The organism is Bacillus sp. 105MF, assembly GCF_000374885.1.
GTDB lineage: Bacteria > Bacillota > Bacilli > Bacillales > Bacillaceae_G > Bacillus_A > Bacillus_A pseudomycoides.
This window is the reverse complement of the sequence record NZ_KB895566.1, coordinates 115,343-173,013: the sequence shown is the minus strand read 5'-3', so window position 1 is coordinate 173,013 and position 57,671 is coordinate 115,343. Positions and strand designations below refer to the sequence as shown.

The window sequence follows — 57,671 nt, the reverse complement described above, 5'->3', positions numbered from 1 at the left end:
GAGTTTCGCTTCACTTGGTGACTATAATCTTGCAGAGCCAGGTGCACTTATCGGCTTTGCTGGTAGACGTGTAATTGAACAAACAGTGCGTGAGAAGTTGCCAGAAGACTTTCAAACGGCAGAATTTTTACTAGAGCACGGTCAATTGGATGCGGTTGTGCATCGCGATGATATGAGAGAGTCGCTCCGTAAGATTTTAGAAGTTCATCAAGGAGGGGAAACGGCTGTATGGCAGAGCTAGAATTTGAAAAACCAGTTGTTGAGCTAAGAAATAAGATTCGTGAACTGAAAGACTATACGAAAAACACCCAGATGGACTTCAGCGAGGAGATTCGTATTTTGGAAGACAAGCTAGAAAATTTAGAGGAAGAAATATACGGCAATATGAAAGTATGGGACCGCGTTCAAATTGCTCGTCATGCAGAACGACCGACAACGCTCGATTATATTGAGCACTTATTTACTGATTTTTTTGAATGTCATGGAGATCGTCTATATGGCGATGATGCAGCGATTGTCGGCGGCATAGCGAAATATGATGGCATGCCTGTAACAGTAATTGGGCACCAGCGCGGGAAAGATACGAAAGAAAATATTCGTCGTAATTTTGGAATGCCTCATCCAGAAGGATATCGAAAGGCGCTACGTTTAATGAAGCAAGCGGAGAAATTTAATCGTCCAATCATCTGCTTCATTGATACGAAAGGTGCTTATCCTGGGAAGGCTGCTGAAGAACGTGGGCAAAGTGAAGCAATTGCACGTAATTTATTCGAAATGGCAGGGCTTACTGTACCTGTGATTTGCATTGTTATCGGTGAAGGTGGCAGTGGTGGTGCGTTAGGTCTTGGAGTAGGAGATTACATTCATATGCTAGAAAATTCCACTTATTCTGTTATTACACCAGAGGGAGCGGCAGCGATTCTTTGGAAAGATGCAGGAAAAGCGAAAGAAGCTGCAGAAGCGATGAAAATCACGGCGGTGGATTTGAAAGAATTAGGTGTAATTGACGAAATTATTCCAGAAGCACGCGGCGGTGCGCATCGTAATATTTTAAAGCAATCAGAAAACATTGACTTAATGTTGAAAAAAACATTTGGGCAATTAAACGGTATTTCGAAAGATGAATTAATCGAAAAACGTTATGAAAAATATATGAAAATTGGGCAAGTTTCGTTTTCAAACGCTTCCATTTGGATAAAATAAGAAAAGCGTGCGTTCCATTTCGCGAATGCACGCTTTTATTGTGAAAAGACACATCTTCTCCATTGTATTTTTATATTTCTTCATGTTATTTTATTATAAGGTAAATAATCTTTATGAGGTGAGTACAAATGAAACGTATTGGTGTATTAACAAGTGGTGGAGATTCACCTGGTATGAATGCTGCCATTCGTGCAGTTGTTCGTAAAGCGATTTTCCATGATATAGAAGTATATGGTATCTATCATGGATACGCTGGATTAATTTCTGGTCACATTGAAAAATTAGAACTTGGTTCTGTTGGCGATATTATCCACCGCGGTGGTACAAAATTATATACAGCAAGATGTCCTGAGTTTAAAGACCCAGAAGTACGACTAAAAGGTATCGAGCAATTAAAGAAATTTGGCATTGAAGGACTTGTTGTTATTGGTGGAGACGGTTCTTACCAAGGTGCTAAAAAATTAACAGAGCAAGGATTCCCATGTGTCGGTGTACCAGGTACAATTGATAATGATATTCCTGGGACAGACTTCACAATTGGTTTCGATACAGCATTAAACACTGTTATTGATGCAATTGATAAAATTCGTGATACAGCTACATCTCATGAACGTACATATGTTATCGAAGTAATGGGGCGTCACGCTGGTGATATCGCATTATGGGCTGGTTTAGCAGATGGCGCAGAAACAATCTTAATTCCAGAAGAAGAGTATGACATGGAAGATGTTATTGCTCGTTTAAAACGTGGTAGTGAGCGTGGAAAGAAACATAGTATTATCGTTGTAGCAGAAGGTGTTGGAAGCGCGATTGACATCGGTAAACACATTGAAGAAGCAACAAACTTTGATACTCGTGTAACTGTATTAGGTCACGTACAACGTGGTGGATCACCAAGTGCACAAGATCGTGTATTAGCAAGCCGTCTTGGCGCTAGAGCAGTTGAACTGTTGATTGAAGGTAGAGGTGGACGCTGCGTTGGTATCCAAAATAACAAACTTGTTGATCATGACATTATCGAAGCGTTAGATCAAAAGCATACGATTGATAAAGATATGTATCAATTATCTAAAGAATTATCCATCTAATCGGCGTAATATCGAATATTTGGGAACGGTTTCATAATTTTCGGAGGTGCAATATGCGTAAAACTAAAATTGTATGTACTATAGGTCCTGCTAGTGAAAGTATTGAGAAATTAGAGCAATTAATCGAAGCGGGTATGAATGTTGCTCGTTTAAACTTCTCTCATGGTAGCCATGAAGAGCACGGAGCACGTATCAAAAACATTCGTGAAGCTTCAAAGAAAACTGGTAAAACAGTTGCGATCTTACTTGATACAAAAGGTCCAGAAATCCGTACACATGACTTCGTAGACGGACAAGCTGAGCTTGTAACAGGTGCAGAAGTAGTTCTCTCTACTGAGCAAGTATTAGGAACTGCAGAAAAGTTCTCTGTATCTTATGCTGGTCTTTATGAGGATGTAGACCCAGGTTCTCGTATTCTAATCGATGACGGCCTTATCGAACTAGAAGTAATCGAGAAAGCTGACGGAAACATCCGTACAAAAGTATTGAACAGCGGAACTGTGAAAAATAAAAAAGGTGTTAACGTACCAAACGTAAGCATTAAGCTTCCTGGTATCACTGAAAAAGACGTAAAAGATATCGTCTTCGGTATCGAGCAAAAAGTTGATTTCATCGCGGCATCTTTCGTTCGTAAAGCAGCTGACGTGTTAGAAATCCGTGAATTGTTAGAAGCGCATAATGCACAATTCATTCAAATCGTACCAAAAATTGAAAACCAAGAAGGTATCGATAACATCGATTCTATCTTAGAAGTTTCTGACGGTTTAATGGTAGCTCGTGGTGACATGGGTGTAGAAATTCCACCAGAAGAAGTGCCGCTAGTACAAAAACGTCTAATCAAAAAATGTAACGTATTAGGTAAACCGGTTATTACTGCAACACAAATGTTAGATTCTATGCAACGTAACCCACGTCCAACTCGTGCGGAAGCAAGTGACGTAGCGAACGCAATCTTTGATGGTACAGATGCAATCATGCTTTCTGGTGAAACTGCAGCGGGACAATACCCAGTAGAAGCAGTAACAATGATGGCGAACATCGCAGTACGTGTTGAAAAATCATTGCAATACGAAGATATGTTCAAAAAGCGTATTAAAGAGTTCACTCCAACAATTACAGATGCAATTAGTCAATCTGTTGCACACACAGCGCTTGCTCTTGATGTAGCTGCAATCGTAGCTCCAACAGAAAGTGGATATACTGCAAAAATGATCTCTAAATATCGTCCGAAATCTCCAATCGTAGCTGTAACAACTGACGAGCAAGTGGGCCGTCGTCTTGCACTTGTTTGGGGTGTACAAGCGTTTATGGCTGAAAAACGTGCAGCATCTACTGATGAAATGTTAGATACTGCAATTCAAACAGGTATGGATGCAGGTCTAATCGGACTTGGAGATACAGTTGTAATTACTGCTGGTGTACCAGTTGCTGAAACTGGTACAACAAACTTAATGAAAATCCATGTTGTTGGTGAAGAAATCGCTAAAGGACAAGGGATTGGTCGCAAAGCTGCAAAAGGTAAAGTAGTTGTAGCGAAAACAGCTGCAGAAGCTGTAGCGAACGTAACAGAAGGTGACATCCTTGTTACAACAAGCACTGATAAAGATATGATTCCTGCAATTGAAAAAGCTGCAGCTCTAGTTGTAGAAGAAGGTGGCTTAACAAGCCATGCGGCTGTTGTAGGTGTATCAATCGGTATCCCGGTTATCGTTGGTGTAAACGGTGTAACAACGACTTTAAAAAATGGCCAAGAAGTAACAGTTGATGCAGCGCGCGGAATTGTTTATAATGGACATGCGGAAGTGCTATAAGAAGTAATATGGAGAGAAGGATCGGAGTCCTTCTCTTTTTTTTGCAATTTAAATACAAAAACCATTCTGAAAAAAGAAATCTTCGGTAGTGGGAAAGGGATTTCTTTTTTGTTTGATGTTTTGTGGGTTATTTTTAGGGTGTGAGGAAATCGAGAGAGTCTAATTAGGCTGTTGGGTAGCATGAGTATCTTACTTCCTGTAAATAGTATGATGAAGGAGGATGAGGGAATGAAGTGGCTTCTTTTTCTTTTAATTTTAATCCCTGCTGTTGAAATAACAGTATTAATTGGATCTAGTCATTTAATTGGTATGTGGCCGACGTTTGCTATGATCGTGTTTACAGGTGTACTTGGCGCTTATTTAGCAAAACGACAAGGGCTTATAGTATTGAAGGAGATTCAATTTCGGTTAAATAGAGGTGAAATGCCAGGAGATGCTGTATTAGATGGTATTTTTGTTTTTATAGGTGGACTTCTTCTTTTGACACCAGGATATGTGACGGATGTAATCGGGTTTATTTTTATATTTTCGGTAACACGACAGCCGTTTAAGTTCATGATGATTAAATGGTTAGAGCGGAAAATAAGAAGAAACACGACAATTATTGTACAAAAATAACACTTGAAACAGAAATGTTTTAAGTGTTATTTTTTTGTCGAAATATAAAGTGTATATTTATTCATTTGTAGAAAAAGGAAGAAAAAGGATTGATATTTATGTTGAAAATAGAATAAAAATACAAAGGAATTCTCGGTTGTATTATTTTATGCAAAAAACAAGGGAATCCCCCATTTATTATAGGGAATTCCCTTGCTTATTTTATTGCGAACAACGACTATTGTGGGAAATTTATTTTAATGGTGTGCCTTTAATAAACTTCCATAAATCATGAAATACATGAGCTTTGTGCAATGTGTTTAATAATACTAATGTAACTGGGCCAATAATTAATCCTAAGAAACCATATAGCTTAAACCCAACGAATAACGCAATAAGTGTTGGTAATGGATCGAGTCCGATGTTGGAGGATAACACTTTCGGTTCCATAATTTGTCTTTGAACAATGACAACAATATATAAAATAAGTAGACCAATTGTGAAAGCTGTGTCCCCTGTGAAAAATACATATATAATCCAAGGAACAAAGACTGCTCCCGTTCCTAAATAAGGAAGTAAGTCTACAATTCCTGTAATGATTGCGATTGTGATGGCGTATGGTACGCGCAAAATTAATAGTCCAATTAGTACGATGACGGTGGTCATAGATACAAGTGTGAGTTGTGCTTTTACAAATCCAAATAATGCTTTTCGTAAATCAACAAAAATAGTCTTTCCGTATCCGTGTATGCGATTTGGAAGTAATCGCTTTACTTTATGAGCGAGTGTATGCCAATCAAAACTAATAAAGAAAGTCGCTAATAGGATGAAGACGAGGACTGTTAAAGTTGTTGGGAGTGCACTGATGAAATTTGTTAATCCACTTATAATGGCGGTTAACAGCTCTTTCATTTGCTTTGTTGCTTCCGTTCCTAGATTTTGAATGTTTTGTGTAATTGTATATTGTTGTGATTCACCAAGATGATTAAATTTAGAAATTAAATCATCATATAAAGGCATAATATTATTGAGTGCAAATTGCTGTGCATACTGTACAATTGCTGGAAACTTTTCTGTGACGATTTGTAGTAAGTAAGTTGTGGCGGAAATCGCTTCTGTCACAAGATATGTAACAAGTCCGACGATGGCACCGAACACGAGAATTAAGCTGACGAGTACCGCTAAGGCACGAGGGAATTGTAGTTTTTGATTGAGAAAATTTACGACTGGATTAATCAAATAAGCAAAAGCTAATGCGATGATAAAAGGGTATATAAGACCTGAAACATACAAAAGCGCATAAAACCCAATTGTTGTTGCTAAAATGACAAATATAAGTCGCAATACGATATACAGTGAGTTTCGATTCAAAGGTGCTTACCTCCCATTCCAAATTGTATTTATGTTATAGTGGAATGATGGATTTATCCTGCTATTCACGGGCAGTATGAATTACTTCAATGTACGAAGTAATCGGCGCGTAAAAGCTTGACGGTGAAGGCTAATCAATAGTAAATGTTTTCTCTGTACTGATTGACGAGAGCTTCACTTTACCTACTTTTTATTTTACCGGTTTCTTATAAGAAAAGAAAGAAGTGTGCTTTTCTTTCTCGGTAAATATAAAAACAACTTATTTTGGTCTCGTTTAGAGCGTTTAAGGTCTGCTGTATCATCTATATTGATTGATAAATACTCTTGCCTATATCGTGTATAACGATATGTTTAACAGCGATTTACTTTGTAAACAGGTTCATTATTTTCAGAAAGGAAGTGTAATCATGATTAGTCAATCAACGTTATTTTTATTCATACTACTTATTATTGGGCTTATTGCTAAAAATCAATCGCTCACTGTAGCGGTTGGCGTTTTATTTTTATTAAAGTGGACGTTTCTAGGAGAGAAAATTCTTCCATATTTACAAACGAAAGGAATTAATCTTGGTGTAACGGTTATTACGATTGCGGTTCTTGTTCCGATCGCTACGGGTGAAATTGGATTTAAGCAGCTTGGTGAAGCAGCTAAATCGTATTATGCATGGATTGCGCTCGCTTCAGGGATAGCGGTTGCTTTGTTAGCGAAGGGTGGTGTGCAGTTATTAACGAACGATCCTCATATTACAACTGCGCTTGTATTTGGAACAATTATTGCAGTTGCATTATTTAATGGAGTTGCTGTAGGACCATTAATTGGAGCTGGAATTGCCTATGCTGTGATGAACATTATACAGATGTTTAAGTGAAAAATTTTATAGTAATATAAAATTTTTGAATTCTTTCCATTCACAAAAGTCAGATAATTGTTTATAATAGAATTAGAAAACATGTAAAGGCTACATAGCAACGAAGACTTACACCAGATAAAATAAAAACAACATAAAATAATTTTCTGCTGACATTGTTTTATGTTGTTTTTATCATAAACTCTTCGAAACTAGTTTTCCTCACCATCTATTGTTCTAAGCGTGAGGATTCGGAGAGAAACTCACGCTCATGCTTTGATAAAGCAATGGAACAACGAGATGGGAACACCACAACAAATTTGCATGATCGTGCATTTTGCTTGCCTAAAGAGTGAACGGGCGTTCATAATTTAGGAGGGAAGCAAACAGATATAAGGGAGCAAGGTTGGGAGAATTTTCAGGAAAAGGAGAGAATGTCATGACTGTTATTCGAGGATTAGAAGGGGTAGTAGCAACAACATCATCTGTGAGTTCTATTATTGATGATACATTAACGTATGTTGGGTATAATATTGATGATTTAGCGGAAAATGCTACGTTTGAAGAAGTGGTATATTTATTATGGCACCGTAAACTTCCTAATGAAGAGGAAGTAAATGAGTTAAAAGAAACTCTATCTGAATATTCTAAAGTTCCAAGTGAGATTTTATCATATTTAAAACAAGTAGATTTAAAGATTGCACATCCGATGTCTGTTTTACGAACTGCGATTTCCATGTTATCATTATACGATGAGAGCGCTGAATTAATGGATGAGAAGTCCAATTATTTGAAAGCGGTTAAATTACAGGCTCAAGTAGGGACTCTTGTTGCAGCGTATGCAAGAATTCGTAAAGGTTTAGAAGTGGTTGAGCCACGAAAAGATTTATCATTAGCTGCAAACTTTATTTATATGTTAAATAACCGCGAACCAAATGAAGTGGAAATTGAAGCTTTTGATAAAGCTCTTGTACTTCATGCGGATCATGAATTAAATGCTTCTACATTTACAGCTCGCGTTTGCGTTGCGACACTTTCAGACGTATATTCTGGTATTACAGCAGCGATTGGTGCTTTAAAAGGACCTCTTCACGGCGGAGCGAATGAAAATGTAATGAAGATGTTAAAAGAAATTGGCGAAGAAGAAAATGTAGAATCCTATATTCATAACGCACTTCAAAATAAGGTGAAAATTATGGGATTTGGCCATCGCGTATATGAGCACGGTGATCCTCGCGCGAAACATTTACGTGAAATGTCTAAGAAATTATGCGTGCTTTTAGGGGAAGAAAAATGGTATAATATGTCTATCAAAATCGAAGACATTGTCACAAAAGAAAAAGGTCTTCCACCAAATGTCGATTTCTATTCTGCTTCTGTTTACCATTGTTTAGGAATTGATCATGATTTATTTACACCAATCTTTGCAATCAGTCGTATGTCAGGTTGGTTAGCTCATATTCTAGAACAATATGAAAATAACCGCTTAATTCGTCCGCGTGCTGATTATAATGGACCAACGCACCAACGCTATGTTCCATTAGCACAACGATAAGTTAAAAACACTATTTAGATAGTGGAAATACGCTTTCAAAAATCTGATTTTTTCGCAAAGATATAATGATTGGAATATTTTAATTTGACTAACGGTTTGAACTGAGGGTTTTATTCCCTCAGTTTCACACATATGAAATTTCAAACATGGGGGTTATCACAGTGACGACAGGAGAAAAAATTACTGTAACGAATGGTGTTATGAATGTACCAAACAATCCGATTATTCCTTTTATTGAAGGTGATGGAATTGGACCAGATATTTGGGCGGCAGCATCTCGTGTATTAGAAGCAGCTGTTGAAAAAGCTTATGATGGTGAGAAGAAAATCGTTTGGAAAGAAGTGCTTGCAGGGGAAAAAGCATTCAACCAAACAGGTGAATGGTTACCAGAAGAGACGTTAAATGAAATTCGCGAATATTTAATCGCGATTAAAGGCCCACTTACAACGCCTGTTGGTGGCGGCATTCGTTCTCTAAACGTAGCGCTTCGTCAAGAGTTAGACTTATACGTATGTTTACGTCCAGTTCGTTATTTTGAAGGTGTTCCTTCACCTGTAAAACGTCCGGAAGATACTGATATGGTGATTTTCCGTGAAAATACAGAAGACATTTATGCTGGTATTGAATATGCACAAGGATCTCCAGAAGCACAAAAAGTGCTTGAGTTCTTAAAAGAAACAATGGGTGTAAACAAAATTCGCTTCCCAGAAACATCAGGGATTGGTATTAAACCAATTTCAGAAGAAGGAACAAAGCGTCTTGTTCGTGCTGCAATTCAATATGCAATTAACGAAAAACGCTCTTCTGTTACATTAGTTCATAAAGGAAACATTATGAAATTTACAGAAGGTGCCTTCAAAAACTGGGGTTATGAAGTTGCGGAACAAGAATTCGGCGATAAAGTATTCACTTGGTCTGAATATGACCGTATTGTTGAAAAAGATGGTAAAGATGCAGCGAATAAAGCGATGACAGAGGCTGAAGCAGCTGGTAAAATCATTGTTAAAGATTCTATTGCAGATATCTTCTTACAACAAATTTTAACACGTCCACGTGAGTTTGATGTTGTTGCAACAATGAACTTAAATGGTGATTATATTTCTGATGCACTTGCAGCACAAGTAGGTGGCATTGGTATTGCACCTGGTGCAAACATTAACTATGTTACTGGACATGCTATTTTTGAAGCGACACATGGTACAGCTCCAAAATATGCAGGTTTAGATAAAGTAAATCCATCTTCTGTTCTTCTTTCAGGAGTATTATTATTAGAGCATTTAGGATGGAATGAAGCTGCGAAATTAGTAACTGCTTCAGTAGAAAAAACAATTGCTTCAAAAGTGGTAACATATGACTTCGCACGTCTTATGGATGGCGCAACTGAAGTGAAATGTTCCGAATTTGCTGATGCCCTTATTAACAATATGGACTTAGCGGTAATCAAAAACGCATAATTCAAAGTGGGGGAGAAATTATGACAATCAAACGCAAAAAAGTATCAGTCATCGGTGCAGGATTTACCGGAGCAACAACAGCGTTTTTATTAGCTCAAAAAGAGCTTGCAGATGTTGTATTAGTGGACATTCCACAACTGGAGAATCCAACAAAAGGGAAAGCGTTAGATATGTTAGAAGCAAGCCCTGTACAAGGTTTTGATGCTAACATTATCGGCACATCTGATTACGTAGATACTGCTGATTCTGACGTTGTTGTTATTACAGCAGGAATTGCACGTAAACCAGGTATGAGCCGTGATGATTTAGTAGCAACAAACTCTAAAATTATGAAAAGTATTACGAAAGATATCGCAAAACATTCACCAAACGCAATTATTGTTGTGTTAACAAATCCAGTTGATGCAATGACATATTCTGTATTTAAAGAAGCTGGATTCCCGAAAGAGCGTGTTATCGGTCAATCTGGTGTATTAGATACAGCGCGTTTCCGTACATTCATCGCACAAGAATTAAATCTTTCTGTTAAAGACATTACAGGATTCGTTCTTGGTGGCCACGGTGATGACATGGTGCCTCTTGTACGTTATTCTTACGCAGGTGGTATTCCATTAGAAACATTAATTCCTGCAGAACGCTTAGAAGCAATCGTAGAACGTACGCGTAAAGGCGGCGGCGAAATTGTAAGTTTACTAGGAAACGGTAGTGCATACTACGCGCCAGCTGCTTCTTTAGTTGAAATGACTGAAGCGATTTTAAAAGATCAACGCCGCGTATTACCAGCTATCGCATACCTTGAAGGTGAATATGGCTATAGCGACCTTTACCTAGGTGTACCAGTAATTCTAGGTGGTAACGGAATTGAAAAAATTATTGAATTAGAACTTCGTGAAGAAGAAAAAGAAGCGTTAGATCGTTCAGTAGAATCTGTACGTAACGTTATGAAAGTTCTTATTTAATACAAAATATATGTTAGAAAAAGATTCGGGGACCCGAATCTTTTTCTACTATTTAGAGGATTATTTTTTTAAAATAATATGAAAACGCTATCATTAATTATGTCCTACAATGGGAACATAGACTTATAATATACATTGCCCTCATTATAGTAGCGCTTCGGATAATATATTGCTTTTGGTAGGATAATAAAATAAAAATTGGAGGGGGATTGTAACATGTTAAAGAAAAAAATTCAAATTGGTCGTCGAATGGATGAGATTACAGTAGGAGAAAAGTTATCTATCACTGAAAAAATTGAGGATAAAGATCTGTTATTGTATTTAGGATTAACAAATGATTCAAATCCATTATATATTCAGCATGATTACGCATCCCAAACTCCGTATGAAAAACCAATTGTACCAAGCATTATGTTAACGGGTATGATTACAACGGCAGTTACGAAATATTTACCAGGTCCAGGCAGTCATGTTGTTAGGAAGGACCTGACTTTTGTGAAGCCTGTACATCATTATGAAACTTTGCAAATTCATTTTGAAGTTATAGCAGTTGCGAGGGAAGAGCATACGATTGATATGCGTGTATTCGCTTATGATGAAAAAGAAGAAGTGGTTGTGAAAGGTGTACTAACAGTAGCGCCGCCTTACAAATCAGCTTCTATTTTAGAAAAAGCATTGGATAATTTTTAATAATGAGTTAGTAAGAGTGTAATGAAAAATAGTGCTAACCTATTATATGCTAGGTTAGCACTATTTTTTTATCCCGCATTAACGGACAGTAACACTCCCACCTCAAAATTCAGCGAAAGCAAAGAAGTTAGGTGGGAGATGAATTGTCCGTAAAAGCCCGATTCGTTCAACTAATAATCAGTGGGGGACGAAGAAAACCCCCACTGATTAAAGTTTTACTTTATAGGATCGAATGTAAGTATAACTTAACTGAAAAACCCTTCTGCAAACCCTTCTGAGAAATCAGAGATGCCAGTTTGTAATGTTTCCCAGTTTGAAAAGCCGGCAGTAAAACCAACTACAAATAATAAAGCGAAGCCAGATAATACCCAATTTTTACGATTCATTTTGAATTCGCTCCTTAATAGTTTAATCTTTATATTAAAATTTAATTATATTGATTATTACATTTTAAGGAGATATAAGTCAAATGGATACCTGTTTTTAGCCACGTGGCCAAAGAATAATAAACACACCGACAAGGCAAACAGCTGCACCAGCCCAATCGAACAAATCAGGTGTTTTCTTATCAACCATCCATCCCCATAATAAACTCATGAGAATAAATACACCGCCATAAGCTGCGTATACACGTCCGAAACTAGAAAATACTTGGAATGTGGCAATTACACCATATAAACATAAAATGATTCCTCCCATTAGACCGAACCAGATGGAACCACCTTCTCGTATCCATTTCCAGATGAGATATCCACCACCAATTTCAGCTAGTCCGGCAAGAATGAAAATAACGGCTGCTTTAAACATGAATATGTACCATCGCTTTCTATTAGATATATTTTCCTATATAACTATAGCACAATCAAACTTAGTGAATGGACAATTCTATTGAGAGGGGGATTGTTTTCTAGTATGATGGAAATAGTGGGGAAATACTAGGATGAAGAAGGTTTCAAGTCTATAACTTGGAGGAAGAGAATGAGTAATCGAATTTTAGTTGTTGATGATGAGGAGTTTATTTTAACTTTAATTGAATTCAATTTGCAGCAAGCAGGATTTGAAGTGATAACAGCGATGGATGGTGAAGTTGCGCTTCATAAAGCAACAACGGAACGTCCAGATCTGATTATATTAGATTTAATGCTTCCCAAAATGGATGGTATGGAAGTGTGTAAAGAATTACGTTTGCAGCGTAGTATGACACCTATTTTAATGCTAACAGCGAAAGATGATGAGTTTGATAAAGTGTTAGGTCTTGAGCTTGGGGCAGATGATTATATGACAAAGCCATTTAGCCCAAGGGAAGTTGTTGCACGTGTGAAGGCGATTTTACGTCGTACGAAATTGCAAGATGAACCAGTTTCAGAAGTGCAGGATGAAAATAGTATCAATATCTTTGATTTAAGAATTTTACCTGAATTTTATGAGGCGTATTTCCAAGGAGAAAAGCTAGAACTAACGCCAAAAGAATTTGAGTTACTTGTATATTTAGCAAGGAATAAGGGGCGTGTATTAACACGTGATCAGTTACTAAGTGCTGTATGGAATTATGATTTTGCCGGCGATACAAGAATCGTCGATGTTCATATTAGTCATTTGCGGGATAAAATTGAAAAGAATACGAAAAAACCAGCGTACATTAAAACAATTCGTGGATTAGGTTATAAATTAGAGGAGCCAAAGGGGGATGAATAAATTTCGCTCGAGGCTTCTCTTTACATTTGTTTCTCTTATTATTCTTATTTTAGTTGGACTAGGAGTACTTTTGGAAACGGTGTTTGAGAATTACTACATCGATCATGCGAAAGACAGAACGGTAAAAGAGGCAAGATATGTTGCTTCATTAGTAGAGGCAGAAGGTATTGATCATGTTCTAAAAGCGCCAAACGTATTTGAGAAATTAGAAGAACAAGTGCCGGTTTCGGTTATATTTACTGATGAAGCGAAGAAAGTCAAATATAGTAAAGGTAAGCAACCTATATTCGACCAAGCGACAATTGAGGAACTTTCCTCTGAAACAGCAAAACAAAAAAATAGAGTGATTACGAAGGAAACAGATGATAAAAATGTATTCCATCATGCGGTGTTTGTTCAAGATGCAGAGGGGAAGCAAGGGTACATCATTCTAAAAAGTACAATTGCTCCTTTGAAAGATGTTCATCAAAAAACGTGGGGATTACTCATTGTAGGGTTTGTGATTGCTTGTCTTGTTGTTGTTTTTCTTGGTGTGAAAATTACAGGTCAATATATTCGTCCGATAGAGTCTGTTACGAAAGTAGCGATTGAATTGGCGAAGGGGAATTATAAAGCGCGTGCTTATGAAAGTCATTCAGATGAAACGGGGATGTTAAGTAAGGCAATCAATATTTTAGCGCGTAATTTACAAGAAATGACGCTAGAGCAAGAAATGCAACAAGATCGTTTACATACACTGATTGAAAATATGGGAAGCGGTATGATTTTAATTGATAGCCGTGGTTATATAAGTCTTGTAAACCGTTCGTATAAAGAAATATTTCATGTAACGGATGAAGAGTATTTAGATCGTTTGTATTATGAAGCGTTTCTTCATGCAGAAATCATTGAACTTGTGGAAGAAATTTTTATGACAGAAGTGAAAGTACGCAAGCAAATGCTACTGCCACTTGGTATTGAAAGAAAGCACTTTGAAGTATATGGCGCACCAATTATTGGGACAAATCATGAATGGAAAGGGATTGTTCTCGTATTCCACGATATAACAGAGCTAAAGAAACTAGAGCAAATGCGAAAAGACTTTTTAGCAAATGTTTCACATGAATTAAAGACGCCAATTACTTCTATTAAAGGATTTTCTGAAACGTTACTTGATGGTGCGATGGAAAATCAGCAGTTTTGCGAGCATTTCCTGAACATTATTTTAAAGGAAAGCGAGCGTATGCAAGGTTTAATCGAAGACTTATTGGATCTATCAAAGATTGAACAACAAGGATTTAAGTTAAATATGGGTACTGTTGAGATGAAGGGATTGCTTGGAGAAATTAAAATGGTGCTAGAGAATAAATCACAAGATAAAGAAATTTCCTTACAAGTTGATGTGTTGAGACACGTTTCAGTGATAGGAGATCCGAGCCGATTAAAACAAATCTTTATCAATTTAGTTAATAATGCAATTGTATACACACCAGCCGGCGGGACGGTTTCTGTAGAGTTGTTAGAGGATGAACATAACGCTTATATAAAGGTATCTGATACAGGAATTGGGATTAGTAAAGAAGAAATCCCGCGTATTTTTGAACGTTTTTATCGTGTAGATAAAGCGAGAAGCAGAAATACAGGCGGTACAGGCCTTGGGTTATCGATTGTAAAACATTTAGTAGAAGCCCATCATGGGACAGTTACTGTAGAGAGTGAAGTAGGGGAAGGAACAACATTTACAGTTGCTTTACCGAAATCGGATTTGGAGAAGTAATGATAATGTGCAACCTTTATCCCGCTATTCGCGGGCAGTAAGACCCCCACCCCAAAGTTCAGCAAAAGCAAAGAAGGTAGGTGGAGTCGGGCTGCCCGTAAAAGCCCGATTGGTGAGGGCTAATAATCAGTGGGGTATGGAAAAACCACTGATTAAAGTTTCACTTTATTGGATGAGAGCTATATAAATCCATTTTGATTTTTCGATATATAAGTCGTTGATATGAAAAAGGTGACCTACACTCGTTTTTTCTCTCTGCTTTAACTTGGCATGGAGCAGGAAGAGGGTCTGACCGCTTCTATGCATGGCCGGATACTCTCTCGCCTAAAAAGAAAGGGTTTATGTCGGTTTCTTAATTTGGATTTATATAGTAAACGTTTGAACGGGATATATTTACATTATATTAACAATAGCTTCATTAAATATTAATAAAGTCCTGTTAATATAATACATGAAAACCCCTTCATCCAAGGAGTAATTTTGGACGAGAATAGGTGCTCTATTCTCGTCACTTCCCTTTTTGTGAAACTATAATATCTTTGTTTTTGAAATATCTCTATGTAACTTATATCAAAGTGTTATATCAATACGATAAGGTTATTTTAATTCATGAGATATTGTGACAGCATCTCCATTTTACATTAAATATATGTAGTAGGAAGAACCGTTATTTTTCTTCTCTCTCTTAGTCGTGTTAATATAGAGAGAAGGAAAAGACGGTTTTTTCTTTCTATATAAATCCATTTTGATTTTTCGATATATAAGTCGTTGATATGAAAAAGGTGACCTGCGCTCGTTTTCTCTTTTTGTTTTAACTTGGCATGGGGTGACCGCTTCTATGCATGGCTGGATGCTCTCTCCCTCCTAAAAAAAGGGGTTATGTCGGTTTTTTAATTTGGATTTATATATAAATCGTTTTAAATTTGTATGGGGAGGTTTCTAATTTGGAAAAAAAGGTCGTATTAGTCGATGGAAATAATATCGCGTATCGTGCTTTCTTTGCACTGCCGCTTTTAAATAACGACAAAGGTATACATACGAACGCAATTTATGGTTTTACGATGATGTTAATGAGAATATTAGAAGAAGAAAAACCAACACATATGCTTGTTGCGTTTGATGCGGGTAAAACAACATTTCGTCACAAAACATTTAGCGAATATAAAGGAGGTCGTCAAAAAACGCCACCTGAGCTATCAGAGCAATTCCCATTTATTCGTGAACTGTTAGATGCGTTTCACGTACCACGCTATGAGTTAGAGAACTATGAAGCAGATGACATTATGGGCACACTAGCGAAAGAAGCGAACGAACAAGGTGCTCACGTAAAAGTTATTTCTGGAGATAAAGATTTACTGCAGCTTGTTTCTGATACTACGCTTGTATGTATTCCGCGTAAAGGGATTACAGAAGTAGATGAATATACGAAAGAAGCGTTATTCGAAAAATATAGTTTATCACCAAAGCAAATTATTGATATGAAAGGTTTAATGGGAGATCAATCGGATAACATCCCAGGTGTACCGGGAGTTGGTGAGAAGACAGCAATCAAATTGTTAACGCAATTTGAAACAGTAGAAGCAGTATATGAGAACTTAGACAAGGTGAGCGGAAAAAAATTAAAAGAAAATCTAGAAATGAATAAAGAGCAAGCGTTTATGAGTAAAGAGCTTGCCACAATTATTACCGATGCACCAATTACAGTGCATGTAGATGATATCGAATACAAAGGATATGAAGCAAGTGACGTCATTCCAATGTTCGAGAATTTAGGATTTACTTCGCTATTAAATAAGCTCGGTGCGACTCCTGAAGAAACAGCTCCAGCTGAATTAGATGATATTTCATTTGATATTGCAGAAGAAGTAACAGAAGAAATGCTGCAGCAAGATAGTGCAATTATTGTGGAAGTACAAGAAGACAATTATCATAAAGCTGACATTCAAGGGTTCGGTATTCAAAATGAAAATGGCTGTTATTTCATTCCGAGCGATGTTGCGCTAAAATCTGAAGCTTTTAAGAAGTGGCTTGCAGATGATGAAATGAGAAAGTATACGTTTGATGCGAAACGTGCCATTGTTACACTTAAGTGGAAAGGTATAGAGATTCAAGGGATTTACTTTGATTTACTAATTGCCGCTTATTTACTTGATCCAGCAGATACAGATAAAGATTTCCGTGCCGTAGCGAAAATGAAAGAAACGCATGCTGTTAAATCTGATGAAGAAGTGTATGGAAAAGGTGCAAAACGTGCGGTTCCTGCGCAAGATATAGTCGCGGAGCACGTAGCTCGAAAAGTACATGTATTATACGATGTGCAAAAAACATTTGTAGAAGAACTACAAAAAAATGAACAATATGAACTATTTACTGAGCTTGAAATGCCGCTTGCTCGTGTGTTAGCTGAAATGGAAGTGAAAGGTGTTACGGTTGATACAGAGCGCTTACGTAGTATGGGAGATGAGCTTGCTGGAAGGCTTAAGGAAATGGAACAAGAAATTTATGAGCTTGCAGGAACGGAATTTAATATTAATTCTCCAAAGCAGCTTGGCGTGATTCTATTTGAGAATTTAAACCTACCGGTTATTAAAAAGACGAAAACAGGATATTCTACGTCAGCTGATGTGCTGGACAAGTTAATGGAGCATCATGAAATTATTCCTAAAATTTTACACTATCGTCAATTAGGAAAATTAAATTCGACATATATTGAAGGATTATTAAAAGTTGTTCATGAAGATTCATCTAAAATTCATACTCGTTTTAATCAAGTGTTAACGCAAACGGGCCGATTAAGTTCTACAGACCCAAACTTGCAAAATATCCCGATCCGTTTAGAAGAAGGAAGAAAGATTCGTCAGGCGTTCATTCCTTCAAAAGAAGGCTGGGTTATGTATGCAGCCGATTATTCACAAATTGAACTGCGTGTCTTGGCGCATATTGCAAAAGACAAAGGGTTAGTAGAAGCGTTCCAGCATGATATGGATATTCATACGAAAACTGCAATGGACGTGTTTGGCGTTGGAAAAGATGAAGTAACATCGAATATGAGACGTCAAGCAAAAGCGGTTAACTTCGGAATTGTGTATGGTATTAGTGACTATGGGCTTTCACAAAACTTAGGAATCACACGAAAAGCAGCAGGGGAATTTATTGAAAAGTACTTCGCAAGCTTCCCTGGTGTAAAAGAATATATGGATGAGATTGTACAAGAAGCGAAGCAAAAAGGATACGTTTCTACATTATTAAATCGTCGCCGTTATATTCCGGAAATTACGAGTCGTAATTTTAATTTGCGCAGCTTTGCGGAGCGTACTGCGATGAATACACCAATTCAAGGTAGTGCGGCAGATATTATTAAAAAAGCGATGATTATTATGGCGGATCGCTTAGAAGAAGAAGGCTTACAAGCGCGTCTTCTTCTGCAAGTACACGATGAATTGATCTTTGAAGTGCCAAAAGAAGAAGTGGAAAAATTAGAAAAGCTTGTACCTGAAGTGATGGAGCATGCGATTGAACTTGCTGTTCCTCTAAAAGTTGATTATTCTTCTGGTCCAACTTGGTATGACGCAAAATAAGGAAGTGATTGAATGCCTGAACTACCAGAGGTTGAAAATGTTAGAAGGACACTTGAAAACCTTGTAACGGGAAAAACAATTCAAGATGTGATCGTAACATATCCAAAATTAGTAAAGCGACCAGATGACGCAGAGCTCTTTAAAGAAATGTTACGAGGTGAAAAGATTGAACGGATTGAGCGAAGAGGTAAGTTTTTACTTCTATATGTAACAAAGTATGTTATTGTTTCACATTTGCGTATGGAAGGGAAATATTTGCTTCATAAAGATGATGAGCCGGTAGATAAACATACGCATGTGCGTTTCCAGTTTACAGATGGTACAGAGTTACACTATAAAGATGTAAGAAAGTTCGGCACGATGCATCTCTTTAAAAAAGGTGAAGAATTTGACCAAATGCCACTTGCTGATTTAGGGCCTGAGCCATTTGACGCTGAACTGACAGTAGGGTATTTGCAAGAAAGATTGCAAAAGACAAACCGTAAAATAAAAGTTGTATTGCTCGATCAACGTCTTTTAGTCGGGCTTGGTAATATATATGTAGATGAAGTTTTATTCCGTTCCGGGATTCACCCGGAACGAGAAGCTTCATCTTTAACGAAAGCTGAAATAGAAAAGATTCATGCGGCGACCGTTGCAACATTAGCGGAGGCTGTTGAGCGCGGTGGAAGTACAATTAGAACGTATATCAATTCGCAAGGACAAATCGGCTCGTTCCAAGAGCTTCTAAATGTGTATGGAAGAAAAGGTGAACCATGCGTAACTTGTGGGAACGTGATTGAAAAGACAGTTGTTGGTGGACGAGGAACGCATTATTGTCCTATGTGCCAGCCAAAAAGCTAAGAAAGATATCGTTTTCTAATAACATCGGATAGGCATTTGTCATATACATACAGCAAAGCTATGTATAGGGAAGGAGCTTACCGATGTATCATTATTTCTCTCTTATTTTATTAGCTTTTACATTAAGTTTGGATAGCTGTAGTGTAGGGCTTACTTATGGTTTGCGGAGCGTACGGATTCCGTTAAAATCGATACTCATCATTGGAATGTGTTCAGCGGCTGTTATGCTTGTGTCGATGGGAATTGGACATATGATTGCTAAGGTGTTTTCTCCGGTGATTGCAACGCGCATTGGCGGAATCGTTTTAGTGGCTATTGGAGCGTGGGTGTTGTATCAGTTTTTTCGGAGTGATAAAAAAGACGAACCGCAGCAAGAAGAGAAAGTTTGGAAGTTAGAAATTGCTTCGCTTGGGTTAGTCATTCAAATTTTACGGAAACCGACTGTTGCCGATTTTGATAAATCAGGCACGATTTCTGGTGGGGAAGCCTTGCTTTTAGGTATCGCTCTTTCAGTAGACTCGTTTGGAGCAGGGATTGGTGCATCCTTACTAGGATATACACCCGCCATGATGGCAGTGTTAGTTGCCGTTATGAGTTCTCTGTTTTTATTTATCGGAATGAGGCTAGGAACGGTTTTATCGAATATGCGATGGTTACAAAAATTTACGTTCCTACCTGGGATTTTACTTATTATTATTGGAATTTGGAAAATGTAAGTGGGAGCGTGAAACATAAGTTTCACGCTTCTATTTGTGAGGAGGAAATAGAATGACAATTGTTATAGGTTTAACAGGAGGTATTGCAAGTGGAAAAAGTACTGTTTCACAAATGTTTCGTGAACTGCAAATACCTGTAATTGACGCGGATATTATTGCAAGAGAAGTTGTAGAACAAGGTAAAGAAGCATATAAAGAAATTGTAGACGTATTCGGTGAAGAAATATTACAAGCAGATGGCGAACTTGATCGTCCGAAGCTTGGGGGTATTGTATTTCATAATGAAGAAAAACGATTGCGCTTAAATAAAATTGTTCATCCAGCTGTCCGCAAAGAAATGAATGTGCAGAAGGACATGTACATAAAGGAAGGAGTGCAAGCGGTTGTGTTAGATATTCCGCTTCTATTTGAGAGTAAGTTAACAGCACTTGTTGATCGGATTGTAGTTGTAGCTGTATCACCTAGTATGCAATTAGAACGTTTAATGAAGCGAAATGGCTTTACAGAAGAGGATGCGAAAGCACGTATTGATTCGCAAATGCCTTTAGCGGAGAAAGCAACATTAGCTAATAAAGTTATTTATAATGATGGCACAATTGCTGAGACAAAAGCACAATTACAGCTCATTTTAAAAGAATGGAACATTATTAACTAAAAAATTGTGAAATTAGTGAAAATGCTTAGTGACATATCTTCTTTTTGTGTTATACTATTATTGGGATTGGAGATAAATAGTATAACGCATTCAAGGGGGATAACATATTATGACTCGTGTGGCAATTAATGGATTTGGACGTATTGGGAGAATGGTATTTCGTCAAGCGATAAAAGAAAGCGCATTCGAAATTGTAGCGATTAACGCAAGCTATCCACCAGAAACATTAGCACATTTAATCAAGTATGATACAGTTCATGGCAAGTTTGACGGAACAGTGGAAGCATTTGAAGATCATTTATTAGTGGATGGGAAAATGATTCGCCTTCTAAACAACCGCGATCCAAAAGAATTGCCTTGGAAAGAACTGGATGTTGAAATTGTAATTGAAGCAACTGGTAAATTTAATGCGAAAGAAAAAGCAATTCTTCACGTAGAAGCTGGGGCGAAAAAGGTTATTTTAACAGCACCTGGTAAAAATGAAGATGTAACAATTGTAGTTGGTGTAAACGAAGAACAATTAGATATTACAAACCATACTGTGATTTCAAATGCATCTTGTACAACAAACTGTTTAGCGCCTGTTGTTAAGGTGTTAGATGAGCAATTTGGAATTGAAAACGGTTTAATGACAACTGTTCATGCTTATACAAATGACCAAAAAAATATTGATAACCCACATAAAGATTTACGAAGAGCGCGTGCTTGTGGACAGTCTATTATTCCTACAACAACAGGCGCTGCGAAAGCTCTAGCGAAAGTTCTTCCACATTTAAACGGAAAACTTCATGGGATGGCACTTCGTGTTCCGACACCAAACGTGTCTCTTGTTGACTTAGTAGTAGATGTAAAACGTGATGTAACAGTTGAGGAAATTAATGAAGCGTTTAAAACTGTTGCAAACGGTCCATTGAAAGGGATTATTGAGTTCAGTGAGGAACCTTTAGTTTCGATTGACTTTAATACAAATACACACTCAGCTATCATTGATAGTTTATCTACAATGGTAATGGGCGAACGTAAAGTGAAAGTACTTGCTTGGTATGATAACGAGTGGGGTTACTCTCGCCGCGTTGTAGATCTTGTGAAGTTAGTTGGCGCTGAATTAACAAAACAAGAAAGTGTGCAACACATTTAATGATACAAGGAAGGCAAGCGATTGCTTGTCTTCTTTTTTATGCTTTTTTCTGAAAAGGAAAAAAATTATACAAGTATATTTTTGCGAATGGTACATAGGAGAAACCATTGTGATTACTGTATTTGTGAATCAATTATTTTTCTTGGGGAAAAGTAAAGAAGAAAATATGACAAAAAATCGAAAAAACTGTTGTTGCAAAATGAAAATAAACAAAGTATACTAACACTCGTAAACTTAAGAGCTGAGGTACGTAGTTACTACTTAAAGGGTTAGGACCTCTCTGGACTAACTTTCCCCCGTGGTAGTAGAGCAAGCCAAATTGCAAATTAGTTTTCAATTCGAACAGTTAGATTAAATTTTTATGAGGGGGAACTGTAGAATGGATACTATGGACACGATGGGTCGTCACGTAATCGCTGAACTTTGGGATTGCGATTTCGACAAGCTTAATGATATGCCGTTTATTGAACAATTATTTGTGGATGCAGCACTAAGAGCTGGTGCTGAAGTACGTGAGGTTGCTTTTCATAAATTTGCGCCACAGGGTGTAAGTGGAGTTGTAATCATTTCGGAGTCACATTTAACAATTCATAGCTTTCCAGAGCACGGCTATGCAAGTATTGATGTTTATACTTGCGGGGATCGTATTGATCCAAATGTTGCTGCAGAGTATATTGCAGAAGGTTTAAATGCGAAAACGCGAGAGAGCATCGAGCTTCCTCGAGGCACAGGTAGCTTCGAAATTAAGCATAGAGAAACAAAAGCTCTTTAAAAAAGAACATAATTGATTTAAAATGTAAAGAGGTGTATAATGCACCTCTTTTTAGTTTATATAAATTTGAAATTGTAAAATGGTAGACTGTTTTTGACGAATGCTTGCTATAAAGTAAATTTTTAAAAAGTAACGTATTATTGAACGTGAATAGTAGGATAAGGTAGTGAGTAAATACAAATAGGTTATATAATATTGTATATATATTTTCACATGTAGATGAAGTAAAAAGAATGAAGATTAAATTGCAAGGGAGTGAATGAGTTGCGTTGTCCAGCCTGTTTTCATAATGGTACAAGAGTATTGGATTCACGTCCGGTAGATGAGGGACGCTCCATTCGAAGAAGAAGAGAGTGTGAAAGTTGTTTAAATCGATTTACGACATTTGAACGAGTAGAAGAACCACCTCTTATTGTTGTAAAAAAAGAGGGAACACGAGAAGAGTTTAATAAAGAAAAGATTTTGCGTGGATTAATTAAGGCGTGTGAAAAAAGACCTGTATCGTTAAAACAATTAGAAGAAGTAACACAAAATGTGGAGCGTGAACTTCGTAATTTAGGAATATCAGAAGTGAAAAGTGATATGATCGGTGAAATCGTAATGGAAGCACTTCGAGATATTGATGATGTTGCTTATGTACGATTTGCCTCCGTATATCGTCAATTTAAAGATTTAAATGTATTTATTGAAGAATTAAAAGATATACTGCAAAAAGAACGAGAATAAAGTGAAACTTTGAGCCCGCAAATAGTGGTGAAAAAGAGCTAGAAGCGAAAGCTATTAGCTCTTTTTCACTAAGGAATTATATACGTAGAATGGAAGAAAGAAAGGAATTGCAAGGATGGAAAAACAGTCATGGATGGAGCTATTGCCAATTGATCGTTATAAAGTAAGTGCAAAGGGGTTGCTGCATAGTTACGATCGGAAGGTATTAACGATGTTATATCAACCATTAGTGGGTAGCAAGGCTTTTAGCTTATACATGACGCTGTGGGGAGAGCTAGAGCAGGATCGTGTATTTGGAAAAGAGAATACACACCACTCTCTTATGGTGACAATGCAAATGCAGCTTCCTGAAGTATATGAAGAACGGATGAAATTAGAAGCAATTGGGCTTTTAAACGTATATATAAAAAAAGAAAAAGATATTCGAATGTTTATATACGAATTGCAGCCGCCGTTATCACCAAAACAATTTTTTGATGATATTGTCCTGAGCATCTTTTTGTATAATCGATTAAGCCGTGCGAAATATAATCAAGTTAAACAATATTTTTTAGAAGAAGAGTTTGATTTTGCTTCTTATGAAAATGTTACACATTCCTTTAATGATGTATTTGGGTCTTTTAATCCAGGGCAATTTGAACATGCGCAAGAGGAACTTCGAATTCCAAGTAGCGCAGTTATGCCGGGCAATGAAAAAGGAACTGCCCCACAACTTTGGAACGATTTCTTTGATTTTTCTTTATTTGTAGAAGGGTTATCGACTCTTGTGCCGCGAAAAGCGATTACGGACCAAGTGCGTGAATGTGTTGTTACACTCTCTTACGTGTATGGTGTGGATGTGCTGTCGATGCAAAATATTGTGCTTGGTGCAATGACAGAATTGCAAACGATTGATATGGAAAGGCTTCGGAAAGGAGCGCGTGATTGGTATCAATTTGAAAATGGTCAAGCGCTTCCAATGTTAAGTGAACGAGTACAGCCTCATGCTGCACGTACGATGAAAGAGAAAGAGCCGTCTACGCAAGAAGAGATGCTCATTAAACAGCTAGAAGAAATTTCTCCAAAACAATTGTTAAAAGAAATTTCAGGCGGGGCAGAAGCAACGAAAGCAGATTTGCAAATTGTAGAAGAAGTAATGATGAATCAAAAACTAACGCCAGGTGTGGTCAATGTACTTATTTATTATGTAATGCTGCGTTCGGATATGAAGCTTGCCAAAACGTATGTTGAGAAAATTGCGGGGCACTGGGCACGAAAAAAAGTAGGTACGGTATCAGAAGCGATGGCATTGGCGAAAGAAGAGAATCGTCAATATCAAGAATGGGCTGAAACGAAGAAAAAGGGTCATACTTCGAAGAAAACAGTGCGGAAAGAAATGGTGCCCGATTGGTTGAAAGAACAATCCAAGGAACAACCAGAAGAACAGCCTAAGGAACTTACGAATGTGGCGAAAAAATCGAGCAAGTTAGAAGAAGAACGAAAGAGATTGGAAGAAGAGTTGAAAAAATATAAGCGTGATTAATAGAAGAGAATGAACGCTCTTTGAGGTGAGAGAATGGAGCATATTCAAAATTCATTTGCAAAGTTGATGCAAAATGAGAATTTTAAAAATAGATACGAAGTGTTAAAGGCGGAAGTGATGGCGCATCCGCGTGTGAAAGAGTTTATTGAAGAACATAAAGGTGAAGTGACGACTTCCATGATAGAGCGAAGTCTTGTGAAACTGTATGAATACATTGGGCAAAGTGTTGGATGTGCAGATTGTCCGAACTTAGAATCATGTAAAAATATGATTCAAGGATATGAGCCGAAACTGATTATTCAAGGTAAGATGATTGATATTCAATATGATCGCTGCGTAAGAAAAGTGGCTTATGATGAGCGGAAGAAATATGAAAAATTAGTTCAAAGTGTCTATATGCCAAGTGATATTTTACAGGCTTCTATGGAAAATTTAGATCCATCAGATTTAGAACCGCGAATTGAGGCGATTCGTGCAGCAAATGAATTTTTAAGTGCATACGAACCTGGAAAAAAAGTACAAGCGTTATATTTCTACGGTAAATTTGGTGTAGGGAAAACGTATCTCTTAGGAGCGATTGCGAATGAATTAGCCTTAAAAAAAATAAGTTCAATGATCGTATACTTACCAGAATTTTTACGAGAAATTAAAAGTTCACTGCAAAATAATACGATAGGTGAAAAAATTGATGCGGTGAAGCGTGTACAAGTATTAATGTTAGATGATATTGGGGCGGAAGCAATGTCAAGCTTTGTGCGTGATGATGTGCTTGGTGCTATACTGCAGTTCCGTATGCTTGAAAACTTACCGACGTTCTTTACGTCTAATTTTGACTTTAAACAGCTAGAACATCATTTAACCTACACACAGCGTGGAGAAGCAGAAGAAATGAAAGCGGCGCGTATTATGGAGCGTATTAAGTATTTGGCGAAGCCAGTTCCAATTGGTGGGAAAAATCGTCGTCATACGTAAAGAGTGAGCATACTGCTTGCTCTTTTTTTTATGTTTCTTCAGTATATGTTTGAAATTTCATACGAGCTTGTATCATTTTTTTTCTAGTCCCTTAATATATATAAAATTAGCAAGGATTGTAGAGTGAAGCGGAAGAAGGTATTGCTACTTAGCGCCTAGCTTTCGTGAACTGGACTCTTATGGGGGCTTGAGAGAAAGTAACTCCGTAGAGCGGGATAAAAGGGGGGACAAGAGTGATTGAAATCTGCTTCGAAGAAAAAAATGATGCTGCGCACGTATATCAACAACTGATAAGGAGAACGGAAAAGCTATATAAAGAAACAAGTGTTTATTTATATGAACAAAAGGTAACGATTCATATACCAATATGCGAATCGAATTATATTGAGAAAGTTTTAATACCAGTACTTCTTTATTTTATTGTTAATATAAAACAAAACGAATGGCTTCGTACTATTTTAAAAGAGAAATTTTTTTATGAAGAACAAGAAGAGTGCCATCAAATTTTACATATGGCACATGCTATCTTAAATGGAAAGCGAAAAGGGATTGCCCGTGATCTAACACGTAATAAGATTGAAGTCCGTATTATGTCTTCTTTAAAAGGATGGCTCTGTGACCCACTTTCTTTTTCTTTTTCATCTTATATTCGTTTTCGCCTCCGCGCATATAGGGAGATGGTACACCGACTTGCGGAAGTGGCGATCGATGAATATAAAATGGAGCAAGAATATCAAATGTTTGTAGAAATGCTAAGGCAACAAGTGAGCAGCCGAAAATCACGTTTACCGTGTCTACATCTTGTATTTGATGAAAGTTTTATTTTTTATGATGAAAAAGGAATACGTTTAAAACAAGAAAAATTAGTTCAATATATAGAAGAGGATTTACTAAATAAGCAGGGCGTATATATTGACACGAAGGTAATTGCACCGCTTCTTTCTATTGCGCCGAGAATGATTTATTTGTACACGAAAGAGCAAGATCACAATATGATTGTTACCCTTCAAAATGTATTTCAAGAACGAGTTCAGTTATGTGCACTGCATGAATTTAAACACAACGTAAAAAATTTAAAAAATAAAGGGAACACCCTTGATTTTCTAAGTTTTTGAGCATATAATTACCTACATAAATGAAATATATTGAAATGTTACGATGAGGACATGAGTGATTTACTACGATTTTCAGAGAGGGAAGCCTTAGGGTGTGAGCTTCCTAGTACGGGTTTATTACTTACCACCTCTAAACTTTAGCAGTGAACACTTTTTCTAGTAATTGCTAACGGCCAACACCGTTATGTTGAACTTGAGCAATTGACAGTTTAGTTAATTGGAACAAGGGTGGAACCACGAATTCAACACTCGTCCCTTTTTACGGGATGAGTGTTTTTTATTTTGAGAAAAAAAGGAGTGACCAGTGATGGCAGATGTAGTTAAAATTACTTTCCCTGATGGAGCTGTGAAGGAGTTTCCAAAAGGAACAACAACTGAAGAAATCGCAGCTTCTATTAGCCCAGGCTTAAAGAAAAAAGCTGTGGCTGGAAAATTAAATGATGAGATGATCGATCTTCGTACACCAATTGAAGAAGATGGTGCAGTTTCAATCATTACATTAGATTCTGAAGATGGCTTATACATTTTACGCCACTCAACAGCCCATCTTTTAGCACAAGCGTTAAAACGTTTATATAAAGATGTAAAACTTGGTATTGGTCCAGTAATCGAAAATGGTTTCTACTACGATATCGATATGGAAGAAGCAATTACAGTTGAGGACTTCCCAAAAATCGAAAAAGAGATGCAAAAGATTGTGAACGAGAATTTAGAAATCGTTCGTCATGAAGTGCCACGTGCGGAAGCACTTCGCCGTTATGAAGAAATTGGCGATGAACTAAAATTAGAATTGATTAACGATCTTCCAGAAGATGCGGTTATTTCAATTTATGAACAAGGCGAATTCTACGACCTTTGCCGTGGGGTTCACCTTCCATCTACAGGGAAAATTAAAATGTTTAAATTGTTAAGTGTTGCAGGTGCTTACTGGCGTGGCGATAGCAATAATAAAATGCTACAGCGTATTTACGGTACTGCATTCGTGAAGAAAGCAGAATTAGATGAGCATTTACGTATGCTTGAAGAAGCGAAAGAGCGTGACCACCGTAAATTAGGTAAAGAGTTGAAGTTATTTACAAATAGCCAAAAAGTAGGACAAGGTTTACCGCTTTGGTTACCAAAAGGTGCAACAATCCGTCGTATTATTGAGCGTTACATTGTTGATAAAGAAGCGAGCTTAGGATATGACCACGTATATACTCCAGTATTAGGAAGCAGAGAGCTTTATGAAACTTCTGGTCACTGGAATCACTACCGAGATGGCATGTTCCCATCAATGGAAATGGATAATGAGGAATTAGTACTTCGTCCAATGAACTGCCCTCACCATATGATGGTGTATAAAAACGATATCCACAGCTATCGTGAATTACCAATTCGTATTGCAGAGCTTGGAACAATGCACCGCTATGAAATGTCGGGTGCACTATCTGGGTTACAACGTGTACGTGGAATGACTTTAAATGATGCGCACATTTTCGTTCGTCCAGATCAAATTAAAGAAGAATTAAAACGCGTTGTAAACTTAACTTTAGAAGTATATAAAGACTTCGGTTTAGAAAATTATTCATTCCGCTTATCTTATCGTGATCCAGAAGATACTAAAAAGTATTATGCTGACGATGAAATGTGGGAAAAAGCACAATCTATGTTAAAAGAAGCTATGGATGAAATGGGTCTTGAGTACTATGAAGCTGAAGGTGAAGCTGCATTCTACGGTCCAAAACTTGACGTTCAAGTTCGTACTGCACTTGGAAAAGACGAAACACTTTCAACTGTACAATTAGACTTCTTACTTCCGGAGCGCTTTGAATTAACTTACGTTGGGGAAGATGGTAAACCTCATCGTCCAGTTGTTATTCACCGCGGTGTTGTATCAACTATGGAACGTTTCGTTGCTTTCTTAATCGAAGAGTACAAAGGTGCATTCCCAACATGGTTAGCGCCAGTTCAAGTACAAGTAATCCCAGTTTCTCCGCAAGTACATTTAGACTACGCGAAGAAAGTACAGGAAGACTTGCAACGTGCTGGTATCCGTGTGGAAGTGGATACTCGTGAAGAGAAAATCGGTTATAAAATCCGTGAAGCACAAATGCAAAAAATTCCGTATATGCTTGTAGTAGGTGACAATGAAGTTGCTGAAAACGGTGTAAACGTACGTAAATACGGTGAACAAAAATCAGAAACAATCGCATTAGATGCGTTTGTTGATATGATTAAAGTTGAAGGAAAACGCTAAGGAAAAGGCGCGGCATGCCGCGCCTTTGTTTTATGGGTAAGGGGAACAAAAATTAGAAATAATAACCAAACAAGACTTATCATAAAAAAGTATTGCATGTATTCGTGTTGTTTGTTACAATGTTTCTTGTTGTTAGTAAAACGCGTCTTCTTGACAGACGTTATATCCTATGGTAAACTCATCAAGGATAATAGAATATTGTTTTGTAGAACAAGTAGAAGCACCCGCTTCTCACCTGATTGACGCATACGCAGTTAGCAGGTAAATGTCTTTCTTACTTAAGATTGTACAAGTGTGGGTGTCCGTATGCCCACACTTTTTTGTTTGGGTTCTATGACTACAAACGTATTCTAAGAAAACCTTGGAGGTGGCTTACTATTAGCAAGGATATGATGATTAACGAGCAAATTCGTGCACGTGAAGTACGTTTAGTTGGTGCGAATGGTGATCAACTTGGCATCAAGTCTCGTAATGACGCTTTAGACTTAGCTGCAAATCTTAATCTTGATTTAGTATTGGTTGCTCCAAATGCGAAACCGCCAGTATGCCGCATTATGGACTACGGTAAATTCCGCTTTGAGCAACAAAAGAAAGAAAAAGAACAGCGCAAAAATCAAAAAGTAATTAGCATGAAAGAAGTTCGTTTAAGTCCAACAATTGATGAACACGACTTTAACACAAAACTTCGTAATGCTATCAAGTTTTTAGAGAAAGGCGACAAGGTTAAAGCGTCAATTCGCTTTAAAGGACGTGCCATTACTCATAAAGAAATCGGTCAACGTGTTTTAGATCGCTTCTCAGAAGCTTGTGCTGAAGTTAGTACAATCGAATCTAAGCCTAAAATGGAAGGACGTAGTATGTTCTTAGTTTTAGCACCGAAAAACGATAAGTAATAGATAGAGGAGGAAATACCTATGCCTAAACAAAAAACTCATCGCGGCGCTGCAAAGCGTTTCAAAAAGACTGGATCTGGTAAACTTAAGCGTTCACACGCTTACACAAGCCATTTATTCGCTAACAAATCTACGAAAGCTAAACGTAAACTACGTAAAGCTGGTGTAGTAAGCGCTGGTGACTTCAAACGCATTCGTCAAATGCTTGACAACTTAAAATAAGTTCGGCTGATATATAGAACAAATAGGAGGTAATATTATGCCAAGAGTAAAAGGTGGTACAGTTACTCGTCAACGTCGTAAAAAAGTTATAAAATTAGCAAAAGGTTACTACGGTTCTAAAAATACATTATTTAAGGTTGCTAACCAACAGGTTATGAAATCTTTATTATATGCATTCCGTGACCGTCGTCAAAAGAAACGTGACTTCCGTAAATTATGGATCACTCGTATCAACGCAGCTGCTCGTATTAACGGTCTTTCTTACAGCCGTTTAATGCACGGTTTAAAAGTTGCTGGTATCGAAGTTAACCGCAAGATGCTTGCTGACTTAGCTGTTCATGACGAAAAAGCTTTCGCTGAATTAGCAACAGTTGCAAAAAACAACTTAAACTAATTGTTCAAAAACCTTAGAAGAATTTTCTTCTGAGGTTTTTTTTATTGTTTGGAGCTACTTTTATAATTAATATAATCGTTCAATAATTTGTGATATATTTCGCAAATTATTGTCATAATTCAACTGCCTCTCGTTTCTTCTATTATATTAAGATGAACTTGTAAGAACTTTTTGTATCTATAACTAGGAGGCGTTTACATGAAAGCAGCAGTTGTAAATGAGTTCAAAGAGAAGTTAGAAGTGAAAGAAGTTCCAAAACCAAAAGCTGAACTTGGTGAAGTTCTTGTACATATTGAAGCATGCGGTGTTTGCCATACAGATTTACATGCGGCGCACGGTGATTGGCCGGTAAAACCGAAACTCCCATTAATTCCAGGACATGAAGGTGTTGGAGTTATTGAAGAAGTAGGGGAAGGTGTTACTCACGTAAAAGTTGGTGACCGGGTTGGAGTACCATGGCTATATTCAGCGTGTGGTCATTGTGAATATTGTTTATCTGGCCGTGAAACGCTTTGCTTAGATCAACATAATGCAGGTTACTCAGTTGATGGTGGTTATGCAGAGTATTGCGTTGCAGCAGCTGATTATGTTGTGAAAGTACCGGATAACTTAGAGTTCGTTGATGCAGCACCGCTATTTTGTGCCGGTGTTACAACATATAAAGCATTAAAAGTATCAGAAGCAAAACCTGGCGATTGGGTTGCGATTTTTGGTATCGGTGGCCTTGGGCATTTAGCCGTTCAATATGCAAAAGCAATGGGGTTACATGTTGTTGCTGTTGATACCGTAGATGATAAATTAGAGCTCGCCAAAGAACTTGGTGCAGATTTAGCTGTGAATCCACTTAAAGAAGATGCGGCAGCGTGGATATTCGAGAAAGTAAAAGGTGTGCATGCATCTATTTGCACAGCTGTATCAAAGCCGGCATTTGATCAAGCGTACCGTTCTGTTAGACGAGGAGGCGCGTGTGTAGCAGTAGGGTTACCACCAGAAATGATGGAAGTACCAATCTTTGATACCGTCTTAAATGGCGTGAAAATTATTGGCTCTATCGTAGGGACAAGAAAAGACTTACAAGAAACATTGCAATTTGCCGCAGAAGGAAAAGTAAAAGCAATTATAGAAACACGTCATCTTGATGAAATTAATGAGATTTTTAGTGAAATGGAAGAAGGAAAGATTAATGGACGTGTTGTACTTGATATGACAAAATAAGTATAAAAGCTATAACAATATAGAAGAATATGCAGTAAAAAAGTCGGAGGTTTCCTCTGGCTTTTTTATTGTCGTTTAAAGGCATCTTTCCTAGTAGAAACGACACTGCTATAATGGAAAGATGATATGGAAGTTTCATCATATGTAGATGATGTCTGAAACGTATTGATGATTTAGGGACAAGCTATTTTATAAGGGGCTAGGAAGCTAATTAGATAATAAAGGGTAGGATTTTTAAAGCTTACAATAAATATGAGATGAAACAACATTGTTTTTATGCGATGTTGGAGGAGGAATAGAATGGATTTACTACAGCTATTTAAATTACAAAAAGAGTTAGATGATCGTATTGTGAAAGAGCATGATTTACAACCGAAGAAATTATTAAAAGAAAAAATGCTAGCACTCCTTGTTGAAATTGGAGAACTTGCAAATGAAACACGTTGTTTTAAATATTGGAGCAAAAAACCAGCAGCTGAACGTGAAGTTATACTTGAAGAATATGTAGATGGCCTGCACTTTATTTTATCGATTGGAATTGACCTGGGAATTGATAAAAACTTCCTATTTTATAAATGTGCTCAAACGAACAAAACACAAGTTGAAATTTTCTTAGACACGTATGCGAAAATAATTCGTTTTACGGACCAACCGTCTATTACAAATTATATTGAACTATTTACAAGCTACCTTCGTTTAGGACAAGCTCTTGCGTTTGGTCAAGAAGAAATTGAAAAAGCATATTTAGATAAAAACGAAGTCAATCATCAGCGTCAAACACAAGGGTATTGATTTGTTTTTTGAATATTTCAATTTACTTTTGTATAATGAAGTGAATGAAGAAAAAGGAGGGTGTTGGCAATGACAAAATTAGATTCGACATTGACAATGCTAAAAGAATTAACAGATGCACGCGGGATTGCAGGTAATGAGCGAGAACCACGTGAAGTTATGAAAAAATATATCGAACCATTTGCAGATGAACTTTCTACAGATAATTTAGGAAGTTTAGTTGCGAAAAAAGTTGGGGAAGAAAACGGTCCGAAAATTATGGTAGCTGGCCACTTAGATGAAGTTGGCTTTATGATTACGCAAATTGATGACAAAGGTTTCCTTCGTTTTCAAACAGTTGGTGGCTGGTGGTCACAAGTTATGCTTGCGCAGCGCGTAACAATTGTAACACGTAAAGGTGATGTAACAGGTGTAATTGGTTCAAAACCACCACACATTTTACCAGCAGAAGCTCGTAAAAAACCGGTTGAAATTAAGGACATGTTCATTGATATCGGTGCTTCTAGCAAAGAAGAAGCAATGGAATGGGGCGTACGACCAGGGGATCAAGTTGTACCATACTTTGAATTCCAAGTGATGAAAAATGAAAAGATGCTACTTGCAAAAGCATGGGATAATCGCATTGGCTGTGCTATTGCAATTGACGTGTTAAAACAATTAAAAGATGAAAAGCATCCAAACGTTGTATACGGCGTTGGAACTGTTCAGGAAGAAGTAGGTCTTCGCGGTGCGAAAACATCTGCACATTATATTAAACCAGATATCGCATTTGCTGTAGATGTTGGTATTGCCGGCGACACACCAGGAGTAACAGAAAAAGAAGCGCAAAGTAAAATGTGCGATGGACCACAAATCATTTTATATGATGCATCAGTCATTGGACATACTGGGCTTCGCAATTTCGTAGTTGATGTGGCGGATGAATTAGATATCCCTTATCAATATGATTCTGTAGCTGGAGGCGGGACTGACGCAGGTGCAATTCATATTTCTGTCAATGGTATTCCATCTATGGCGATTACGATTGCAACTCGTTATATTCACTCTCATGCAGCAATGTTACATCGTGATGATTATGAGAATGCAGTGAAGTTAATTGTAGAAGTTATCAAACGTCTTGATAAAGAGGCTGTACATAATATCACATTTAATTAATAAGAAAAAGCGAAGGGGGTTCCTTCGCTTTTTTTATGTTTTTACCATGCAGTTATTCTTGTTCTTGTATCATTTTCATCAGTAATAAATTGTATATTTTCAAATCCGAAGACTTCTGCGTTCTTATAAAGTAATTCGAGTTTTTCTTTATCTTTGCAGTAAATAACGGTATAACAGCTGTCTACTACGAAAAGAACGAGTTCACACTTACTTTTAACGAATTCTTCATAAGTTTCAATTTCTGAAACTTTGCCTTTCGGATATGCTTGTAAATCAGCGAAAATAATACAATAGACATTGTTTTCTAATAGCTTTTTAAGATCAGCACCTTCCATTATTTTAGTATCTGTTTCAAAAAGGTCTTTATCTATATCTAACTCATTATTAACCACTAAATAAGACTCTACGGGGATAACCCTCCAACTGAAAGTGGAAATGTCTATTGGTTTTAATACATCTCCAAGAAAAGAACCGAATTTATTTGGTATTTGAAAACTTATTCCTCTCTTCATAAAATAATACTCCCTCTGATGATTTTGTAAATATTACTAAATACTATATGAAAGATCTTTAATGCGTTATAAATATATCTTGTTAAAAAGGTCTCTCTAGTCCAGCAGCAGTATGCGCTCCTAAAATAATCAACCTTGTAAGCTGCATCGCCATAAAGTGCGGCGTATAAATCATCCCTCTTTTTAACCACGACATAATCATACCGATATGCGCACCTGTTACATAGCTAATGAGAATATCACGAGGAACCATAAGTTCGTCATCATCTGGCTGTGAAATAGAAAGACTTAATGTTAAATGTGTTTGAATGGTTTTCATCATTTTATAAGAATAGTTTCCAGCTGCTTTGTCTCCGAGCATTACGTTATAAAAGGTTGCATTCTCAGCGATGTGTTCAAATAAGGCTAGAAAAATTGGATTAGGTGAATCGAATGTAAGCTGAAAATCTTCTTTTGTTTGCTTTTTTGGCTTAATCACTTCTGATAAAGATGCTAACATCTCCTCTATACTCTTATCCAATAAATCGTATTTATCATGATAATGGCTATAAAAGGTAGCGCGATTGACAGGAGCACGTTCAGCGATATGTTGCACTGTGACATTTTCAAATCCTTTTTCGCCTACTAAAGCGACAAAAGCATCCTGTATTAATTGTCTCGTTCGTTTCACACGCGGATCGTTTGTATTTTTAATAGACATTTTATTTCTCCTTGCTGAATTTTAATCACTTAAACAACAAATAGATAGCAAAGTGTTGGATAACCAACACATATGCTCGCATTGTCGGTTGTAGATTCAAAATAATTATTTATAATTATAAACGATATTCCTTTAGAAAACAGCACCGCGAGCATGCAGGTAAAGATTGTGTTGCATAGCAAAGGGTGTGATTTTTTTGTTTAATGGTTAATATAATTAACCATTAAACAGTATAAACAAAAGGGGTAGAAATAGTTTAGAAAAAAATTATATGCGATATAAGGAGAGGAAAGCAATGAATCAGTTTCGAAGAATGGTGATTATTAATATTATCACATTAATTGTATTAGTTGGCGGCGGTATTGGCGGTTATTACTACTATAATCAAGCTGAAAACTATTTAAAAACAGATAATGCGAAAATCGATGGGAAAGTGATCCCAATCGCATCACCAGTAGCAGGGAAATTAGCAGAATGGAAAGCCGAAGTAGGTAAGAGCTACAATGAAAACGATAAATTAGGTGCTGTTACTGTATCAGGACAAAATGGTGAGCAAACAATCGACGTAACAATTCCTAAAAATGCAACAGTTGTTCAATCCAATGCAACAACAAATGCGTTTGTCGGAGCAGGTAGTCCAATTGCATATGCATACGATATGAACGATTTATGGGTAACAGCAAACATTGAAGAAACAGACATTGATAGTGTACAAAAAGGTCAAGAAGTAGACGTATATGTAGATGCATATCCTGATACAACGTTAACAGGAAAAGTAGAACAAGTTGGATTAACAACAGCAAATACGTTCTCTATGTTACCATCAAGCAATGCAACAGCAAATTATACGAAAGTAACACAAGTTGTACCAGTTAAAGTTTCTTTAGATCATAGCAAATCAGTAAATATTGTTCCTGGAATGAATGTGACAGTTCGTATTCATAAGTAAGGGGGGAAGATAAAATGTCCTCAGGTTTAATTGTAGGATATGCATTATTTTGTATCATCGTCTTCTTCCTTGTAAATCGTCTTTTAAGAAAGAAAAAAACGAACGCGGGAGAAGAACAAGTCCCAGCCGTAAGTAAGATAGAAACAACGCAATCAGAACAATCAGAACCAGAACCTTCCAATGTAGTAGAATTAGAAACGACAAAAAAAGAAGTAGTAGAACAAGAAATACAGAAAATGACAAAAGAAGTACCGAAAAAGCAATTGCCGGTAGAGAATGTCAATGTAAAAGCAGTTGTAGCAGTATTAATTCTCGGTATGTTCGTTTCCATTTTAAACCAAACAATCATTAATGTTGCATTGCCTCCATTAATGAATGAGTTCAATGTATCAACTTCAACAGCGCAATGGTTAATTACAGGATTTATGCTCGTGAACGGGATTTTAGTACCAATTAGCGCCTTCTTAGTTTCTCGGTTTACGTATCGAAAATTGTTTGTAGCAGCTATGTTATTCTTTACAGTCGGCTCTATTATTTGTGCGTTATCTGGAAACTTCACAATGATGATGACAGGGCGTGTAATTCAAGCGGTAGGCGCTGGTATTTTAATGCCAGTTGGTATGAATATTTTCATGACTTTGTTCCCGCCGCATAAGCGCGGAGCTGCAATGGGATTACTTGGGGTAGCGATGATTTTAGCGCCGGCTATCGGACCAACTGTAACAGGATGGGTGATTGAAAATTATAGCTGGAACTTAATGTTCTATGCGATGTTTGCCATTGGTTTAATCATCATATTATTATCTTTAAAATTCTTTACACTAGCTCAGCCAGTTTCTAAAACAAAGTTAGATATGTTTGGTGTTATTAGTTCAAGTATTGGACTTGGTAGCTTACTGTATGGATTTAGTGAAGCTGGAAACAACAGCTGGAGCAGTGCCGAAGTTGTTATTTCACTTGTTATTGGTGTAATTGGTTTAGCGGTGTTCATTTGGAGAGAGATGACGACGGATAACAAAATGCTGGATTTACAAGTGTTTAAATATCCAACGTTTACTTTTACATTATTAATTAACGCGATTGTAACAATGGCATTATTCGGAGGTATGTTATTACTTCCTGTATACCTGCAAAACATTCGTGGCTTTACGCCAATTGAATCAGGTCTCCTGCTTCTTCCAGGATCATTAATTATGGGGATTATGGGACCGATCGCAGGGAAACTATTTGATAAGTATGGCATTCGTCCATTAGCAGTAGTTGGATTAGCGATTACGACATATGCAACGTATGAGTTTACGCAGCTAACGATGGATACACCATATAGCGTCATTATGACGGATTATATTATACGTTCATTTGGTATGTCATTCATTATGATGCCAATTATGACAGCAGGTATGAACGCACTGCCGATGAAATTAATTTCTCACGGTACAGCAACACAAAATACATCTAGACAAGTAGCAGGTTCAATTGGTACAGCAATCTTAATTACAATTATGACGCAGCAAACAACAGCTCACGTAGCGGATTACGGAAATATGCTAACAAAAACAAACCCAATTTTAGTGGATAAAGTACACGGAATGGGACAAAGTTTAGCAGCGGTTGCCGGATCAGCACAAGCTGGAGATGCGATGAGCTCACAACTATTATTCGGACAAATTTCGAAGCTGTCTGCGATTAATGGTATTAATGATGCTTTCTTAATTGCAACAATATTAGCGGGTATTGCCTGGGTATTATCATTATTCTTGCCATCAGGTAATAAGCCGAACCGAAAAGCAGGGAATTAATTTCTCTGCTTTTTCTGTGTTCTTATATTTTAAAAAACTACATCGGCAGAGACATCAATTGATAGAAGATAGCTCCCAGTACTCCTGCCGAACAAATGATAATCCCCATATTGCGAATGCTCTTAATTTGATTACGTATCCCGCTTATACCTGCCAATAAGCCAGCTAAAGCGAAAAGAATCCAGTACAGGACAGTTGGAATTGGTAAGATCTTATCGCTATCAATCCTCATTCCCCAGAAAATAAAAGGCATAGCGACGAATGAGAAACAAATAATCCCCATTGTAATAACAAGTAGCTTTCGATACCTGACTCCTGTTATAACTAAATAAATTCCACCAACTATTCCACATGATACAAGTACGGGCATAAAGAAAACCCACAGAAAGCTTAACATTTGCATATTATAAATTCCTCCTAATTTGTAAGTTATATTTTACAATAAAAGGTTTATTTAATAAAAGAAAGAAGAAGTATTGATAATGATATGAAGTAACATAGCTGGAATGATAGATTTTGTTTATATAACAATGCGACAAATAGTCCAGTAATAAATGCACTCACCATCACAACAACTGAATATGTATGAGCGATGCCAAATAATAGACTGGATAAAAGCGCAGCTGGCCAAAATGTAAACTCCTCTTCAAAGAAACGTAAAAGCAATCCCCTGCATACAAGTTCCTCATAAATAGGTCCAATGATCTAACTGTGTACGTATTTGCAAAGTTATACTCCTTTTTCATTTAATAGATTAAAGTTTCAATTTATCACGTTATTTGTGGGCAGTAAGACTCCCCGCCTCAAGATTCAGAGAGAAACAAGGGAGATAGGTGGGGGATGAGGAAAACCCCCACTGATTAAAGTTTCACTTTATAAAAACGCAAGCGTATTATTCATAATATGAAATAGCATGGCTGGAAGGATGGAATTTGTTCGTTTGCATAAAATCGCCATCAATAGCCCCATAAGGAAAGTAATAAGCATTACACCAAGTGAGTATGTATGAGCGACTCCGAAAATTAAGCTCGTCCCAATTGCAGCAATCCAAAATGGAAAACGTTCTGAGAAGAAACGAAGGATGATACCTCGGAAAATAATTTCTTCAAAAATAGGAATGAAAATTGCAGATCCAATAATTAATAAAATTCGATATTGCTTTAGAACATCCAAGTTTAAAGCGGATGCTTGTTGCGCTGTTGCATCGGGAAATAGATGTGTTGAGATTAGTGAATTCAAGACGATATTTAAGGCGAAGAAAAGAGTTAGGTATACGTAAGTACTTACCTTTTTGAGTGCCCTGAAATTGAAAGCAGATGATAATAGCTTTTTCACCGGTTCATACTTATAGATGAATAACAATAAAACGAGCAGTTGTAATAAAGTGCTCGCAGTATTTCCAAGTGACTCATATAGAGCAATTGTCTTTTTATTTGTAATGCCTTCACTATAAATCGTAAGCGGGAGTAATATAAATAAGCCGCTTAGTAGTCCTGTTCCAAAAAAGGCAAATAAGGAAGAACCAAAAAATTGTAACCAGGACATAGATTGTTTTGGACCGTATGTAAGTTGTGTAGTCGATTGCATATATCGAATCTCCTCTTTATATTTATATATAAAAATTATACACATTTAGTTTCAGTATGTCATTGTCTAATATTACATAATAATCAGATATTTAAAGTTGGAAATGAATGATTAAGAAACAAAATGGAAAAGTACGATATTTCGTTATTGATAGGGTGGACTCATCAAAGGTATTTATTCAAAAGCATTTAATTTCTTTAGACGACGCACATGAAGAATGTATGGATGATATACAGTTAGTTATTCGGGGGAACATTGAAAAATAGAATATAGTCTGATATAAATTGTTTTTACACCCACAGTCACATCAGGTGAAGAGGGAGAGAAGAAAATAGATTACCGAAAAGTGTTAAATAAGGAAGTGTTTGAAGTTGTTGTAAAATCATAAAAGAGGTATCGCTATGTAGCGGTGCCTCTTTTTATAATTCAATTTATGATTATCCTAATTCCATTCACTTATATGTGTGATGGATGTTGTATGGATTGCCAATCCGGTATATTAAAAATATATTACTGTTTAACAAATTCGCTCTGTTCTTTTCTTTTATTTACAGAAATACGAGCAAGGGACGCTGGTTGTTGTTTTTGTAATTCACGCTCTACCATTCGATCTAATCGCTGAATTGCTTTCAATGCTTTTCCATAAGAGATTGTTCGATAGTGATGTGCTCCACCTGGTTCTTCATCGGCTTCGTCCGCCCACTTAATAATATTTTGTAACGGTGTTCTTTCAAGCGTTTGTGCTAGTAAAAAGGAATCTGTGTGCAAGAGAATCGCAACAGAAATTTCCTTTGCTTGTTTTGGATGTTCTCCTAATCGAATTAGTAATTTATGAGCTCGTTCCGCTCCTTTAATCGCATGTATATCATTCTTTTTATACAATTCATAGTCCCATTCTCCGCCTGTGTACCATGTATGATGTCCTATATCATGAAGAAAACCAGCCTTTGTTGCAGCATCGACTGAGGCGTGATGCTTTTTTGCTAAGTGAAACGCATGGTAAGCGACGGCGATCGCGTGGACCATTCCGGAACGGTTTATATATTTTTGTGCGATGTGATGTTGGAAAATTTGTTCAAGCGTGATACGGCGCATAAAACATTCACTCCTTTTATTCGTTGATGTGTATGATGGAAACAAAAAGATAGACATAAATATATTTTGGATATTTTACTCCATCATGCCTGTGTTAGTAAAGTAGAAATGTTTAGGAGAAGAGGAATTTGAGAAAGGAACAGTTTCTAAGAATAGAAGAATTGAGAGGGGGGATTCATCATGAAAATAAAAATCACCCTAGCTCAAGCTAAGGTGACTTCCTATTCCTTATTTTTTTAACCCTTGCTCAAGTGTCTCTAACATCTCATGCTTTCCATTTTCGTCGGCATTTTGCCAAATCACTTCAAATAAAACACCAAGACCTGGAAGCATTTTTTCTTCACCACTTTGAATTGCTTCTACAATTGTTTCTTGTAATTCGCCTTGTGTATTTCCTGCAACGTTTGCTAATACAGCGCCGCGTAAATTAAAGTTCATCACTTTCACCTCTTCTTCTGAATTGAAACTGACGTTAGTTTTTGTTCTTTTTTATGTAAATATGTATAAAAAATAGGCTATAATGAGAAGACAAGAAGAGAGGGAATGCATAGAATGAAAAACATTGATTCAGTACAAAATCCGCGCGTAAAGCAGTGGAAAAAGCTGCAGACGAAAAAAGAGCGCGATAAAAAAGGTTTATTCTTTGTAGAAGGATTTCATTTAGTAGAGGAAGCCTTAAAAGCAGGAGTTATAACAGAACTTATCGTCTCAGATCAGACAGATCTTCCGAAAGATTGGACGGTTACTGATGTTGAAATGTATATTGTGCCGGAAGCAATTGTAAAGGTACTTCGTGAAACAGAAACGACGCAAGGTGTATTTGCTGTTTGTGAGAAGCATGAGAAAGAAATCGCTCTTACAGATGGGAAATTTCTATTATTAGATGGCCTACAAGACCCAGGTAATTTAGGAACAATTATTCGTACAGCAGATGCAGCTGGTATTCATGCCGTTGTGCTTGGAGAAGGATGCGTGGATGCTTATAATAGTAAAGTGCTCCGCTCTACACAAGGTTCAATCTTCCATTTACCGATTGTGAAAGGAAACTTAGAAGAATGGGTAGATAAGTTAAAAGAAAAGAACGTTCCTGTATACGGAACATCTCTTGAAAACGGAATTCCATATGGTGAAGTAACGCCGACAGGAAGTTTTGCATTAATTGTAGGAAACGAAGGAAATGGTGTACGCCTAGAAATTCTTACAAAATGTAATCAAAACTTGTATATTCCGATTTATGGCGGGGCAGAATCATTAAATGTTGCGGTTGCTGCTGGAATTTTAACGTATTATTTACAAAGCCCAGTTGCGAATCGATAAAAAACTTCTTATAATAAATTGAAGTACATGTTCATGATGAACATATAATAAAAGTGAAATAATGAAAAGACGTTGATAGAGAAGAGTAGCTTGCAAAATCGCCATATAGGGAGAGAGTGCCGTAGACTGAAAGCATTCTTATGGTAGACGGAAGTGAATTCACCTCTGGAGTTGACGCCAGGACCATTGATATGTAAAGGCGTTCCGGTCTAACAAGCCGTTATAACTAATTGAGTGGGCAGACTTGTTCTGTCAATTTAGGGTGGTACCGCGAATTTACCTCGTCCCTTTTTGGGAGCGAGGTTTTTTTATTTTTAAAATTAGGAGGGTTCCAAATGGAAGCACGTTTAAAAGAGCTAAAGCAAAAAGCGTTAGAGCTGATTGAAGAAGCGAAAGAGCTAAAGGGCTTAAACGATGTACGCGTAGCGTATTTAGGAAAAAAAGGTCCGATTACAGAAGTATTACGCGGCATGGGGAAATTATCTCCAGAAGAGCGTCCACGTATGGGAGCATTAGTAAATGAAGTACGTGAAGCAATTCAAACGCGTTTAGAAGACAAAATTAACAATATCGAAAAAGCAGTAATTGAAGCGAAATTAGCATCTGAAACAATTGATGTTACATTACCAGGCCGTCCTGTAGAAACAGGTTGTCATCATCCGTTAACAGCGGTTGTTGAACAAATTGAAGATGTATTTATCGGTATGGGGTATGAAGTAGCTGAAGGAACAGAAGTAGAGAAAGACTACTACAATTTCGAAGCATTAAACTTACCAAAAGATCATCCAGCGCGTGATATGCAAGATACATTTTACATTACAGAAGAAACATTGCTACGCACACATACATCTTCTGTGCAAGCAAGAACAATGGAAAATAATAAAGAAAAAGGTCCAATTAAAATTATTTGTCCTGGTAAAGTGTATCGTCGTGATGATGACGATGCGACGCATTCACATCAGTTCATGCAAATTGAAGGTCTTGTAATTGACAAGAATATTCGTATGAGTGATTTAAAAGGTACATTGCAAGTATTCGTGAAAAAGATGTTCGGTGAAGACCGTGAAATTCGTCTTCGTCCAAGTTTCTTCCCATTCACAGAACCATCTGTTGAAATGGATATTTCTTGTATGATGTGTCACGGAAAAGGTTGCGGCACTTGTAAAGGAACAGGATGGATTGAAATTTTAGGTGCAGGTATGGTTCATCCAAACGTACTTGAAATGGCTGGCTATGATTCAAAAGAATATCAAGGTTTCGCATTCGGTATGGGTGCAGAGCGTATCGCAATGTTAAAATACGGCGTTGATGACATTCGCCATTTCTATACAAATGATGTACGTTTCTTACAACAATTCAAACGAGCGTAAGGGAAGGAGAGGATAAATATGTTCGTATCATATCGTTGGTTACAAGAATATGTAGATATTAAAGATGTAACGGCACAAGAACTAGCAGATAAAATCACGAAAAGTGGTATCGAAGTAGAAGGCGTTGAAGTATTAAATAAAGGTGTAAAAGGTGTTGTGGTTGGTCACGTATTAGAATGTGAAAAACACCCAGAAGCTGATAAATTAAGCAAATGTCTAATCGACATCGGTGAAGAAGAACCAGTACAAATCATTTGCGGTGCTCCTAACATTGCAAAAGGTTTAAAAGTACCAGTTGCGAAAGTTGGCGCGGTTCTTCCTGGTAACTTCAAAATTAAAAAAGCAAAACTACGCGGCGAAGCTTCTCACGGTATGGTTTGTGCCCTACAAGAGCTTGGTATTGATGGTAAATTAGTTGCGAAAGATTATGCAGATGGTATCTTCATCTTCCCAAGTGACGCTGAAGTTGGTGCAGATGCACTTGAAATCTTAAACTTACATGATGAAGTACTCGAGCTTGGTTTAACACCAAATCGTGCTGATTGCTTAAACATGTTAGGTGTTGCATATGAAGTAGCTGCTATTTATGGCCGCGAAGTGAAACTACCAGCCGCTGACTTACAAGAGGTAGAAGAAAAGACTTCTGACTATATTTCTGTGAGTGTAGAAGCAACAGAGCAAAATCCATTATATATCGCAAAAATGGTGAAAAACGTAAAGGTAGGTCCATCACCAATGTGGATGCAAACGCGCCTTATGGCAGCGGGTATTCGTCCAATTAGCAACGTAGTTGATATTACAAACTACATTTTAATTGAATATGGTCAACCATTACATGCATTTGACTATGATAAATTAGGTTCAAAAGAAATCATTGTTCGTCTTGCAAAAGAAGGCGAAAAGATTCAAACATTAGACGATCAAGAGCGTACACTACAAGAGCATCACCTTGTTATTACAAACGGTACAAAAGCATTGGCTGTTGCTGGTGTAATGGGTGGGGCTGAATCTGAAGTTGACAACGATACAGTAAACGTTCTGATCGAGTCTGCATACTTTGCAGGGCAAACAGTGCGCCGCACATCAAAAGATTTAGGTCTTCGCAGTGAATCAAGTGCACGTTTTGAAAAAGGAATTGATCCAACACGTACATTTGAAGCAATTCAACATGCAGCAGCTTTAATGGCGAAATATGCTGGTGGTAAAGCACTTGAAGGTGTAGTAGAAGTTGATAACTTACAAGTACAAGAGCGTACAGTATCTGTTACAGCTGAAAAAGTAAACCGTGTATTAGGTACAGACATCTCTGCAAGTGAAATGGGTACAATCTTTACAAACTTGAAATTCCCATTTACAGAAGTAGAAGGAACATTCCATGTAAACGTACCAGTACGTCGTCCTGATATTACAATTGCAGAAGACTTAGTAGAAGAAGTAGGTCGTCTGTACGGCTACGATCATATTCCAGTTACACTACCAACTGGTACAATGACACGTGGTAAATTAACAGTAGCGCAAGCAAAACGTCGTAAAGTACGTCGTTACTTAGAAGGTGCTGGCTTATATGAAGCGATTACGTATTCATTAACAAGCGCTGATAAAGCAAAACAATATATGGTTGAGCCGAACGAAAAAGCTCCTGTTAATCTTGCACTTCCAATGAGTGAGGAGCGCAGCCAACTTCGTTTAAGCTTAGTACCACAATTGTTAGAAGCAGTTTCATATAACAACGCTCGTAAAAACGACAGTGTTGCATTATATGAAGTAGGTTCTATCTTCCTACCAACAGCAGAAGGCGAGCTTCCGAAAGAAGAACAACATCTTGCTGGTGTTATGACAGGTCTTGCACTTCATCATGCATGGCAAGGTGAGAAGAAAGTTGTTGATTTCTTCGTTGCAAAAGGTGTATTAGAAGGATTGTTCGACGTACTTGGCGTTTCAAACAATATCACATACCTACCAACAAAACGTGAAGGTATGCACCCAGGCCGTACAGCTGATATCTTACTAGACGAAGAAGTGATAGGTTTCATCGGTCAGTTACACCCAGAAGCACAAAAACAATTAGATGTGAAAGATACGTTCGTATTCGAATTGTCTCTAGTAAAAGTATTTGCTGCTGATACAGAAGAAACTTACTACTCAGCAATTCCACGTTTCCCATCTATGACACGTGATATGGCAGTTGTAGTAAATACGGAAGTAAAAGCTGGCGAAATGAAGCAAGTAATTGCAGAAGCAGGTGGAGAACTTCTAAAAGAAGTAACACTATTCGACTTATACGAAGGTGAAAAAATGGAAGAAGGCAAGAAATCACTTGCATTCTCTATGAACTACTTCGATCCAGAGCGTACATTAACAGATGAAGAAGTGACAGAAGCACATAGCCGTGTATTAGCGGTGGTAGAAGAGAAATTTGGTGCGGAGTTACGTAAATAATAAAAAAGCAGCCATTTGGCTGCTTTTTTATTATTTTTTTCACTTGCGCAACTTGTTCAAATTCCGCTGATGGAATCTTCATTTCATCACACGCAAGGTGAAGGGGTGGTTACTTCTCCGAAGAAAGGAACCCCGTTTACTGTACCTGAAGCTATAAGGGTTATATCTCCAGGTCCAAAAGCAGTGACGGTAGTGTGGAAGAATCCATCTGCTTCTGTAAAAACTGTAGTTGGAGAGACAGTTGCTGCACCTTGTATTGTGAAAGAAACTGGTATTCCTGCAAATCCAATGCCATTCACTAACAAACGACCTGGTGCAACAACGGGAACGTTACAATCTGCACTTGTAAATCCTAGTCCAATAGCTACTTCAGTACCAGTTACTCCTAGTCTTCTAATGCAGACTTTGACGATCTCTTTTTCTTGGAATTTAAAAGCAACTCGCAAGTCGTTTATAAATCCAAAATTTTGTTCTTGGGCAGAAACTTGTCCAAGAATTGCTACACCCGTGACTTCGAAAAGGTCTCCTTCATTGGCATCTTCTCGGTCAATAACACATTGAAAAGGGATATCGTCGAAAACTTGAAAACCCGGTACTAGAGTGCCATTTTCTAAAACAGCAGTGTAAGTTAAAGTTTTATGAACTACCCCACAGATTACAACTTTTTCTGGGATTACGCTTTCAATATCCGCTTCAACCGTTTGTGTGAAGGTAACGGTATTTGCAAGTGCTGGGGGGACAAGCTGTGTGGTGCGCTCAACAACAACTTGGCAACAAGTTGTTGGATTAATGAGGGGACAAACCATTGAGTATTCCTCCTTAGTTCTATAGTTATATTCGCTCCGTATATCTTGGAACTTTAAATGAGATACTATGTTCTCTGTTATAGATTATGAGGCATATCCGGAGCTTGTATAGGGGGATATCTTGGACAAGGTTTCTGTTTTTGATCAAATAAATAGGTTATTTCATATTAAAAAGGCCTGTAACTGTAAATCTAGTAGCAAAAATAATCTAATTTCATATTTGTGGTGAAAGAATATTGAGTTGCTCAGTAATCATTTTATGGAAATTTTTATAATATCTTTTTCTATAAAATTGAAAGCAAGGGCTTGCTTATACAATCGAGAATCATTTGATTTTCCAAAGTTCGTTTCATGGGCGAAAACTTCGCTGAGTATTTTTTGCTCGATGATGCGAAATTGATGGTCTTCTTTAATATCCGTTGATTCTATAAGACACTGAAAGGGAACATCGTCTTGGATGATATGGTTTGGAATCTCTTTGTTATGGATTACTGCTGTATAGGTAATGGTTTTCCGGATAAACCCAAGGATGACAACTACTTCTGAACACACCTTTTCAATCGTAGTAAATATCTGTTTCTTAACTTTAGTGGTTCCTTTTTTGGCAGGGGGAACTAACTGAATTTTATGTTCTACAATTTGTCTGCAGCACATGGTTTTTAGCTCAGGAGATTTTGATGATTTTATGGGAGGTTGAATTTTGGGGGATTTTGATACATTTATTGTTTTTCGGACATTAGGAAGTTTTGGTAGATCGATATAAGGAAAAAAAGGTGTACTTGTGGAAGGGAATCCTTTTTGATGGTACAGATTCATTTGCGTTTCCTCACTTTTCATTAATATATAGTGTAGAATATGTTTTCTAAATTGTAGATGTTTGTTTTTAAAAATGAATTACAAAAAACGAACTATTGTCATAGGTGGATTAGCAGCGTTAGAAGAGAAATTTAGTACGGAGTTGCGTAAATAATTTGAGAGGATTGTCACTCATAATAAAGTGATGATCCTCTTTTTTTGTAAAAAGAAAAAATCAATGCAACCAAATATTGTTTTTCTGTATCTAATAGGATGTAAAGAACAGGAAAACAAGCGTATATTGAAATGAGTTAGCAAGGGGGTTCTTAAATGGGAAAGCTAGAAGCCTTGGTGAAAAAGGCGAAAAAAGGGGATGGAGAAGCTTTTGTTTCTCTTGTACAGCGGTATGAAGATGTATTATACAAAGTCGCAAGTAGATTGTTACAGAAAGATGAGGATGTAGCAGATGCGATGCAAGAAGCAATCACAGTGGCTTATGAGAAAATACATACACTCAAAAATGAAGAGTACTTTAACACATGGATTTGTAAAATATTAATCAATACATGCAACGGTATATTAAACAAAAGACAAAAAATTACGTTAGTAGATCAGCTCATTGAGCAAAAACAAAACAAAAATGAATTTTTGAAGATAGAACTAGAAGACGCGTTAAATAGCTTAAATAAGGATTATAAAATGGCGATTGTTTTATATTATATTGTTGGACTTAGTATAAAAGAAATGAGCGTGTTTTTAAAAGAACCAGAAGGAACGATTAAATCAAGACTTTCCAGAGCTAAATCGATATTACGTAATCATTATTACAGTGGTGAAGGAGTGAGTGTAAATGAAAAATAACTTTGAAAAAGAATTTCAGCAGTTGCTACATGAGGAAAAAGAAATGCCTAGTATTGTTAGAAAGTCTTTAGATCATTCCTATGATGTGATACGTATGAAAGCAAAGAAAAAGAAAAGAAATGTGATGTGGAGAAAATTGGCGGTGGCGGCTTGTTGTTTTGTGATAGCTGGTAGTGTTTTTACAAATAAGCATGTGCAAGCTAATATAAACAAATTATTTCATTTTAATGATAAAGGAATTGAGCGAGCAGTGGATGAAGAGTTTCCACAAAAAAGCAATAGTATAGCTACTGACAAAGGGATTACGGTGGCACTTGACCGTTATTTTGCTGACGCAAATAAACTAGGATTTAGTTTTCAATTGGTATTTGAGGATACAAGTATACTAAAGAAACAAGTGAGTGAAGTGTCTTTTGATTATCGATTAAAAAATGGAGATGGCAAATATATTATGGAGTCTATTCCAGATACAAAGCCATTGAAAGGCAAAAAAGTGTATATGTCTAAAGCGGAAGATAAAAATCCATCAATAGATGGAAAGACCGGGAAAGTGCAATATGATGTAGTATTTGAATCGAACCAAGGTTCTATTCCTAAATTGGAAGATGCTGTGTTAGAAATAGAGAGCATTAAGGTTTTTTATGAGAATGATGAACGGAAAGAAATTGATGGCATATGGAATTTACCGATTAGCGACAAAACGAAAGAAGAAGCAACGTCAACGGTTGAGTATAGATTAGCAGAAACAAGATCTAATATCCAAATTGTATCCGCAAAGGCAAATCCAACATCTCTGAATCTAACATTTTCAGTGGATGAAGTAGTAGAAGATGAAAATACTTTTATGGATATGAAGATGGTAGACGAAACAGGAAAAGAATATAAATCAAAAGGATATAGTCAGGATGTTGCGAATGGTAAAACGACTGTCTATGTTAATTTCCCGATTACTTCTTATGACAAAGCGAATACATTGAAGCTCCAAGTGAAGAAGTTTGGAGAAATAGAGCTAGTTAGGAAATAAAAGGACAACTTGCATCTTTCCCTCGAATGTAGTACATTAATTTTAGTTTAACAAAATGAAAGACGATGATAAGGAAAAGTAGTATATACTATAATCCATAGCGAGTCAGGGACGGTGAGAGCCTGATGAGGCGGTATATATGAAGAACACCTTGGAGTTGCTAACCGAAATTGAAGCTTATATTCAAGAGTAGACTTAGACGGGAAGCCGGCCTGTTACAAACCGGGAAGTATGTACATACATACGAGTTAAAGTTGGTCTTTATGACAAATTGGGTGGTACCGCGAAGTTTAACCTTTCGTCCCTTTATGGATGAAAGGTTTTTTTGTATTCAAATATATCAGCAAAGGAGAATTTCACTATGGAAAACACATTAGTAAAAAGTCTGTATAGAGATACAGATAAATACGCAGATCAAACAGTACAAGTATCAGGTTGGATTCGTAACTTACGTGATTCAAAAGCATTTGGTTTCATCGAATTAAACGATGGTAGCTTCTTCAAAAGCGTTCAAATCGTTTTCGATACAGAATTAGATAACTTCAAAGAAATTGCAAAACTTCCACTTAGCTCTTCAGTTAAAGTAGAAGGTAAGCTAGTTGCAACACCAGGGGCAAAACAACCATTTGAAATTAAAGCAGAAAAAATCGATATCGAGGGCTTATCAGATTCTGATTACCCACTTCAAAAGAAACGTCATACGTTTGAATACTTACGTACAATCGCTCATTTACGCCCAAGAACAAACGCGTTCTCTGCAACATTCCGCGTACGTTCTATCGCAGCATTTGCAATCCACCAATTCTTCCAAGAGCGTGGATTCGTACATGTTCACACACCAATTATTACTGGTAGTGATACAGAAGGTGCGGGCGAAATGTTCCGCGTAACAACGCAAGATATGAACAACTTGCCAAAAGGTGAAGATGGAAAAGTTGATGAATCAAAAGACTTCTTCGGCAAAGAAACAAACTTAACAGTAAGTGGACAGCTTAATGCGGAAGCTTATGCATTAGCGTTCCGTGATGTATACACATTCGGACCTACATTCCGCGCAGAAAACTCAAACACAACTCGTCACGCAGCTGAGTTCTGGATGGTGGAGCCTGAGATTGCATTCGCTGAACTTGAAGATGTAATGGATCTTACAGAAGATATGCTGAAATATGCAATGAAATATGTATTAGAGCATGCACCAGAAGAAATGGAATTCTTCAACAGCTTTGTCGATAAAACAGTTCTAGAGCGCATGAACAACGTAATTAACTCTGACTTCGGCCGTATCACATATACAGAAGCAATTAAAGTGCTTCAAGAGTCAGGTGCAGACTTCAAATATCCAGTAGAATGGGGTATTGATTTACAAACAGAGCACGAAAGATACTTGTCAGAAGAAATCTTCAAACGCCCTGTATTCGTAACTGACTATCCGAAAGACATTAAAGCATTCTACATGCGTATGAATGATGACGGTAAAACAGTAGCTGCTACTGACCTTCTAGTTCCTGGCATCGGCGAATTAATCGGCGGTAGCCAACGTGAAGAAAGAATGGACGTTTTAGTAGATAGAATTAAAGAATTAGGCATGAATGAAGAAGACTATTGGTGGTACTTAGAACTTAGGAAATATGGCGGTACAAAACACGCTGGATTCGGTCTAGGTTTCGAACGTTTCCTAATGTACATCACTGGTATGGCGAACATCCGTGACGTAATTCCATTCCCAAGAACTCCAGGTTCTTCGGAGTTTTAAGATAAAAAAGCGAGAGCAATTGCTCTCGCTTTTTTATTTAGAAGAGGATGTAACCAGAGCTCAAATCTATAAAGTATTTTGAGATAGGATAAAAAATATTGTTCATAGTTCCCTTTTCATTTCATATATAGTAAAACGAATGAAACAATTATGAAAATCGTGAGAGGGGTTTTGTGGTGATGGGGGGAATTACCAGTCGTTTAGAGTGGACGGTGCGTGACAAGTATGTAGTAATCACTGGTGCGACAAGTGGTATTGGTCTAGCGGCAGCTAAGGTACTTGCGGAGCGTGGTGCCAAGCTAGGAATCATTGCACGTAATGAAGCAAAAGCAAATGATATTGTGACTCAAATTAAGGGTTTAGAGGATGGGAATACAGTGGTAGACGTATTTCTAGCTGATATAGCTTCCCAGCGGTCTATACGCCAAGTAGCTACTGATATTTTAGAAAAGTGCCCTAGAATAGATATATTAGTTAATAATGCGGGTGCTTTATTTCAAACACGGCAACTTACGGAGGACGGTTTGGAGATGACCTGGGCGGTTAACCATTTAGGTCCATTTCTACTTACTAATTTGCTGCTTGATCGTTTAAAGGAAAGTGCCCCTGCTCGCGTCATTACTACCGCATCTCATGGTCATAAAATGGCTAAAAAGGGAATTGATTTCAGTGATTTAGGTGCAGAACAACTTTATCGTGGTGTTAAGAAATTAATGGGTGGTCCTACGATGCGTTATGGGCAAACAAAACTGGCTAACATTTTATTCACTTCTGAGTTGGCACGGCGGCTAGAGGGGACAGGTGTCGCAGCTTACTGCTTCGACCCGGGACTGGTGGCCACTAATTTCAATCAGGATAATGGTTTTGTAGCTCGCTTAACTATGGCAGCAATGAAACCTTTCTCTCGTACTCCTGAAGAGGGCGCTGAAACTTTAGTGTGGCTGGCAGAAGCAATCGAGGTTACCAAACATAGTGGCGGTTACTATGCCGATAGGCAAGTGAAAACACCATCTGAGGTTGCATTGGATATGGATGCCGCAAAGCGTCTATGGGATATTAGTGAAGAACAGACACGTTCCTCAGGAAAGTACACTTAGCGTTAATAGAAATGAAAGTGGAAGAGCGATTTTCTATTGCTTGAGTAAGCAGTGTATATTCTGATTGTTAGGCTGCATAGTTTCTCACCTCTAAGCAAAAAGTAACGTTGGGGGTGAACAAAATGGGTAAAAAAGTAAAAAAAGATCCTTCTAGAGCAGGTCTTGGTTCTCCGCAAGTTGAAGGTCAAGGAACTACAACACACGAAACGGGTTCCTTTAAAGTACCTTCATCAAATAAGAGGCAAAAACGAAGCTAAACATGTAAATAAGAGTAGTCATGTCGACTACTCTTATTTATATGTTTTTATTTTGTTTAGTTCATTTATATATTGTCGATACTAAAAAATAGCTATTTTTTCAATAAACGAAATGCCTTTTCCGTATTTGCAAAGTGAAGCTTTACAAACTCAGGAAGGCGTTCTTTTCCTAGTTTTTGAATCAATTTAGCTGCGGCAATATCAACTTGCTTGCCCGCTCCTTTCGGAAGTGGCATACCTGCTTTTTTACTTAGTTCATCAAACTGTTTTACGAATGAGTAACGAGCTAAAATGGAAGCTGCGGCAACTGCTAAATGGACACTTTCGCCTTTGGTTGCAAAATACACGTTTTCACGCTGTACTTCTTTTTGTTTTGTTAAGTATTTATAATATGTATCAGGTTGTGTAAATTGGTCAATTAGGATGCCTTCTGGCTTTGTCGGCGCAATCTTTTTTAGTAAATTTGTAAGAGCTTTATTGTGTAAGAGCGCTTTTAGTTTACCTTGATTGTTCCCTTTTTCGAACAGTTCGTTATATTTTTCATTATGCAAAACGAGAGAGCTGTAAGGAACAACGCTAAGTAGTTGCTTTGCAATTTCAGCGATTTGCGCATCGTTTAAATTTTTAGAGTCTTTTACACCAAGTTCTTTTAACAATGGAATTTGCTTTGCATCTACATATACAGCAACAACTGTCATCGGTCCGAAGTAATCTCCAGTACCTACTTCATCGGATCCTGCTATAGACATTGTTCCAATGGAAGAAGGCGGAGCATAGCGGTGTGAATTTGCTGTTTTCTTAACAGAAGATTTAGGTGCTTGAGAAACATTTTGCCAACGTGCAGCTTCTTCCTGAGCACGAATACCTTGAAACATTACTTTACCTGATTTATAGGCTGTAATTGTACAAGATGGGACTTTTGCCATAAAGACACCGCCTTGCGGAACTTTTGGGCTAATAGCTTGTTTATACTGCTGTTTCATGTCTTCAATTGCTCTAGAACTTGTTTGGATTACGATAGAATTTGACAAAGTAGTCGCTCCTTTTTTTATATTGTTATTTTTATCATATCGGATTGTTCTTTCTGTTTCCATATTATGATGGTTCATGGTATGATAAACTTTAGGATTCTGTACGTGATTGGAGGCCGGTGAGTTGTCACAACAAAAGGGAAATAAAAGTCGAATTAATGTAGAAATCTATGGTCAACAATATTCAGTTGTTGGCGATGAAAGTACAAGTCATATCCGCATGGTAGCAGCGATTGTGGATGATAAAATGCGCGAACTCAATGCCAAGAATCCTTCGCTTGATACGAGTAGACTAGCGGTATTGACGGCGGTAAACGTCATACACGATTACATAAAATTAAAAGATGAACATGAAAAATTGAAAGAAAGTATGACAAAAAAAGGAATGGAATAACATGATTGATATTATTATCATTTTACTGCTTGTTATGGGATTTTTCCTTGGTTTAAAAAGAGGATTTGTCCTGCAACTTGTAAAGTTAACAAGCTTTATTATCGCATACCTTGTTGCATACTGGTACTGCAAAGATTTAGCACCAACGTTTGAGAAATTTATTCCATATCCATTTGATAAGAATGTATCTGTTCCAGAATGGATTGATGCGAATAATATCGAAGCAGTATTCTATCAAGCAATTGCGTTCATTGTATTATTTATTATTACAAGAATCGCACTTTCATTGCTTGGGAATTTGCTGAATATGTTTACAGAAATCCCAGTTATAAAACAGGTGAATGCGTTTGCTGGGGCACTTCTTGGCTTTTTAGAAGTGTACATTATTTTGTTTGTCTTAATTATTATTGGAACAATTCTTCCGATTGAACAAGTACAAACGCCACTGCAAAAATCATCAATCAGCAAAATAATTGTAGACGATACACCGATTCTTTCTGAAAAGGTGAAGGAACTATGGCAGACAGGTAGCAAAGTATAACTTCTCTTTTCTCTGAAAGAGAAGTTTTTTTCTATGAAAGAAAGGCGGGGCAAGAATGAAAGTAAATAAAAAACAAGTGATTAAATTACTGGAGACAATCGGCCTTTTTATGGAACTTAAGGGCGCAAATCCATTTAAAATATCCGCATTTCGTAAAGCGGCAGCAGCATTAGAAAGCGATGATCGTAGTCTTTCTGAAATTGAAGATTTCACAAAGATTCCGGGCATTGGAAAAGGAACAGCGGCAGTTATTCAAGAATATATTGAAGCGGGAACTTCAGAAGTATTGCAGGAACTTGAAAAAGAAGTGCCGAGCAGCCTATTACCATTATTAAAATTACCGGGGCTTGGTGGCAAGAAATTAGCAAAGTTGTACAAAGAGCTTGGCATTATTGATATGGAAACATTGCAAAGGGCTTGTGAAGAAAATAAAGTACAGGTATTAGCAGGGTTCGGTAAGAAAACGGAAGAGAAAATATTAGAAGCGATTGCTCAAGTTGGATCTCGTCCAGAGCGTTTACCGATTGCAATGGTCCTACCTATTGCCGGGGAAATAGAAGAGAAATTGTCGAATATCCAGGGAATTGTTCGATTCTCTCGCGCTGGTAGTTTACGACGCGTTCGCGAAACAGTGAAAGATTTAGATTTCATCATCGCAACGACAGAGCCAGCAGCGGTACGTGAACATTTATTACAGTTTGATAATATGATTGAAGTCATTGCAAGCGGTGATACAAAAGTATCCGTTCGACTTCAATATGAATATGATATTTCGATTGATTTCCGTCTTGTAAAACCTGAGGAATTTATTACAACTCTTCATCATTTCACAGGTTCAAAAGATCATAACGTAAGAATGCGCCAAATTGCGAAAGATAAAGGTGAAAAGATTAGTGAGTACGGTGTGGAAAACTTAGAAACGGGTGAAGTGAAGACGTTTGAAACAGAAGAAGCATTTTTTGCTCATTTTGGATTGCCGTTCATTCCACCAGAAGTACGTGAAGATGGAAAAGAGGTCGAATTAATTAAAGAATATCCGAATTTAATTCAGTTCTCTGACATACAAGGTGATTTACATATGCATACAACATGGAGCGACGGTGCTTTTTCCATTGAAGAAATGGTACAAGCGTGCCGAGGGCGTGGGTATAAATTTATGGCAATTACTGATCACTCGCAATATTTGAAAGTAGCAAATGGTTTAACGAAAGAGCGTCTTCGTGAACAAGGAAAAGAGATTGAGCGCATTAACGAAAAATACCCGGATATCACAATTTTACGCGGAATCGAAATGGACATTTTACCAGATGCAACGCTAGATTTTGATGATGAAGTATTAGCAGAACTTGATTATGTAATTGGTGCAATCCACTCTAGTTTCTCACAAGACCGTGAAACGATTATGAAACGTTTGCGCACAGCAATTGAAAATAAGCATGTTACAATGATTGCCCACCCAACAGGTCGTCTCCTTGGACGACGCGAAGGGTATGATGTAGATACAGATTTACTCATTGAACTTGCGAAAGAAACAGATACAGTTTTAGAGTTAAATGCGAATCCGAACCGATTAGATTTAAGCGCAAAATTACTAAAGCAAGCGCAAGATGCTGGTGTGAAAGTAGCAATTAATACCGATGCTCATACACTTGAAATGTTAGAAGATATGGAAACAGGTGTAGCGGCAGCACGTAAAGGCTGGATTCAAAAAGATACTGTGATTAACACATGGGATATTAAACGTTTATTAGATTTTATTAAACGGAATAAGTAACACAAGGGGGACAGGCAACTTATGTTAGAACGAACGTTGCGTGTATTAGAATATAACAAAGTAAAAGAACAATTACTTGAGCATGTTGCTTCTTCACTTGGTCGTGATAAAGTGAAGAGCCTTGTGCCAAGTACAGATTTTGAAGAAATTGTAGAAATGCAAGAGACAACGGATGAAGCAGCAAAAGTCATTCGCTTAAAAGGACATGTGCCGCTCGGTGGGATTTTTGATATTCGTCCAAATGTAAAACGTGCGAAAATTGGAAGTATGTTAAGTCCACATGAACTTCTTGATATTGCAAGTACGATGTATGGTAGCCGCCAAATGAAGCGATTTATTGAAGATATGGTTGATAATGGCGTAGAGCTTCCAATCTTAGAAACCTATGTGGCGCAAATTGTGTCTCTATATGATTTAGAAAAGAAAATTACAAACTGCATTGGTGATGGTGGCGAAGTAGTTGATAGTGCCAGTGATAAACTGCGCGGTATTCGTAACCAAATCCGTACTGCGGAAAGCCGCATTCGTGAGAAACTTGAAAATATGACGCGATCTTCTAATGCACAGAAGATGCTATCAGATGCAATCGTAACAATTCGTAATGATCGCTATGTAATTCCTGTGAAGCAAGAATACCGCGGTGTATATGGTGGTATTGTTCATGACCAATCGGCGTCTGGACAAACGTTATTTATTGAGCCACAAGTCATTGTGGAACTAAATAACGCATTGCAAGAAGCACGCGTGAAAGAAAAACAAGAAGTAGAGCGCATCTTAATGATGTTAACAGAAGAAGTAGCACTAGAAGCAGATACTGTATTAGCAAACGTAGAGGTTATTGCGAATCTTGATTTCTTTTTTGCGAAAGCATTTTATGCAAAGCGAATCAAAGCTACAAAACCAATTGTAAATAATGAGCGCTATATGAATTTAAGACAAGCACGTCATCCGCTTATCGACCCGGAAATCATTGTGCCAAACGATATTATGCTTGGTAAAGACTTCACAACAATCGTTATTACAGGTCCGAATACAGGTGGTAAGACAGTTACATTAAAAACAGTCGGTATCTGTGTATTAATGGCGCAATCTGGCCTTCATATTCCAGTATTAGACGAATCTGAGATTTGTGTGTTTAAAAACATTTTTGCTGATATCGGTGATGAACAATCGATTGAACAAAGCTTAAGTACGTTCTCCTCACATATGGTGAACATTGTAGATATTTTAGAAAAAGCTGACTTTGAAAGCTTAGTATTATTCGATGAATTAGGTGCCGGAACAGACCCACAAGAAGGGGCTGCGCTTGCCATTTCAATCTTAGATGAAGTATATAACCGCGGAGCGCGCGTTGTCGCAACAACGCATTATCCAGAGCTAAAAGCATATGGTTACAATCGTGAACAAGTTATTAACGCAAGTGTTGAGTTTGATGTAAATACATTAAGCCCAACGTATAAATTATTAATCGGTGTACCAGGACGCAGTAACGCTTTTGAAATTTCCAAACGCCTTGGATTATCTGATCGCGTGATTGACCGTGCTCGTAATCATATTGGTACAGATACGAATAAAATCGAAAATATGATTGCGAAG

At 37.3% G+C, this 57,671-nt stretch carries 56 protein-coding genes, 2 pseudogenes and 4 other annotated features (2 of these 62 running past the window's edge); of the genes and pseudogenes, 45 read left to right on the top strand and 13 right to left on the bottom strand.

Annotated features, from left to right (window positions below; genetic code table 11):
• From accD to C564_RS0103795, 5 genes are all read left to right on the top strand, one after another.
• Positions 1-241, top strand: the 3' portion of a protein-coding gene (gene accD / locus C564_RS0103815; RefSeq protein WP_003200958.1) for an acetyl-CoA carboxylase, carboxyltransferase subunit beta. Its footprint begins 629 nt before the window's first position; the window shows 241 of its 870 coding nt (coding positions 630-870); its start codon lies beyond the left edge, outside the window; it ends in the stop codon at positions 239-241.
• On the top strand, positions 229-1,203 hold the full coding sequence (gene accA, locus C564_RS0103810; RefSeq protein WP_018764465.1) for an acetyl-CoA carboxylase carboxyl transferase subunit alpha: 975 nt from the start codon (positions 229-231) through the stop codon (positions 1,201-1,203). The genes accD and accA overlap by 13 nt, the downstream gene beginning before the upstream one ends.
• A 128-nt stretch (positions 1,204-1,331) precedes the next feature.
• Positions 1,332-2,291 (top strand): 6-phosphofructokinase, encoded by a 960-nt coding sequence (gene pfkA / locus C564_RS0103805; RefSeq protein WP_003200961.1) that lies wholly within the window; start codon positions 1,332-1,334, stop codon positions 2,289-2,291.
• Between the two features lie 53 nt (positions 2,292-2,344).
• Positions 2,345-4,102 carry a pyruvate kinase gene (gene pyk / locus C564_RS0103800; protein ID WP_006096173.1) on the top strand — a complete coding sequence of 586 codons (1,758 nt, stop codon included), beginning with the start codon at positions 2,345-2,347 and terminating at the stop codon, positions 4,100-4,102.
• Positions 4,103-4,330: 228 nt separating this feature from the next.
• Complete coding sequence (locus C564_RS0103795) at positions 4,331-4,720, top strand: FxsA family protein (protein WP_018764464.1); 390 nt, start codon at positions 4,331-4,333, stop codon at positions 4,718-4,720.
• 231 nt (positions 4,721-4,951) lie between these two features.
• Here C564_RS0103795 and ytvI read toward each other — a convergent pair whose 3' ends face one another.
• Positions 4,952-6,070 carry a sporulation integral membrane protein YtvI gene (gene ytvI / locus C564_RS0103790; RefSeq protein ID WP_018764463.1) on the bottom strand — a complete coding sequence of 373 codons (1,119 nt, stop codon included), beginning with the start codon at positions 6,068-6,070 and terminating at the stop codon, positions 4,952-4,954.
• A 407-nt stretch (positions 6,071-6,477) separates the two neighbouring features.
• On the opposite strand from ytvI, the gene C564_RS0103785 reads away from it, so the two are divergent.
• From C564_RS0103785 to C564_RS0103765, 5 genes are all read left to right on the top strand, one after another.
• Positions 6,478-6,939: a DUF441 domain-containing protein gene (locus C564_RS0103785; protein ID WP_003200968.1), complete on the top strand. Its 462-nt coding sequence runs from the start codon at positions 6,478-6,480 to the stop codon at positions 6,937-6,939.
• A gap of 385 nt (positions 6,940-7,324) precedes the next feature.
• Entirely contained in the window at positions 7,325-8,473 is a 1,149-nt protein-coding gene (gene citZ / locus C564_RS0103780) for a citrate synthase (RefSeq protein WP_018764462.1), read from the top strand.
• 161 nt (positions 8,474-8,634) lie between these two features.
• Positions 8,635-9,927, top strand: a complete 1,293-nt coding sequence (gene icd / locus C564_RS0103775) for an NADP-dependent isocitrate dehydrogenase (protein ID WP_018764461.1) — start codon at positions 8,635-8,637, stop codon at positions 9,925-9,927.
• Positions 9,928-9,947: 20 nt separating this feature from the next.
• Positions 9,948-10,886, top strand: coding sequence for a malate dehydrogenase (mdh, locus tag C564_RS0103770; protein WP_006096176.1), 939 nt, complete (start codon positions 9,948-9,950; stop codon positions 10,884-10,886).
• Between the two features lie 216 nt (positions 10,887-11,102).
• The gene (locus tag C564_RS0103765; RefSeq protein ID WP_018764460.1) at positions 11,103-11,576 is read left to right on the top strand and encodes a MaoC/PaaZ C-terminal domain-containing protein; all 474 of its coding nucleotides are present in this window, start codon (positions 11,103-11,105) and stop codon (positions 11,574-11,576) included.
• 245 nt (positions 11,577-11,821) lie between these two features.
• Here C564_RS0103765 and C564_RS36660 read toward each other — a convergent pair whose 3' ends face one another.
• Positions 11,822-11,962, bottom strand: coding sequence for a hypothetical protein (locus tag C564_RS36660; protein WP_003200980.1), 141 nt, complete (start codon positions 11,960-11,962; stop codon positions 11,822-11,824).
• 97 nt (positions 11,963-12,059) lie between these two features.
• Complete coding sequence (locus C564_RS0103755; protein WP_003200983.1) at positions 12,060-12,383, bottom strand: YnfA family protein; 324 nt, start codon at positions 12,381-12,383, stop codon at positions 12,060-12,062.
• A 171-nt stretch (positions 12,384-12,554) separates the two neighbouring features.
• On the opposite strand from C564_RS0103755, the gene C564_RS0103750 reads away from it, so the two are divergent.
• From C564_RS0103750 to C564_RS0103655, 19 genes are all read left to right on the top strand, one after another.
• Entirely contained in the window at positions 12,555-13,271 is a 717-nt protein-coding gene (locus tag C564_RS0103750; protein ID WP_018764459.1) for a response regulator transcription factor, read from the top strand.
• Complete coding sequence (gene pnpS, locus C564_RS0103745) at positions 13,264-15,027, top strand: two-component system histidine kinase PnpS (protein WP_018764458.1); 1,764 nt, start codon at positions 13,264-13,266, stop codon at positions 15,025-15,027. The genes C564_RS0103750 and pnpS overlap by 8 nt, the downstream gene beginning before the upstream one ends.
• A gap of 944 nt (positions 15,028-15,971) precedes the next feature.
• Entirely contained in the window at positions 15,972-18,605 is a 2,634-nt protein-coding gene (gene polA / locus C564_RS0103735) for a DNA polymerase I (RefSeq protein WP_018764456.1), read from the top strand.
• 12 nt (positions 18,606-18,617) lie between these two features.
• Complete coding sequence (gene mutM / locus C564_RS0103730; protein WP_003200990.1) at positions 18,618-19,448, top strand: DNA-formamidopyrimidine glycosylase; 831 nt, start codon at positions 18,618-18,620, stop codon at positions 19,446-19,448.
• Between the two features lie 83 nt (positions 19,449-19,531).
• Positions 19,532-20,164: a sporulation membrane protein YtaF gene (gene ytaF / locus C564_RS0103725; protein WP_003200991.1), complete on the top strand. Its 633-nt coding sequence runs from the start codon at positions 19,532-19,534 to the stop codon at positions 20,162-20,164.
• Between the two features lie 52 nt (positions 20,165-20,216).
• Positions 20,217-20,819, top strand: coding sequence for a dephospho-CoA kinase (gene coaE, locus C564_RS0103720; protein WP_018764455.1), 603 nt, complete (start codon positions 20,217-20,219; stop codon positions 20,817-20,819).
• Between the two features lie 109 nt (positions 20,820-20,928).
• On the top strand, positions 20,929-21,957 hold the full coding sequence (locus C564_RS0103715) for a glyceraldehyde-3-phosphate dehydrogenase (RefSeq protein WP_018764454.1): 1,029 nt from the start codon (positions 20,929-20,931) through the stop codon (positions 21,955-21,957).
• 388 nt (positions 21,958-22,345) lie between these two features.
• Positions 22,346-22,729: an adenosylmethionine decarboxylase gene (gene speD, locus C564_RS0103710; RefSeq protein WP_006096185.1), complete on the top strand. Its 384-nt coding sequence runs from the start codon at positions 22,346-22,348 to the stop codon at positions 22,727-22,729.
• A gap of 264 nt (positions 22,730-22,993) precedes the next feature.
• Positions 22,994-23,455 (top strand): transcriptional regulator NrdR, encoded by a 462-nt coding sequence (nrdR, locus tag C564_RS0103705; protein WP_016116577.1) that lies wholly within the window; start codon positions 22,994-22,996, stop codon positions 23,453-23,455.
• Positions 23,456-23,570: 115 nt separating this feature from the next.
• Complete coding sequence (locus C564_RS0103700; protein WP_018764453.1) at positions 23,571-24,977, top strand: replication initiation and membrane attachment family protein; 1,407 nt, start codon at positions 23,571-23,573, stop codon at positions 24,975-24,977.
• 33 nt (positions 24,978-25,010) lie between these two features.
• Positions 25,011-25,949 carry a primosomal protein DnaI gene (dnaI, locus tag C564_RS0103695; RefSeq protein WP_003201005.1) on the top strand — a complete coding sequence of 313 codons (939 nt, stop codon included), beginning with the start codon at positions 25,011-25,013 and terminating at the stop codon, positions 25,947-25,949.
• Between the two features lie 233 nt (positions 25,950-26,182).
• Entirely contained in the window at positions 26,183-27,064 is an 882-nt protein-coding gene (ytxC, locus tag C564_RS0103690; RefSeq protein ID WP_018764452.1) for a putative sporulation protein YtxC, read from the top strand.
• A gap of 31 nt (positions 27,065-27,095) precedes the next feature.
• Positions 27,096-27,324 (top strand) — a binding site (T-box leader).
• A gap of 47 nt (positions 27,325-27,371) precedes the next feature.
• Positions 27,372-29,303: a threonine--tRNA ligase gene (gene thrS / locus C564_RS0103685; protein ID WP_003201009.1), complete on the top strand. Its 1,932-nt coding sequence runs from the start codon at positions 27,372-27,374 to the stop codon at positions 29,301-29,303.
• A 206-nt stretch (positions 29,304-29,509) separates the two neighbouring features.
• Positions 29,510-29,631: a sequence feature (ribosomal protein L20 leader region), on the top strand.
• Positions 29,632-29,692: 61 nt separating this feature from the next.
• A complete protein-coding gene (infC, locus tag C564_RS0103680) occupies positions 29,693-30,196 on the top strand; it encodes a translation initiation factor IF-3 (protein ID WP_000973214.1) in 504 nt (167 codons plus the stop codon).
• A gap of 21 nt (positions 30,197-30,217) precedes the next feature.
• Positions 30,218-30,418 carry a 50S ribosomal protein L35 gene (gene rpmI, locus C564_RS0103675; protein ID WP_001125945.1) on the top strand — a complete coding sequence of 67 codons (201 nt, stop codon included), beginning with the start codon at positions 30,218-30,220 and terminating at the stop codon, positions 30,416-30,418.
• A 37-nt stretch (positions 30,419-30,455) separates the two neighbouring features.
• Complete coding sequence (gene rplT, locus C564_RS0103670; protein ID WP_003201011.1) at positions 30,456-30,812, top strand: 50S ribosomal protein L20; 357 nt, start codon at positions 30,456-30,458, stop codon at positions 30,810-30,812.
• A 198-nt stretch (positions 30,813-31,010) separates the two neighbouring features.
• Complete coding sequence (gene adhP / locus C564_RS0103665; protein WP_003201014.1) at positions 31,011-32,027, top strand: alcohol dehydrogenase AdhP; 1,017 nt, start codon at positions 31,011-31,013, stop codon at positions 32,025-32,027.
• Positions 32,028-32,327: 300 nt separating this feature from the next.
• A complete protein-coding gene (locus C564_RS0103660) occupies positions 32,328-32,819 on the top strand; it encodes a dUTP diphosphatase (RefSeq protein WP_018764451.1) in 492 nt (163 codons plus the stop codon).
• A gap of 69 nt (positions 32,820-32,888) precedes the next feature.
• Positions 32,889-33,974, top strand: coding sequence for a M42 family metallopeptidase (locus C564_RS0103655; RefSeq protein WP_018764450.1), 1,086 nt, complete (start codon positions 32,889-32,891; stop codon positions 33,972-33,974).
• A gap of 41 nt (positions 33,975-34,015) precedes the next feature.
• Here the strand turns inward: C564_RS0103655 and C564_RS0103650 are convergent, their stop codons facing one another.
• The gene (locus C564_RS0103650; RefSeq protein ID WP_018764449.1) at positions 34,016-34,486 is read right to left on the bottom strand and encodes a DUF2691 family protein; all 471 of its coding nucleotides are present in this window, start codon (positions 34,484-34,486) and stop codon (positions 34,016-34,018) included.
• An 82-nt stretch (positions 34,487-34,568) separates the two neighbouring features.
• Entirely contained in the window at positions 34,569-35,186 is a 618-nt protein-coding gene (locus C564_RS0103645) for a TetR/AcrR family transcriptional regulator (protein ID WP_006096191.1), read from the bottom strand.
• 295 nt (positions 35,187-35,481) lie between these two features.
• Here C564_RS0103645 and C564_RS0103640 point away from each other — a divergent pair, with 295 nt between their 5' ends.
• Positions 35,482-36,135, top strand: a complete 654-nt coding sequence (locus tag C564_RS0103640; RefSeq protein ID WP_018764448.1) for an HlyD family secretion protein — start codon at positions 35,482-35,484, stop codon at positions 36,133-36,135.
• A 14-nt stretch (positions 36,136-36,149) separates the two neighbouring features.
• The gene (locus C564_RS0103635; RefSeq protein ID WP_018764447.1) at positions 36,150-37,934 is read left to right on the top strand and encodes a DHA2 family efflux MFS transporter permease subunit; all 1,785 of its coding nucleotides are present in this window, start codon (positions 36,150-36,152) and stop codon (positions 37,932-37,934) included.
• 37 nt (positions 37,935-37,971) lie between these two features.
• On the opposite strand, the gene C564_RS0103630 is transcribed toward C564_RS0103635, so the two are convergent.
• The 3 genes and pseudogenes from C564_RS0103630 to C564_RS0103625 form a co-directional block, all read right to left on the bottom strand.
• Positions 37,972-38,337: a hypothetical protein gene (locus C564_RS0103630; protein ID WP_018764446.1), complete on the bottom strand. Its 366-nt coding sequence runs from the start codon at positions 38,335-38,337 to the stop codon at positions 37,972-37,974.
• Between the two features lie 51 nt (positions 38,338-38,388).
• Positions 38,389-38,639: pseudogene (locus tag C564_RS34335) on the bottom strand (CPBP family intramembrane glutamic endopeptidase); the annotation flags it as partial.
• Between the two features lie 168 nt (positions 38,640-38,807).
• Positions 38,808-39,521: a CPBP family intramembrane glutamic endopeptidase gene (locus C564_RS0103625; protein WP_006096196.1), complete on the bottom strand. Its 714-nt coding sequence runs from the start codon at positions 39,519-39,521 to the stop codon at positions 38,808-38,810.
• A gap of 107 nt (positions 39,522-39,628) precedes the next feature.
• Here C564_RS0103625 and C564_RS36655 point away from each other — a divergent pair, with 107 nt between their 5' ends.
• Together C564_RS36655 and C564_RS38165 are read left to right on the top strand one after the other, a co-directional pair.
• Complete coding sequence (locus C564_RS36655; RefSeq protein WP_006096197.1) at positions 39,629-39,787, top strand: hypothetical protein; 159 nt, start codon at positions 39,629-39,631, stop codon at positions 39,785-39,787.
• A 17-nt stretch (positions 39,788-39,804) separates the two neighbouring features.
• Positions 39,805-39,909: pseudogene (locus tag C564_RS38165) on the top strand (sigma-70 family RNA polymerase sigma factor); the annotation flags it as partial.
• A 122-nt stretch (positions 39,910-40,031) separates the two neighbouring features.
• Here C564_RS38165 and C564_RS0103615 read toward each other — a convergent pair.
• On the bottom strand, positions 40,032-40,616 hold the full coding sequence (locus C564_RS0103615; RefSeq protein WP_006096198.1) for an HD domain-containing protein: 585 nt from the start codon (positions 40,614-40,616) through the stop codon (positions 40,032-40,034).
• Between the two features lie 228 nt (positions 40,617-40,844).
• Positions 40,845-41,054, bottom strand: coding sequence for a small acid-soluble spore protein SspI (gene sspI, locus C564_RS0103610; protein WP_017153966.1), 210 nt, complete (start codon positions 41,052-41,054; stop codon positions 40,845-40,847).
• 114 nt (positions 41,055-41,168) lie between these two features.
• Between sspI and C564_RS0103605 the strand changes: the two genes are divergently transcribed.
• The 3 genes from C564_RS0103605 (at position 41,169) to pheT (ending at position 45,742) form a co-directional block, all read left to right on the top strand.
• On the top strand, positions 41,169-41,933 hold the full coding sequence (locus tag C564_RS0103605) for a TrmH family RNA methyltransferase (RefSeq protein WP_018764445.1): 765 nt from the start codon (positions 41,169-41,171) through the stop codon (positions 41,931-41,933).
• Between the two features lie 63 nt (positions 41,934-41,996).
• Positions 41,997-42,225: a binding site (T-box leader), on the top strand.
• A 43-nt stretch (positions 42,226-42,268) separates the two neighbouring features.
• Positions 42,269-43,303, top strand: a complete 1,035-nt coding sequence (gene pheS, locus C564_RS0103600; protein WP_003200942.1) for a phenylalanine--tRNA ligase subunit alpha — start codon at positions 42,269-42,271, stop codon at positions 43,301-43,303.
• A gap of 18 nt (positions 43,304-43,321) precedes the next feature.
• Positions 43,322-45,742 carry a phenylalanine--tRNA ligase subunit beta gene (gene pheT / locus C564_RS0103595; protein ID WP_018764444.1) on the top strand — a complete coding sequence of 807 codons (2,421 nt, stop codon included), beginning with the start codon at positions 43,322-43,324 and terminating at the stop codon, positions 45,740-45,742.
• Positions 45,743-45,828: 86 nt separating this feature from the next.
• On the opposite strand, the gene C564_RS0103590 is transcribed toward pheT, so the two are convergent.
• The gene (locus C564_RS0103590) at positions 45,829-46,548 is read right to left on the bottom strand and encodes a hypothetical protein (RefSeq protein WP_003200878.1); all 720 of its coding nucleotides are present in this window, start codon (positions 46,546-46,548) and stop codon (positions 45,829-45,831) included.
• 252 nt (positions 46,549-46,800) lie between these two features.
• Positions 46,801-47,364 (bottom strand): hypothetical protein, encoded by a 564-nt coding sequence (locus C564_RS0103585; RefSeq protein WP_018764443.1) that lies wholly within the window; start codon positions 47,362-47,364, stop codon positions 46,801-46,803.
• Between the two features lie 309 nt (positions 47,365-47,673).
• On the opposite strand from C564_RS0103585, the gene C564_RS0103580 reads away from it, so the two are divergent.
• The 5 genes from C564_RS0103580 to C564_RS34330 all read left to right on the top strand — a co-directional run bounded on the left by C564_RS0103580 (position 47,674) and on the right by C564_RS34330 (position 52,335).
• Positions 47,674-48,204: a sigma-70 family RNA polymerase sigma factor gene (locus tag C564_RS0103580; protein ID WP_003200881.1), complete on the top strand. Its 531-nt coding sequence runs from the start codon at positions 47,674-47,676 to the stop codon at positions 48,202-48,204.
• Complete coding sequence (locus C564_RS0103575) at positions 48,194-49,228, top strand: DUF4179 domain-containing protein (RefSeq protein ID WP_018764442.1); 1,035 nt, start codon at positions 48,194-48,196, stop codon at positions 49,226-49,228. The genes C564_RS0103580 and C564_RS0103575 overlap by 11 nt, the downstream gene beginning before the upstream one ends.
• 56 nt (positions 49,229-49,284) lie before the next feature.
• Positions 49,285-49,537, top strand: a binding site (T-box leader).
• A 52-nt stretch (positions 49,538-49,589) separates the two neighbouring features.
• Positions 49,590-50,981 carry an asparagine--tRNA ligase gene (gene asnS / locus C564_RS0103570; protein WP_006096202.1) on the top strand — a complete coding sequence of 464 codons (1,392 nt, stop codon included), beginning with the start codon at positions 49,590-49,592 and terminating at the stop codon, positions 50,979-50,981.
• Positions 50,982-51,160: 179 nt separating this feature from the next.
• A complete protein-coding gene (locus tag C564_RS0103565; protein ID WP_018764441.1) occupies positions 51,161-52,078 on the top strand; it encodes an SDR family oxidoreductase in 918 nt (305 codons plus the stop codon).
• 122 nt (positions 52,079-52,200) lie between these two features.
• Complete coding sequence (locus C564_RS34330) at positions 52,201-52,335, top strand: YuzL family protein (protein ID WP_003200889.1); 135 nt, start codon at positions 52,201-52,203, stop codon at positions 52,333-52,335.
• A 92-nt stretch (positions 52,336-52,427) separates the two neighbouring features.
• On the opposite strand, the gene rnhC is transcribed toward C564_RS34330, so the two are convergent.
• On the bottom strand, positions 52,428-53,366 hold the full coding sequence (rnhC, locus tag C564_RS0103555; protein WP_018764440.1) for a ribonuclease HIII: 939 nt from the start codon (positions 53,364-53,366) through the stop codon (positions 52,428-52,430).
• A gap of 124 nt (positions 53,367-53,490) precedes the next feature.
• On the opposite strand from rnhC, the gene zapA reads away from it, so the two are divergent.
• The 4 genes in view from zapA to C564_RS0103535 are tightly spaced (at most 55 nt apart) and all read left to right on the top strand, a layout consistent with a single transcriptional unit that may run on beyond the window.
• Positions 53,491-53,760 carry a cell division protein ZapA gene (zapA, locus tag C564_RS0103550; protein ID WP_000082702.1) on the top strand — a complete coding sequence of 90 codons (270 nt, stop codon included), beginning with the start codon at positions 53,491-53,493 and terminating at the stop codon, positions 53,758-53,760.
• 1 nt (position 53,761) lies between these two features.
• Positions 53,762-54,301 (top strand): CvpA family protein, encoded by a 540-nt coding sequence (locus C564_RS0103545; protein ID WP_003200894.1) that lies wholly within the window; start codon positions 53,762-53,764, stop codon positions 54,299-54,301.
• 55 nt (positions 54,302-54,356) lie between these two features.
• On the top strand, positions 54,357-56,075 hold the full coding sequence (polX, locus tag C564_RS0103540) for a DNA polymerase/3'-5' exonuclease PolX (RefSeq protein WP_018764439.1): 1,719 nt from the start codon (positions 54,357-54,359) through the stop codon (positions 56,073-56,075).
• 21 nt (positions 56,076-56,096) lie between these two features.
• Positions 56,097-57,671, top strand: partial view of an endonuclease MutS2 gene (locus tag C564_RS0103535; protein WP_018764438.1) — the 5' portion only. It continues 786 nt past the right edge of the window; the window shows 1,575 of its 2,361 coding nt (coding positions 1-1,575); its start codon is at positions 56,097-56,099; its stop codon lies beyond the right edge, outside the window.

Bases quoted from the DNA above. Each gene is read 5' to 3' on its own strand.
- accA (WP_018764465.1), top strand. From the start codon at position 229: ATGGCAGAGCTAGAATTTGAAAAACCAGTTGTTGAGCTAAGAAATAAG.
- pfkA (WP_003200961.1), top strand. From the start codon at position 1,332: ATGAAACGTATTGGTGTATTAACAAGTGGTGGAGATTCACCTGGTATG.
- pyk (WP_006096173.1), top strand. From the start codon at position 2,345: ATGCGTAAAACTAAAATTGTATGTACTATAGGTCCTGCTAGTGAAAGT.
- C564_RS0103795 (WP_018764464.1), top strand. From the start codon at position 4,331: ATGAAGTGGCTTCTTTTTCTTTTAATTTTAATCCCTGCTGTTGAAATA.
- C564_RS0103785 (WP_003200968.1), top strand. From the start codon at position 6,478: ATGATTAGTCAATCAACGTTATTTTTATTCATACTACTTATTATTGGG.
- mdh (WP_006096176.1), top strand. From the start codon at position 9,948: ATGACAATCAAACGCAAAAAAGTATCAGTCATCGGTGCAGGATTTACC.
- C564_RS0103765 (WP_018764460.1), top strand. From the start codon at position 11,103: ATGTTAAAGAAAAAAATTCAAATTGGTCGTCGAATGGATGAGATTACA.
- C564_RS36660 (WP_003200980.1), bottom strand. From the start codon at position 11,962: ATGAATCGTAAAAATTGGGTATTATCTGGCTTCGCTTTATTATTTGTA.
- C564_RS0103755 (WP_003200983.1), bottom strand. From the start codon at position 12,383: ATGTTTAAAGCAGCCGTTATTTTCATTCTTGCCGGACTAGCTGAAATT.
- C564_RS0103750 (WP_018764459.1), top strand. From the start codon at position 12,555: ATGAGTAATCGAATTTTAGTTGTTGATGATGAGGAGTTTATTTTAACT.
- pnpS (WP_018764458.1), top strand. From the start codon at position 13,264: ATGAATAAATTTCGCTCGAGGCTTCTCTTTACATTTGTTTCTCTTATT.
- mutM (WP_003200990.1), top strand. From the start codon at position 18,618: ATGCCTGAACTACCAGAGGTTGAAAATGTTAGAAGGACACTTGAAAAC.
- ytaF (WP_003200991.1), top strand. From the start codon at position 19,532: ATGTATCATTATTTCTCTCTTATTTTATTAGCTTTTACATTAAGTTTG.
- coaE (WP_018764455.1), top strand. From the start codon at position 20,217: ATGACAATTGTTATAGGTTTAACAGGAGGTATTGCAAGTGGAAAAAGT.
- C564_RS0103715 (WP_018764454.1), top strand. From the start codon at position 20,929: ATGACTCGTGTGGCAATTAATGGATTTGGACGTATTGGGAGAATGGTA.
- speD (WP_006096185.1), top strand. From the start codon at position 22,346: ATGGACACGATGGGTCGTCACGTAATCGCTGAACTTTGGGATTGCGAT.
- C564_RS0103700 (WP_018764453.1), top strand. From the start codon at position 23,571: ATGGAAAAACAGTCATGGATGGAGCTATTGCCAATTGATCGTTATAAA.
- dnaI (WP_003201005.1), top strand. From the start codon at position 25,011: ATGGAGCATATTCAAAATTCATTTGCAAAGTTGATGCAAAATGAGAAT.
- thrS (WP_003201009.1), top strand. From the start codon at position 27,372: ATGGCAGATGTAGTTAAAATTACTTTCCCTGATGGAGCTGTGAAGGAG.
- infC (WP_000973214.1), top strand. From the start codon at position 29,693: ATGATGATTAACGAGCAAATTCGTGCACGTGAAGTACGTTTAGTTGGT.
- rpmI (WP_001125945.1), top strand. From the start codon at position 30,218: ATGCCTAAACAAAAAACTCATCGCGGCGCTGCAAAGCGTTTCAAAAAG.
- rplT (WP_003201011.1), top strand. From the start codon at position 30,456: ATGCCAAGAGTAAAAGGTGGTACAGTTACTCGTCAACGTCGTAAAAAA.
- adhP (WP_003201014.1), top strand. From the start codon at position 31,011: ATGAAAGCAGCAGTTGTAAATGAGTTCAAAGAGAAGTTAGAAGTGAAA.
- C564_RS0103660 (WP_018764451.1), top strand. From the start codon at position 32,328: ATGGATTTACTACAGCTATTTAAATTACAAAAAGAGTTAGATGATCGT.
- C564_RS0103655 (WP_018764450.1), top strand. From the start codon at position 32,889: ATGACAAAATTAGATTCGACATTGACAATGCTAAAAGAATTAACAGAT.
- C564_RS0103650 (WP_018764449.1), bottom strand. From the start codon at position 34,486: ATGAAGAGAGGAATAAGTTTTCAAATACCAAATAAATTCGGTTCTTTT.
- C564_RS0103645 (WP_006096191.1), bottom strand. From the start codon at position 35,186: ATGTCTATTAAAAATACAAACGATCCGCGTGTGAAACGAACGAGACAA.
- C564_RS0103640 (WP_018764448.1), top strand. From the start codon at position 35,482: ATGAATCAGTTTCGAAGAATGGTGATTATTAATATTATCACATTAATT.
- C564_RS0103635 (WP_018764447.1), top strand. From the start codon at position 36,150: ATGTCCTCAGGTTTAATTGTAGGATATGCATTATTTTGTATCATCGTC.
- C564_RS0103630 (WP_018764446.1), bottom strand. From the start codon at position 38,337: ATGCAAATGTTAAGCTTTCTGTGGGTTTTCTTTATGCCCGTACTTGTA.
- C564_RS0103625 (WP_006096196.1), bottom strand. From the start codon at position 39,521: ATGCAATCGACTACACAACTTACATACGGTCCAAAACAATCTATGTCC.
- C564_RS36655 (WP_006096197.1), top strand. From the start codon at position 39,629: ATGATTAAGAAACAAAATGGAAAAGTACGATATTTCGTTATTGATAGG.
- C564_RS0103615 (WP_006096198.1), bottom strand. From the start codon at position 40,616: ATGCGCCGTATCACGCTTGAACAAATTTTCCAACATCACATCGCACAA.
- sspI (WP_017153966.1), bottom strand. From the start codon at position 41,054: ATGAACTTTAATTTACGCGGCGCTGTATTAGCAAACGTTGCAGGAAAT.
- C564_RS0103605 (WP_018764445.1), top strand. From the start codon at position 41,169: ATGAAAAACATTGATTCAGTACAAAATCCGCGCGTAAAGCAGTGGAAA.
- pheS (WP_003200942.1), top strand. From the start codon at position 42,269: ATGGAAGCACGTTTAAAAGAGCTAAAGCAAAAAGCGTTAGAGCTGATT.
- pheT (WP_018764444.1), top strand. From the start codon at position 43,322: ATGTTCGTATCATATCGTTGGTTACAAGAATATGTAGATATTAAAGAT.
- C564_RS0103590 (WP_003200878.1), bottom strand. From the start codon at position 46,548: ATGGTTTGTCCCCTCATTAATCCAACAACTTGTTGCCAAGTTGTTGTT.
- C564_RS0103585 (WP_018764443.1), bottom strand. From the start codon at position 47,364: ATGAATCTGTACCATCAAAAAGGATTCCCTTCCACAAGTACACCTTTT.
- C564_RS0103580 (WP_003200881.1), top strand. From the start codon at position 47,674: ATGGGAAAGCTAGAAGCCTTGGTGAAAAAGGCGAAAAAAGGGGATGGA.
- C564_RS0103575 (WP_018764442.1), top strand. From the start codon at position 48,194: ATGAAAAATAACTTTGAAAAAGAATTTCAGCAGTTGCTACATGAGGAA.
- asnS (WP_006096202.1), top strand. From the start codon at position 49,590: ATGGAAAACACATTAGTAAAAAGTCTGTATAGAGATACAGATAAATAC.
- C564_RS0103565 (WP_018764441.1), top strand. From the start codon at position 51,161: ATGGGGGGAATTACCAGTCGTTTAGAGTGGACGGTGCGTGACAAGTAT.
- C564_RS34330 (WP_003200889.1), top strand. From the start codon at position 52,201: ATGGGTAAAAAAGTAAAAAAAGATCCTTCTAGAGCAGGTCTTGGTTCT.
- C564_RS0103545 (WP_003200894.1), top strand. From the start codon at position 53,762: ATGATTGATATTATTATCATTTTACTGCTTGTTATGGGATTTTTCCTT.
- polX (WP_018764439.1), top strand. From the start codon at position 54,357: ATGAAAGTAAATAAAAAACAAGTGATTAAATTACTGGAGACAATCGGC.